This is a genomic window from Psychrobacillus sp. FSL H8-0510, from assembly GCF_038008345.1.
In the GTDB taxonomy this organism is placed as follows: domain Bacteria; phylum Bacillota; class Bacilli; order Bacillales_A; family Planococcaceae; genus Psychrobacillus; species Psychrobacillus psychrotolerans.
In genome coordinates this window covers 115,343-173,013 of the sequence record NZ_JBBOYZ010000003.1, presented here as the reverse complement: position 1 = coordinate 173,013, position 57,671 = coordinate 115,343, and the positions used below count along the sequence as shown (strand labels likewise).

At 34.1% G+C, this 57,671-nt stretch carries 56 protein-coding genes (2 of these 56 running past the window's edge); 38 read left to right on the top strand and 18 right to left on the bottom strand.

Going from position 1 to position 57,671, the window contains the following annotated elements:
- Positions 1–841 carry the 5' portion of an FtsW/RodA/SpoVE family cell cycle protein gene (locus tag MHI40_RS22985; RefSeq protein WP_340765966.1) on the bottom strand. It extends 323 nt beyond the left edge of the window, so the window shows 841 of its 1,164 coding nt (coding positions 1–841); the start codon lies at positions 839–841; its stop codon lies beyond the left edge, outside the window.
- A 178-nt stretch (positions 842–1,019) separates the two neighbouring features.
- The gene (locus tag MHI40_RS22980; RefSeq protein ID WP_340765964.1) at positions 1,020–1,565 is read right to left on the bottom strand and encodes a TVP38/TMEM64 family protein; all 546 of its coding nucleotides are present in this window, start codon (positions 1,563–1,565) and stop codon (positions 1,020–1,022) included.
- Between the two features lie 292 nt (positions 1,566–1,857).
- Between MHI40_RS22980 and MHI40_RS22975 the strand changes: the two genes are divergently transcribed.
- Positions 1,858–2,994 carry a hypothetical protein gene (locus MHI40_RS22975; protein WP_340765961.1) on the top strand — a complete coding sequence of 379 codons (1,137 nt, stop codon included), beginning with the start codon at positions 1,858–1,860 and terminating at the stop codon, positions 2,992–2,994.
- Between the two features lie 667 nt (positions 2,995–3,661).
- Here the strand turns inward: MHI40_RS22975 and MHI40_RS22970 are convergent.
- Complete coding sequence (locus MHI40_RS22970) at positions 3,662–3,844, bottom strand: hypothetical protein (protein WP_340765959.1); 183 nt, start codon at positions 3,842–3,844, stop codon at positions 3,662–3,664.
- Positions 3,845–4,327: 483 nt separating this feature from the next.
- Here MHI40_RS22970 and MHI40_RS22965 point away from each other — a divergent pair, with 483 nt between their 5' ends.
- The 22 genes from MHI40_RS22965 (at position 4,328) to MHI40_RS22860 (ending at position 24,271) form a co-directional block, all read left to right on the top strand.
- Complete coding sequence (locus tag MHI40_RS22965) at positions 4,328–5,593, top strand: replication initiation protein (RefSeq protein ID WP_340765958.1); 1,266 nt, start codon at positions 4,328–4,330, stop codon at positions 5,591–5,593.
- 688 nt (positions 5,594–6,281) lie between these two features.
- On the top strand, positions 6,282–6,770 hold the full coding sequence (locus tag MHI40_RS22960; RefSeq protein ID WP_340765956.1) for a reverse transcriptase domain-containing protein: 489 nt from the start codon (positions 6,282–6,284) through the stop codon (positions 6,768–6,770).
- Positions 6,748–7,608 carry a reverse transcriptase domain-containing protein gene (locus tag MHI40_RS22955; RefSeq protein WP_340765953.1) on the top strand — a complete coding sequence of 287 codons (861 nt, stop codon included), beginning with the start codon at positions 6,748–6,750 and terminating at the stop codon, positions 7,606–7,608. The genes MHI40_RS22960 and MHI40_RS22955 overlap by 23 nt, the downstream gene beginning before the upstream one ends.
- A gap of 358 nt (positions 7,609–7,966) precedes the next feature.
- Positions 7,967–9,904, top strand: coding sequence for a sigma-70 family RNA polymerase sigma factor (locus MHI40_RS22950; protein ID WP_340765951.1), 1,938 nt, complete (start codon positions 7,967–7,969; stop codon positions 9,902–9,904).
- Between the two features lie 1,063 nt (positions 9,905–10,967).
- Positions 10,968–11,183, top strand: coding sequence for a hypothetical protein (locus tag MHI40_RS22945; protein ID WP_093496720.1), 216 nt, complete (start codon positions 10,968–10,970; stop codon positions 11,181–11,183).
- Positions 11,184–11,307: 124 nt separating this feature from the next.
- Positions 11,308–11,481 (top strand): hypothetical protein, encoded by a 174-nt coding sequence (locus MHI40_RS22940; protein WP_340765944.1) that lies wholly within the window; start codon positions 11,308–11,310, stop codon positions 11,479–11,481.
- Between the two features lie 89 nt (positions 11,482–11,570).
- Positions 11,571–11,933 carry a YobA family protein gene (locus MHI40_RS22935; RefSeq protein ID WP_340765942.1) on the top strand — a complete coding sequence of 121 codons (363 nt, stop codon included), beginning with the start codon at positions 11,571–11,573 and terminating at the stop codon, positions 11,931–11,933.
- A gap of 144 nt (positions 11,934–12,077) precedes the next feature.
- Positions 12,078–12,242, top strand: a complete 165-nt coding sequence (locus tag MHI40_RS22930) for a hypothetical protein (protein WP_340765941.1) — start codon at positions 12,078–12,080, stop codon at positions 12,240–12,242.
- Positions 12,243–12,282: 40 nt separating this feature from the next.
- Positions 12,283–12,507: a hypothetical protein gene (locus tag MHI40_RS22925; protein ID WP_340765939.1), complete on the top strand. Its 225-nt coding sequence runs from the start codon at positions 12,283–12,285 to the stop codon at positions 12,505–12,507.
- Positions 12,508–12,918: 411 nt separating this feature from the next.
- A complete protein-coding gene (locus MHI40_RS22920) occupies positions 12,919–13,143 on the top strand; it encodes a hypothetical protein (protein ID WP_340765937.1) in 225 nt (74 codons plus the stop codon).
- A gap of 606 nt (positions 13,144–13,749) precedes the next feature.
- Positions 13,750–14,829, top strand: a complete 1,080-nt coding sequence (locus tag MHI40_RS22915) for a hypothetical protein (RefSeq protein WP_340765935.1) — start codon at positions 13,750–13,752, stop codon at positions 14,827–14,829.
- 298 nt (positions 14,830–15,127) lie between these two features.
- Positions 15,128–15,457 carry a hypothetical protein gene (locus tag MHI40_RS22910; protein ID WP_340765933.1) on the top strand — a complete coding sequence of 110 codons (330 nt, stop codon included), beginning with the start codon at positions 15,128–15,130 and terminating at the stop codon, positions 15,455–15,457.
- Between the two features lie 1,260 nt (positions 15,458–16,717).
- Positions 16,718–16,963 carry a hypothetical protein gene (locus MHI40_RS22905; RefSeq protein WP_340765931.1) on the top strand — a complete coding sequence of 82 codons (246 nt, stop codon included), beginning with the start codon at positions 16,718–16,720 and terminating at the stop codon, positions 16,961–16,963.
- Positions 16,964–17,580: 617 nt separating this feature from the next.
- A complete protein-coding gene (ltrA, locus tag MHI40_RS22900; RefSeq protein WP_340765929.1) occupies positions 17,581–18,918 on the top strand; it encodes a group II intron reverse transcriptase/maturase in 1,338 nt (445 codons plus the stop codon).
- Between the two features lie 173 nt (positions 18,919–19,091).
- A complete protein-coding gene (locus tag MHI40_RS22895) occupies positions 19,092–19,583 on the top strand; it encodes a hypothetical protein (protein WP_340765927.1) in 492 nt (163 codons plus the stop codon).
- A 174-nt stretch (positions 19,584–19,757) separates the two neighbouring features.
- Complete coding sequence (locus tag MHI40_RS22890) at positions 19,758–20,033, top strand: hypothetical protein (protein WP_340765925.1); 276 nt, start codon at positions 19,758–19,760, stop codon at positions 20,031–20,033.
- Between the two features lie 303 nt (positions 20,034–20,336).
- Positions 20,337–20,612 (top strand): DUF2651 family protein, encoded by a 276-nt coding sequence (locus tag MHI40_RS22885; RefSeq protein WP_340765923.1) that lies wholly within the window; start codon positions 20,337–20,339, stop codon positions 20,610–20,612.
- A gap of 181 nt (positions 20,613–20,793) precedes the next feature.
- Complete coding sequence (locus MHI40_RS22880; RefSeq protein WP_340765922.1) at positions 20,794–21,051, top strand: hypothetical protein; 258 nt, start codon at positions 20,794–20,796, stop codon at positions 21,049–21,051.
- A 115-nt stretch (positions 21,052–21,166) separates the two neighbouring features.
- Entirely contained in the window at positions 21,167–21,646 is a 480-nt protein-coding gene (locus MHI40_RS22875; RefSeq protein ID WP_340765921.1) for a YjdJ family protein, read from the top strand.
- An 821-nt stretch (positions 21,647–22,467) separates the two neighbouring features.
- Complete coding sequence (locus MHI40_RS22870) at positions 22,468–22,737, top strand: hypothetical protein (protein WP_340765919.1); 270 nt, start codon at positions 22,468–22,470, stop codon at positions 22,735–22,737.
- Positions 22,738–23,323: 586 nt separating this feature from the next.
- Positions 23,324–23,821, top strand: coding sequence for a hypothetical protein (locus MHI40_RS22865; protein WP_340765917.1), 498 nt, complete (start codon positions 23,324–23,326; stop codon positions 23,819–23,821).
- Positions 23,822–23,845: 24 nt separating this feature from the next.
- The gene (locus MHI40_RS22860) at positions 23,846–24,271 is read left to right on the top strand and encodes a hypothetical protein (protein WP_340765916.1); all 426 of its coding nucleotides are present in this window, start codon (positions 23,846–23,848) and stop codon (positions 24,269–24,271) included.
- Positions 24,272–25,040: 769 nt separating this feature from the next.
- Here MHI40_RS22860 and MHI40_RS22855 read toward each other — a convergent pair.
- Positions 25,041–26,264 (bottom strand): IS110 family transposase, encoded by a 1,224-nt coding sequence (locus MHI40_RS22855; protein ID WP_340765914.1) that lies wholly within the window; start codon positions 26,262–26,264, stop codon positions 25,041–25,043.
- A gap of 688 nt (positions 26,265–26,952) precedes the next feature.
- Here MHI40_RS22855 and MHI40_RS22850 point away from each other — a divergent pair.
- Positions 26,953–27,276, top strand: a complete 324-nt coding sequence (locus MHI40_RS22850) for an antibiotic biosynthesis monooxygenase family protein (RefSeq protein ID WP_340765913.1) — start codon at positions 26,953–26,955, stop codon at positions 27,274–27,276.
- 327 nt (positions 27,277–27,603) lie between these two features.
- Here the strand turns inward: MHI40_RS22850 and MHI40_RS22845 are convergent, their stop codons facing one another.
- From MHI40_RS22845 to MHI40_RS22835, 3 genes are read right to left on the bottom strand one after another with little or no spacing between them, the layout of a single operon-like run.
- A complete protein-coding gene (locus MHI40_RS22845; protein ID WP_142540008.1) occupies positions 27,604–28,731 on the bottom strand; it encodes a Ger(x)C family spore germination protein in 1,128 nt (375 codons plus the stop codon).
- Entirely contained in the window at positions 28,728–30,185 is a 1,458-nt protein-coding gene (locus MHI40_RS22840; RefSeq protein ID WP_340765907.1) for a spore germination protein, read from the bottom strand. Before MHI40_RS22840 ends, MHI40_RS22845 begins: the two co-directional genes overlap by 4 nt.
- On the bottom strand, positions 30,178–31,266 hold the full coding sequence (locus tag MHI40_RS22835) for a GerAB/ArcD/ProY family transporter (RefSeq protein WP_340765905.1): 1,089 nt from the start codon (positions 31,264–31,266) through the stop codon (positions 30,178–30,180). Before MHI40_RS22835 ends, MHI40_RS22840 begins: the two co-directional genes overlap by 8 nt.
- 433 nt (positions 31,267–31,699) lie before the next feature.
- Here MHI40_RS22835 and MHI40_RS22830 point away from each other — a divergent pair, with 433 nt between their 5' ends.
- From MHI40_RS22830 to MHI40_RS22810, 5 genes are all read left to right on the top strand, one after another.
- The gene (locus MHI40_RS22830; protein ID WP_340765903.1) at positions 31,700–32,128 is read left to right on the top strand and encodes a DUF3139 domain-containing protein; all 429 of its coding nucleotides are present in this window, start codon (positions 31,700–31,702) and stop codon (positions 32,126–32,128) included.
- Between the two features lie 40 nt (positions 32,129–32,168).
- Positions 32,169–32,861 carry a hypothetical protein gene (locus MHI40_RS22825; RefSeq protein ID WP_340765901.1) on the top strand — a complete coding sequence of 231 codons (693 nt, stop codon included), beginning with the start codon at positions 32,169–32,171 and terminating at the stop codon, positions 32,859–32,861.
- Positions 32,862–33,126: 265 nt separating this feature from the next.
- Positions 33,127–33,336, top strand: a complete 210-nt coding sequence (locus MHI40_RS22820; protein WP_340765899.1) for a hypothetical protein — start codon at positions 33,127–33,129, stop codon at positions 33,334–33,336.
- Positions 33,337–33,722: 386 nt separating this feature from the next.
- Positions 33,723–35,582, top strand: coding sequence for a DEAD/DEAH box helicase (locus tag MHI40_RS22815; RefSeq protein ID WP_340765897.1), 1,860 nt, complete (start codon positions 33,723–33,725; stop codon positions 35,580–35,582).
- Positions 35,569–36,012 carry a hypothetical protein gene (locus MHI40_RS22810; RefSeq protein ID WP_340765895.1) on the top strand — a complete coding sequence of 148 codons (444 nt, stop codon included), beginning with the start codon at positions 35,569–35,571 and terminating at the stop codon, positions 36,010–36,012. The genes MHI40_RS22815 and MHI40_RS22810 overlap by 14 nt, the downstream gene beginning before the upstream one ends.
- A 308-nt stretch (positions 36,013–36,320) precedes the next feature.
- Here MHI40_RS22810 and MHI40_RS22805 read toward each other — a convergent pair whose 3' ends face one another.
- The 5 genes from MHI40_RS22805 to MHI40_RS22785 form a co-directional block, all read right to left on the bottom strand.
- Entirely contained in the window at positions 36,321–36,974 is a 654-nt protein-coding gene (locus MHI40_RS22805) for a hypothetical protein (RefSeq protein ID WP_340765893.1), read from the bottom strand.
- A complete protein-coding gene (locus MHI40_RS22800) occupies positions 36,967–38,604 on the bottom strand; it encodes a tyrosine-type recombinase/integrase (protein ID WP_340765892.1) in 1,638 nt (545 codons plus the stop codon). Before MHI40_RS22800 ends, MHI40_RS22805 begins: the two co-directional genes overlap by 8 nt.
- Positions 38,605–38,628: 24 nt before the next feature.
- Positions 38,629–41,784: a hypothetical protein gene (locus MHI40_RS22795; RefSeq protein ID WP_340765891.1), complete on the bottom strand. Its 3,156-nt coding sequence runs from the start codon at positions 41,782–41,784 to the stop codon at positions 38,629–38,631.
- A gap of 15 nt (positions 41,785–41,799) precedes the next feature.
- Positions 41,800–43,035, bottom strand: a complete 1,236-nt coding sequence (locus MHI40_RS22790; RefSeq protein ID WP_340765890.1) for a hypothetical protein — start codon at positions 43,033–43,035, stop codon at positions 41,800–41,802.
- 204 nt (positions 43,036–43,239) lie between these two features.
- The gene (locus tag MHI40_RS22785; protein WP_340765889.1) at positions 43,240–43,731 is read right to left on the bottom strand and encodes an ATP-dependent DNA ligase; all 492 of its coding nucleotides are present in this window, start codon (positions 43,729–43,731) and stop codon (positions 43,240–43,242) included.
- A 136-nt stretch (positions 43,732–43,867) separates the two neighbouring features.
- Here MHI40_RS22785 and MHI40_RS22780 point away from each other — a divergent pair, with 136 nt between their 5' ends.
- From MHI40_RS22780 to MHI40_RS22740, 9 genes are all read left to right on the top strand, one after another.
- Positions 43,868–44,089, top strand: a complete 222-nt coding sequence (locus MHI40_RS22780; protein WP_340765887.1) for a transcriptional regulator — start codon at positions 43,868–43,870, stop codon at positions 44,087–44,089.
- The gene (locus MHI40_RS22775; protein ID WP_340765885.1) at positions 44,086–44,463 is read left to right on the top strand and encodes a YolD-like family protein; all 378 of its coding nucleotides are present in this window, start codon (positions 44,086–44,088) and stop codon (positions 44,461–44,463) included. Before MHI40_RS22780 ends, MHI40_RS22775 begins: the two co-directional genes overlap by 4 nt.
- Positions 44,464–44,669: 206 nt before the next feature.
- On the top strand, positions 44,670–45,041 hold the full coding sequence (locus MHI40_RS22770; protein ID WP_340765884.1) for a hypothetical protein: 372 nt from the start codon (positions 44,670–44,672) through the stop codon (positions 45,039–45,041).
- 75 nt (positions 45,042–45,116) lie between these two features.
- Positions 45,117–45,437, top strand: a complete 321-nt coding sequence (locus tag MHI40_RS22765; RefSeq protein ID WP_340765882.1) for a PrgI family mobile element protein — start codon at positions 45,117–45,119, stop codon at positions 45,435–45,437.
- Between the two features lie 12 nt (positions 45,438–45,449).
- Positions 45,450–46,352: a hypothetical protein gene (locus MHI40_RS22760; protein ID WP_340765881.1), complete on the top strand. Its 903-nt coding sequence runs from the start codon at positions 45,450–45,452 to the stop codon at positions 46,350–46,352.
- A complete protein-coding gene (locus MHI40_RS22755) occupies positions 46,318–48,399 on the top strand; it encodes a VirB4 family type IV secretion system protein (protein WP_340765879.1) in 2,082 nt (693 codons plus the stop codon). Before MHI40_RS22760 ends, MHI40_RS22755 begins: the two co-directional genes overlap by 35 nt.
- 27 nt (positions 48,400–48,426) lie before the next feature.
- Positions 48,427–51,798, top strand: coding sequence for a type IV secretion system protein (locus MHI40_RS22750; protein ID WP_340765878.1), 3,372 nt, complete (start codon positions 48,427–48,429; stop codon positions 51,796–51,798).
- Positions 51,799–51,806: 8 nt separating this feature from the next.
- Positions 51,807–53,717, top strand: a complete 1,911-nt coding sequence (locus tag MHI40_RS22745; protein WP_340765876.1) for a peptidoglycan DD-metalloendopeptidase family protein — start codon at positions 51,807–51,809, stop codon at positions 53,715–53,717.
- An 18-nt stretch (positions 53,718–53,735) separates the two neighbouring features.
- Entirely contained in the window at positions 53,736–54,368 is a 633-nt protein-coding gene (locus MHI40_RS22740; RefSeq protein ID WP_340765874.1) for a hypothetical protein, read from the top strand.
- Positions 54,369–54,667: 299 nt separating this feature from the next.
- Here MHI40_RS22740 and MHI40_RS22735 read toward each other — a convergent pair whose 3' ends face one another.
- The 6 genes from MHI40_RS22735 to MHI40_RS22710 all read right to left on the bottom strand — a co-directional run.
- Positions 54,668–54,943: a hypothetical protein gene (locus MHI40_RS22735; RefSeq protein WP_340765872.1), complete on the bottom strand. Its 276-nt coding sequence runs from the start codon at positions 54,941–54,943 to the stop codon at positions 54,668–54,670.
- A 240-nt stretch (positions 54,944–55,183) separates the two neighbouring features.
- Positions 55,184–55,354 (bottom strand): hypothetical protein, encoded by a 171-nt coding sequence (locus MHI40_RS22730; RefSeq protein ID WP_340765871.1) that lies wholly within the window; start codon positions 55,352–55,354, stop codon positions 55,184–55,186.
- A 47-nt stretch (positions 55,355–55,401) separates the two neighbouring features.
- The gene (locus tag MHI40_RS22725; RefSeq protein ID WP_340765868.1) at positions 55,402–55,830 is read right to left on the bottom strand and encodes a hypothetical protein; all 429 of its coding nucleotides are present in this window, start codon (positions 55,828–55,830) and stop codon (positions 55,402–55,404) included.
- 148 nt (positions 55,831–55,978) lie between these two features.
- The gene (locus MHI40_RS22720) at positions 55,979–56,164 is read right to left on the bottom strand and encodes a hypothetical protein (RefSeq protein WP_340765866.1); all 186 of its coding nucleotides are present in this window, start codon (positions 56,162–56,164) and stop codon (positions 55,979–55,981) included.
- Between the two features lie 50 nt (positions 56,165–56,214).
- Positions 56,215–56,769, bottom strand: a complete 555-nt coding sequence (locus tag MHI40_RS22715) for a hypothetical protein (protein WP_340765864.1) — start codon at positions 56,767–56,769, stop codon at positions 56,215–56,217.
- Positions 56,770–56,779: 10 nt separating this feature from the next.
- A protein-coding gene (locus MHI40_RS22710) for a hypothetical protein (RefSeq protein WP_340765863.1) crosses the window boundary here: on the bottom strand, positions 56,780–57,671 show its 3' portion. It continues 422 nt past the right edge of the window; only the last 892 of its 1,314 coding nucleotides appear in the window; the start codon falls outside the window, past its right edge — the gene reads right to left on this strand; its stop codon occupies positions 56,780–56,782.

Below are 57,671 nucleotides of genomic sequence, written 5' to 3'. Positions count from 1 at the left end.
TTGTAAAAATAAAGTCAGAATGTGCCTCAGGTACTGCAACAACGCCATTACCGTATCCCTTCCCAGTTAACATACCTGAACCTATTGAAGTTATAGATAGACTTAATTGATAGCTTGTTCCCAAAGTATCCGCAAATGGATCCAACCAAGAATTTATCCTATCTATTTGATACCGGTCCATTACATACAATAATAAGTTCGGTCTGTATAAAAACGCCAATGCAAATAATCCTAAAGATATAATTACAGTTATAAAAACAGATAATATTATTCTCATATTAATACCTGATATGAGTATCATACCTACCATAATAGAAACCATAACCATACCAGTCCCTAAATCGGGCTGAACAGCTACTAGGATTAACGGAATTAGAGTTATACCAACAATTTTAAATAACAGAAAAAAGTCTAACTTTAAAAATCTTATTGGATATTTCACGTTATGATTAGATATTACTCTTGCTAAGTAAAGAATTAAAAAGATTTTCATGAATTCTGAAGGTTGAATAGAACCAAATCCCGGAATTAAAAACCAAGCTTTTATTCCTTTAATATTAGGTGCTATTGTTTCTGGAGATATAATAAGCAAAGCCAGAATTAAGTTACCAAATATATATAAATATAGGGATAATTTTTTTATTTGTTCAAAATCAAAAAAATATACAATTGCTGAAATGATCATACCGAATAGGACCCATATTGCTTGTTTTAACGCAAAATTATCATCATACGGCAAGTATTTTTGTGCGCTATATATGAAGGTACAGCTTACAATCATAAACAAAATAATTACCAAGTAAATTATTATATCTAGATTATTGAATTTATTTTCTTTCATTTATTTACCTCTTTATTAAATCTAATATAAATAGTAATAATAGCTATTTTATTAATATTCACCATGGGGTAGAGCCATCTTGTTAATAGAGACTAACTATAAAAACCTAAAGTGGAAAACTAGTTGTGTAGTAAATATCAGTAAATATCTTATTTTGCCATTAACTATGACCAGTGGTTTACCATTTCTTTTTAATCCAAAAAGTTGTAAATACAACCGAGAACAAGATCATAACCGCGTATAAATAATTCATTGAAATTTTTTGAAGAACCCCAAAGACTATTGCTACTTCAATGACAACTGCAGGTACTTTCCCGATTGAACTTGCAGTCATAAAAATCCATCCGGGAATAGTTGTTAAAGAAGCACCTGCGGTAACTATCCCTGATGGAACAAATGGTAGAATTCGAAATAGAATAATTAGTGTGAACACATGCATGGGAGAACTATTTTTTATAGTTTTAATAATTGTATGACTTAGCCATCCAGGATTAATTTTAGAGAAGCCCCACCGATACATGTGAAAACCAATAATTGCACCAAAAATTTCTCCAGTAAATGTAAGAATGACACCAAGCGCTAAACCCAAGGAGTTTATATTGATAGCAGTAACAAAGATACTTGGTATAAAGCCAATTGCACCAATTCCCAAGTTCAAGAAAAGTAATAAGATAAATTTGATTGTTGTGCTCATTAAAGAAATGAGTGTTATCGATTCATTCACAAACTATAAACCACCTATGATAATGTTATTAGTATTTACTCATATGGTCGCTCCAATGAGGAGGATGCTCCTTCCTTGTGTACTAATATATAATATAGAAGAAATAAGGAAAAGTTGTGGAGATTAAATTTTTTAATACCATTGTGTAGAAAACCAACGCTATTTAAGTGTTAATAGCATAAAAAAGAATGTTAAAAAGAATGTTAGTACTCATACTTGGATTAGAAATAGTATAATAAGTAGTAATATAAGTAGTAACATCTAAGCTTCTTTTATTAAAGGTGGGTTATAAATGGAAAAAGTTAGTGATTTATTATTTGTTCCTCAATATCCTGAAGATAAATTACATCCAAATTTCCTTAGTATTTATAATGAAAAATTATCTTATGCTAGAGAATTTATAAAAGATTGGGCAGAAGGATTTGAAGATCGTGACCATAAATTTGTTAAAGAGTTTCAAACAACTTTTAACTCATCGTTTTGGGAGCTATACCTTTTTGCAGTGAGCAAGGAACTTAAATTAAATGTAAATATGTCCTATAATCGTCCAGATTTTGTTATTGAAGGTGAAGATGGTTTTAATGTAGAGGCAACTATTGCTAGTCACGCACAGGATGAGACCCCAGAATGGAAAAAAGATTTTTCTAAAGATATCTTTAAAGAATGGCCAGTGGAGAAGATTGTTGATAACGCCACCATTAGAATTGCTAATGCTTTTATGAGCAAGTCTCACAAATATAAAGAATCGTATGGTCAGTTGGAACATGTTAAAGGAAAACCGTTCATTATAGCAATTACTCCTTTTGACTCGCCTTATACAAATGAGCAACGTATGCAAGCTATACATAGAGTTTTATATGGTTTTGATCGATATATAGCAGTAGACTGGGATGATGAAAATAGAGATATACTGGATGTTATATACATGGAGGAAATAGATAAAAAAAATGGAGCTAAAGTACCTTTAGGATATTTTACAACTCCCAAGTTTGCTCATATTAGCGCTGTTATTTTTAGTAATACAGCAACGTTTGGTAAAGTGAGGGTAATGTGTGATGATCCAAGAATTACTTTAGTCAGCCATTCTAGATATAACGATTTTGGTACTCAACCTATTAATGAAGTAACATTCAAAGAAAATTATGTGGAGCATTTATTAGATGGATTAATTGTCTTTCATAACCCATTTTCTAATATACCTTTTAAAAACAAAGCATTTTACCATCCTGTTATAGCTCATTCTACATTTGATAGTAAAACAAAAGAAAATGTTTCCCATATTCCACATAATTTCTTATTTCAGAGATTCATCAATACTTTTATGACTGAAGATAAACTTCCCCCGCTAGATTATATACTGCGGGTAAAAAAGATTTTAGAGGAAGCATCACAAACTACTCAAAATAGTTTTCCTAAATATCATGACTAATCAATAAAATTAAATGGAGATTCAGTCATAAAGGTGTACTCTTGTTAGGTTTCTCATTTTGAAAGCCGTTCAAAGTAATTTGTAATAACAAAAATCAATAACATTAAGGTAAACATTGGGTTACTAACTATAATGTAAATACCTTAAAAGTACAATTGGATGGGTTACCAACTATAATGTAAATTAAAGTTTTTTGAAACATCCGTATTTCATTGCTGTTATTGAATTTTGGAGTTACCAACTATAATGTAACTGGACATTGTCTAGTTACAATCTAGTTGGAATGTAAGGATAAAAATCACCCCTCTTTTTTTCTGAGCGGTGATTTTTTTAATGAATACAAGAAACTTATTTTAGAAACGAATAGAGCAAAATTTTGTTCCCTATCTAGAACTAAAGAAAGAGATAATATTACTTGGTACTTTTATTTGAAATTTAATTAATTTTATTTATATAAGACTACTAATCTGTTTAGTTGTTTATACAATATGTTTATATTGTTTTATATGTTTATATTGTTTGTTTGTTTATATTGTTTGTGAAACGTGAAAAGCATTGGTATTACTAACTTTTTAATGATTAAATGCAACGGAAATGGTGTATATTGCAACGGAATCAGTGTAGAGTGCAACGAAATCAGTGTGAAGTGTAACGTTGATGGTGTAGATTACAACGCTAATGGTGTATTAATCATACAAAATTGGTGAGCAACCGCAACGGAATTGGTGTAAAGTGCAGCGGAAATGGTGTTATGGAGAGGAAATGCAACGGAAATGGTGTAATAGGGTATAAATGCAACCGAAATGGTGTTGAATTGATCTAAATGCAACGCATTTGGTGTGTTATTCATCAAAAGTGAGTGGTTTTTACCCGAAATGCAACACATTTGGTGTAAATAACAACAACCTGTTGCATTAATACATGGAATTCAGCCATAAAGAGTATTATTTTCTGTAATTGAACTGTCTATACCTGAAATGCAACACGTTAAGTGTAAATAACAACGACTAGTTGCATTAACACATGGATTGTAACTCATATAAGTATTATTCACCATAATTGAGCTGTTTATACGTGAAATGCAACACATTTTGGAGTAAATACTTGGACCTGACTTATGAAATGCAAACAATTTGAAGTATATTCACCAAGATTGAGCCGTTTATAACCGAAATGCAACACATTTGGTGTAAAGAACGATGAACTGTTGCATTAACTTATGAAATGCAACGGATTTGGTGTCTTTGTGGGAGGAAAAAGGTTTTCCACTTAAATGCAACACTTCTTTTTGTTTATGTTATACTATTTTTAATATTCACGAGGCGGTGCTTGAATGGCTAATGTAGTAGAAACTGTAGAAACAAATTTAGTAGAGTTGTTAATAAATAAAGATAATACCGTTACAAAATCAAATTTACTAATTGAAGCTTCATATAAATTAACTGCAACACAGTTTAAATTAATTCAAACTGTCTTTTCTAATATTCAACCAAATGATATCTCTACCAATACATATATTTTTCCGATTAAACAATTTTTAGAGTTACTAGAGCTAAAAGGTCAGTCGGCTTATACTGAACTACGAAGTATGACAAGGGACGTTTTGAGTAAGCCTATAGATATAACTATTGAGGATGAAGCTGTGCAAATTAACTGGTTTTCTATGGTGAAATATAATTCTACTAAGGGAACTATTACAATTGAGATCCATCCTTTTTGGGAAAAATATTTATTGTCACTTACTAGCAACTTCACTTCATATAAATTGTTTAATATAACAAATTTGAAGAGTATATATTCTCTCCGGATTTACGAGTTGTTGAAGTCAAGGATAAACCTAAACTCGACTAGAACTATTTCTTTGCAAGAGCTAAGAACAAAAATGGGAATAGATCCAGGACAATACCCGATGTACTCTAATTTTAAGCAGAGGATTCTTTTGCAAGCACAGAAAGAATTAAAAGCTGAATCAGATATTTACTTTGAGTTCAATGAAATTAAAAAAGGCCGCGCAGTTGATAAAATAGAATTCCATATTTTCCGTAACTCTCGGAAAGAAGTAATAACACCGATTAATATAGAAAGTAATTTATTAGAACCAAATTTAAAAGAGTTCGGTTTAAAACCTAAAGCAATTAGTAAATTAGTTGAAAATTATTCTACCGAACAAATTGAACGCAATATTGAGTATTCGAAGAATAAAATTAATTTAGGGGAAGTGAATAATCCAGCAGCATACGTTAAAAGTGCAATAGAACAGGATTATGCTAATCAAGCATTAGTCTTACCGAAGAAAATGGACAAGCAAGATCAACAGCTGAAGAATCTAATAGTTGATAATGATATTGTCAATAAAACGAGATATGATATATCTGCAGAAGAGATGGAGAGGCACCTAATTGTAGTGAAGGAGCTTAAAGAATCACTTAGTGCAAAAGAAGAGGACATTAGAAATGAGATTTATAAACAACTAATGGATTATCAAAGATATCAAGATAGCACTTATGACAAATTAGTAAGTCCTAACCGTTTCACAGATGGATATATCCAAAACATCTGTAGAGAGGTATTAAGTAATTTATTCATAATTTCAGAATAACAGATAAGAGATTCCATTTGAGTACTAAATGGATTCTCTTTTTATTTGCTCTGTTAAAGGAAAAGGTTAATTAATCGTTAACGAAAATATAAATGGATCTTCCTATAAACATTGACACTGGATATTTATGTTAAAATAAATAGAAGATTGTGAAAGTGTTCACTTAAACTAACGCGGCAGTTGTGCGGCCGAGCCTAGGTCGTATCATATAGCGGGTGGGATTCCCGTCGAGAAAGAACTAGCCATTCACTCGTAGCGAGTCTTGGAGGGCTAATGGTAACATTAGCCTTTAAGCGTAGACAGTTAGGTGGCGGGCCGAAAGCCAAATGGTTGAAGGGATTGAGCTCCATAATGTTAGTAAATCGAGAGGGCTGATGCCTTAACTGCGGTAGAAAGCTACATTTTATTCTTCGATAAAGGCAAGAAGAATAAAACCTCTCTGGGGTCAGAGACCTTGGCACGTCACACATGGATATGATACGGCAACTCGGGAGACCCTACCGGTCTCTTCTAATAGAAGAGTATGGTGTACAAGTGATAATAAGCAAGGAAACCAAATGCCGTTGTAGGGAGTCGGATAGCAGCGTAGTACCAATGAAGTTGGGTAATGCCGATGGAGGAAAGGCTGCTACCAAGTTATCACCCTTACTAGGGACACATTTACTACACTCGGAGGTAGGAATATTAAATGGAAACAAAACTATTAAGGATAGCAGAATTAGCAAAATCTGATCCTAAAATGAAATTTACATCTATTGTCCATTTACTAAATAAGCAATCTCTAGTTCAGTGTCATCTTGAATTACCTAATAAGAAGGCTACTGGGATTAATGGCACAACTAAAGAGCAATACAGTGAAACACTAGAGGAAAATATAGAGGATTTAGTAAGTAGGCTTAAAAGTAAAAGTTATCATCCTGTTCCCGTAAGGAGAATGTATATTCCGAAGCTTAACTCCAACAAGAAAAGACCATTGGGGATACCGGAACATGAAGATAAGATTGTACAGAAAGGCATTACAAAAATACTAAATGCCATCTATGAAAATGATTTTCTAGATTGCTCTTTTGGGTTCCGCCCAAATCGTAACTGCCACGATGCTTTGAAAATATTAAATTATTACATGGAAAAGAAATCAGTAAATTATATAGTAGATGGATATCAAAGGGTTCTTTGACAACGTTGACCACATATGGATGATGGAGTTCTTAAAACTGCGAATTGCTGACCCTAACTTACTAAGAATAATTGGTAGGTTTCTTAAAGGTGGATACATGGAGGAAGGAAAGAAATACAAGACAGATAAAGGCACACCGCAAGGTGGAGTCATATCTCCGATACTTGCCAATCTATACCTCCATTATGTCCTGGACCTGTGGTTTGAGAAGGAAGTTAGAAAACAGTGTAAAGGAGAAGCATACATAGTTCGTTATGCAGATGACTTTGTTTGTTGCTTCCAATATAAGAGCGAAGCTCAGGAATTCTTTCAATCATTAAAGCTGAGATTACAGAAGTTTAACTTAGAAATAGCGGAGGATAAAACCAAAATTATTCCCTTCGGGAGATTTGCGGAGAAAGATGCAAAACTAAAGGGAAATGGAAAACCTGACACCTTTGATTTCCTAGGTTTTACACACTACTGTGGAAAGAGTAAATCTGGATACTTTCGTGTGAAACGGAAATCAAGCAGGAAAAAGCTACAAGGTAAACTTAAGGAATCGAAGGAATGGATAAAGAAGAACCGAAACAATGATATTCATATGATTATGGATAGATTTAAACGCTCGCTTGTAGGTTATTACAACTACTATTGCATCACAGATAACACTCCAAGTGTTCAACAATTTAAAGACAAAATCCAATACTTACTGTTTAAATGGCTCAACAGAAGAAGTCAAAGAAAATCCTTTACTTGGGATAAATTCAATCTCTTTCTTCATAAATATCCGTTACCTTCACCAAGAATAAAGGTGAATATATACGACTTAAGAAAAGAGATTAGCTATATTTTGTGAATGAAGACTTGGAGGAGCCGTGTGCGTGAATAGCGCAAGCACGGTTCTGTGAGGGGGGAAGAACACAATCTACCGCAAGGTAGAGAGGTTCTCTTCTACTCGACTAGTTGAAGATTCGATTTCCGAAACAACCAATCTTTTTTAGTAAAATGAAAATGAAAAGTTTTTTATAAAACCCCAGTCATGCCATTCAACTATCGTTCCATATATTTTAATAACGTCCATTTTAAGAACTGCTTGGGAACTAGTTTTTAATGAACTCGTCCATTTTCACCATAAAATTATGAGCTTTAAAAATATTTCACGAAATGAAACCTTTACACTAAAATCGTACTCTAAGTTAGTAGGAGGGAATGCAATGAATCAGTACATACAACAAGCACTTGCTGGCGATGAAATTGCAATCTGGCACATAACAACGATGCATAAGCCTAGATTACTCGCTAAAGCATATACATATATGAAAAATAAACAGGATGCGGAAGATGTTGTACAAGAAACGTTCATAAAAGCGTTCGGTGCACTGGCTCAGCTGAAGGAACCGAAATACTTTGCGACATGGCTATACAAAATATTGATTCGGGAAAGCTTTTTTGAAATGAAAAAGAAGAAGCGCACAGAGTTGTCAGAGCTAGAAATCATAGAACAATTTCAGTTACTAGACCAGGAAAACAGTGAGGATTACAGCGAGTTACATAACGCAATTGAAAGCCTAAAAAAAGATTACCAAATGGCGATTGTATTGCATTATTTTTATGATTTTAAAGTTTTTGAAATCGCTGAAATGCTAGGGAAGCCGAACAACACGATTAAAATGCATCTGCACCGCGGCAGAAAAGCGCTCCGCCTAAAGCTAGAGGAAACAGTGCCACAACCATTACAACAAAAGGACGTGAAACGCATGTTAAAAAAACAGTTATTAGACTTAGCACAGCAATATGTAAATGTTCCTGCTTACTATGAGTTAGAAGTTGAGGATTATCATGAGGATGGAATTGCATCGTTCATGTGGAAAGGGAAAAGTAAGGATGAAGGAGTTTTTATTCGATTAGATGACAAAGGGCGAATTGACGACTTTACGAAACCCCCCACAAAAGAAGGTACTCCGATTACTGAAGAATTGAAGCTTGAAATAGCTCAACGACAGCTACGTGAACAATACCCGGAAGCAATATCGTATTATACACTAATAGAAAAAAATAAAAAGGAATCGAGTACAAGCTTTAAGTTTGGACAAGTTGTTAGCGGGTTTCCATTAGACGGTTTTTATTGTCTTATTGAAGTCACCGATCCAGGTGAGGTCATTCATTTCACTTATACAGGCTATATGGAAAATCCTCCAGAAATACCAAAGAAGCTTTATCCTCCGGAGCGTATTTTAAATACATTGTACGAAGGTGATTGGTTACTTTGTGCTGCAAGCTTTAATAAAAAATATGATTCCGTTGCAGAGTCAGGTATATGTGCAATCTATGAGTCAGACCTATTAAGGCAGGCTTATGATGCGATGACAGGGCAACCATTATTTGATTACGACGTTGAGTCAAAGCTAAACTATATGCCGTTTCCAAAAGTAGAAGCGTTACCAAAAAAGGTCAAAATTGAAGAGATCGTTGGCATCAATGAGGAATGGGAGCAATATGAAGAATTAGGTATGTGCTTAGATGATGCATATGAAGAGCTTAATTGGCGTCCTAAAGGCTGCCAAGATTCTGAGGGGAAATCATACGATCATTACATCAAAAGTAAATTTGAAAATCGGGTAAAAGCAAAAGTGGATAAACGTACAAAGCGCTTGGATAGTTTCATTTGGTTTACTGAAAATGAAGGTGAGGCGAAGCTTTCTGAAGAAGAATGCTTAATAATTGCTGCACAGTTTATTCAAACGTACTACCCGGAGTACACACCATATTTATATCTAGAGGTGAAAAATGTAGAGGACATAGAGGAAAACCGCGCCTTTTTCCGATTTATAGTGAAGAAGGATGGATTTTTCGTTGAAAATGAGTTTTTCCATATGAATATTAGTAAAAAAACAGGCGCAATTTTGATGGTTTTAACACCGAATATAGCGGTTGAATGTATCGAAATATTTGAATCAAAAGCCATTAAGCCTCTTAAAGAATTACTATCACTAAAAGACTTAAAAGTACACTTGGAATGGAACAAGGTGTACGGGAAAACAGAGCGGGGCGAGGACAAGATGCGCTTTGTTTACCGTATTCGGATGACGAATGGTGCTTTTATAAAAGGGATTAATGCGGAAAGTGGAGAGATTATTTATAGTTTAATCTAACCAATTAAATGTATAGATCTGATGCAACTCTTATGCAACAATCGGGCGCGATTGTTGCATAAGCCTTTCTTCAAAGCTCAAATATAAAATAATCGACCTTCTTCGCCACCCGTAGTATCCTATACCCATTTTCCCCATTTTCATTCTCTGTGGTGTAGCGCTGGTTTTGCGCTATATGGATGGCTAACGGGTGCTTTACTTCAAGATGGAGTAAAGCATTTTTCATATTGAACTAACGAAGTAGGTGTGCGGCCGAGCCTAGGTCGTATCATATAGCGGGTGGGATTCCCGTCGAGAAAGAACTAGCCATTCACTCGTAGCGAGTCTTGGAGGGCTAATGGTAACATTCGCCTTTAAGCGTAGACAGTTAGGTGGCGGGCCGAAAGCCAACTGGTTGAAGGGATTGAACTCCATAATGTTAGTAAATCGAGAGGGCTGATGCCTTAAGCACAGCAGAAAGCTATATTTTATCCATCGTTAAAGGCAAGAAGGATAAAACCTCTCTGGAGTCAGAGACCTTGGCACGTCACACATTGATATGATACGGCTACTCGGGAGGCCCTACCGGTCTTTTCTTCTTATAGAAGAGTATGGTGTACAAGCGATAATAAGCAAGGAAACCAACTGCCGTTGTAGGGAGTCGGATAGCAGCGTAGTACCAATGAAGTTGGGTAATGCCGATGGAGGAAAGGCTGCTACCAAATGATCACCCTCACTAGGGACACATTTACTACACACAGCGGTAGAAATAATAAATGTAAACTAAACTATTGAGGATAGCAGAATCACCATTTTGTGAATGATGATTTGGAGGAGCCGTGTGCGTAAATAGCGCAAGCACGGTTCTGTGAGGGGGGTGGAACACAATCTACCGTAAGGTAGAGAGGTTCCCTTCTACTCGACTACTTCAAGAAGGGGTAAAGCCTTTTTTCTTATTGTAACGTAGCAGTTTAGTTGAATAAGGGGAACTTTATTTTTTGAAATAATTTGAACTTCTATTGCTTTTATACGTAATAAAGTAAAAGAATAGGTTAGTTCAATTGAAATAAAGGAGGGGATGAAAATGAGTATCTTTAAAAAGGTGGATTTAAAAGGCTTTTTATGGGTTTTCATTATGGCTTTATTTGGAGTGTCTTTTATAACGCATACCCATAGTTATTTCAATACTAAAGAAATAAATTTACTCATCACTGGCTGTTATGAAAATGGTGGAGAAGTCAAATTAGAAATCCATAATAATCTCACAAGTAGTTATTCTTTTGAGTGTAAGCCGAAATAGATTTAATTGTAAATATTCATTGTAACGGAGGAACTTAATTTAATTGAGTTCCTCCATTTCTTATTGAACTAACGCAGCAGTTTAGCTCAACGGAGGGATGGCTATTAAAAGTTTGATAAAATCTATGATAGGTTGGTTTATTGGTGTGCTTATAGGTGTATTTATTATAAGTTTATGGGAAAACGGAGAAGTAGACTGGGGATATTTTGTTACTTTGAGTATAGGTGGTCTAATTGGTGCAGTTATCTTAGGAATAATAAAAGCTTTTAAAAATGATGAAAGTAAAAAACACAATTGAATTTGTTATCTTATTGAACTAACGCAGCAGGTTAGTTGAATAAAGGAAAACGTTTTTTTAATAAAACAACTATTTGTAGGAGGGATAGAATGAAACTTTTACGGTCTTTTTGTACAACTTTAATCTTGTTGAGTTTTATTCTCTTAATAACTGGATGTACAGAAAATAGAACCATACCGAAAGAGGATGGTTTTAAGATAGAAGGTTATATACTTGAAGTAAGTGAAGGAGAAATACTGGTTGCAGAAGGCATTACTTCAGAACAATATGAAACACTTAAAGATAAAACAATTCAAGAGTTGGATAATGAAAGGATTTCACTTATCTTCCTAAGTTATGAAGATACCGGTAATCTCAAGATAGGTCACAAAGTGGATGTATGGATTGATGGTGGTATTAATGAATCTTATCCTTCTCAAGCTGGAGCAAAAAAAATCGAGATCAAAAATTAAAAAAATATTGTTCAGCTAACGGGTGCTTTACTTCAAGAAGGAGTAAAGCCTTTTTTCTTATTGAACTAAAGCGGCAGTTTAGTTGAAGAAGAAAATCGGAGTTTTTATGTCGCATATGACACATAAAGCGAGGGAGTGAATCAAGTGGAATTTAAAAAAGGCGATATTGTGGAAACAACCTACAACAACATCACAAATAGAATCGGTGAAATTATCGCTATATATGAAAGAGCGGTGACTATCATTGGAATGGAAGGTGAAGTATCACACCACAAAAAAGAACTGTTGAGGATTGTGAAAAACGATTAGTACTTTTGATTCATATAGCGACATAAGGGGTTGATAAACAATGTCTATATTTACAGTTAAACGTAGTTTAAAACAGCTATATATCGAAAAACATGCTGTTGAATATTTGTTAGCAAGAAAGAAAGCAGACATGGCTATCAAAGGGTATGAGCCAACCGTTCGAGAAGTTGCGGATATAAAGTCAGAAGAAGCACTCCTTAACGAAATTTTAAAGAATATCGAATCTGCTGAGCAAGTTGTAAAGAGAGATATTGCCGATATGTAACGCCACAGTACGACCATGATATGAAAGTAATCTATTTCACTTTTCTGCTTTAGAAATAGCAAAAAAGACAATCGCAAAATATAAAATCGATATCAAAAAAACTAGCCAATTATCGTTCAAAGTGTTCACTCCGTTTTTTTATTTAAAAAGTTGGATAGCTAAAATAAAATCATCTAATATGCGTAAACGTTAGATTCAATAATTTAGGTAAAGTAAAAGGAAAAAATCTTATTTGCGGTATTCCTTTATAAAAACAAGATAAATAAACACTGTGTATCCAATAAGTAATGCTAAAATAATTAAAATTTTACTCAAGACACTGACCTCGTTTTAGTATTAGTATGGACAGATGTTAATGGAAACAAACAATTACTTAGAATCCTGAAATTATCGTACGAAAGGAGATTGAACATGGCTAAAAAAGAAGTAAGAACATGCTTTAACTGTTCTGAACACATGCCGCCAGAAACAGAGCATTTCATAATTGATGGTGATCCGTATTGTAAAGGTTGTGTTGAAGTTAGAGAATACACAGCTTGTCAGTATTACTTAGCTGGGGATTTCATGGGAGATTCAGAGAATGATGACAGAGTTGACCACATTCAAGATTACGATGATGAATATGAAGAAAGCTAATGCACAGTTCGACCATAATGTGTAGTAAAAGAGAAGGTGCTTATTCAACTAACGGGTGCTTTACTTCAAGAAGGCGTGAAGCCTTTTTTTTATTGAACTAAAGCAGCAGTTTAGTTGAACAAGACTTTGAAAAGTGAAAGGATAATATTAGGAAGTGCGTGATGGAAGACAATAATATTCAATGATAATTAATGTTGATAAGCTGTTGGGTTTTATAGAAAGCAATTATCATTAGGGAGATCCATTTCATGCTTTGTAAAAATTGCTTTGGCTAGACGCAGAAATCTGTTGCACATCAAATAATAGTAAAAATCTCCAACCATTTCCGTTAGTTTAGTTTTGAGGTAGTTTACAAAAGACAGCCAGCTCAATATGAAACCGCTAGAGAAGAAATACATTCTCTAGCGGTTTCTTGTTTTCGAGAATAGCTTATCTAATGATTAATAATATTGTTGGAACTAAAGTAAGTTTACATTTTACCAATAACCAATATATGGACATCTAACCATAATATAAAACTAGAAGAAAATTCCGAAGTATCATATTCTTAATAAGGCTTATGAGAGATAACTTAAATAAGACTAATAACTTTTTAGGAGAATATGAATGAAGAAACTTTTATCTGTCGTATTAGCGACTGGAATTGTAGCAGCTAGTACATTGTCACCTTTTGCTAATGTAGAAGCAGCATCCATCACTAAAGCAGAATCTTTAGTGAAAATAGCAGAACAACACGCAGGAGCTTTAAAATGGCAAATTTCTTATGAGCTTACAAAAGAAATTAGATATCCAGACATGAAAATTTTTAACTTAACAAAAGTTGCTTATTTAAATGCAAAAAAAGAGATTGCTAACGTAAGTGTTAAGGATAAAGTAAAGTTAGAAAAACGTCTAGAAGATAACGTTGGTATTCATTATAGCCGTGCAATGGGGTATATTGATGCGATAACTTCTGGAAAGAAAATTGTAGATAAAGCAAACCAATTTAATTCTCTATATGTAGCAAATCCTACATCAGATGTAACAGAAAGAAGTTACCATGAATTATCGAGCGAGATTCGTAAACAGGCAATTTTATTATATCGTGTTTACGGTAAGTCTACACGTGGTGCAATACTTTCCCAATACAAAACTCCTGGTGAAAAGGCTCTTCAATCTGCCAAATATGTCATTACTGCGAAGATGCACTTAGATGAGCTAGACGAGATGATTACTAAAAATGCGGATCTTAGAACAGTAGAGACACATGTTGCTGAATTCTTCGACTTACTAGATGTAATTGAAGATGAGGTAATTATCAGTGACCTATACGATGCCTACCATGTAAGTATTAAAAAGGATTCGAACTTTATTGCACAAGAAAAAGAAATTATTGAGTTCTTTAAAAAAGCAAATGAATATGCGAATACCGAAGATCTTGAGGGTATGTTTGGTCTATACAGCGAAGAGTACCCTGACTATGCAAACCTCAAAAATGAAATTGAATCTACGTTTAAAGATTTTGACGTAAAATACGAAACATTAGGTCTAGAGGTTCAATATATTGTGGACGGAACAGCACTAGTTATTCAAGATGAAAAGTCGATTATCGATCAAACAGAAGAACTTGAAAATACGTACGTTTATCTTTTGAAAAAAGATGCGTCGGGTGACTGGAAATACTACGATATTTTAGACATACAATAATATTAAAAAGATTCTTTAATAGAATGAGTGAAACGTATTTTTTATCCCTATATATGAACTAACACAAACAGAAAACGGTGTTTCCTGTATTCAACGGAATGTGTAATCTATGGGGAATAAACAAAGCAAGTAGATGGATAATAATCGTGTTAGATGTTAGAGAGGCTCTGCAAAAACGCAAAATAAAGAGCTCTAAAAATAGAAAAATAATAGAATATGTTTAAGTTAATAGACTTTATAAATTAACGAATGCTCTCATTGTTATTTCTAGTATAATAATTGAATAGGGTGGATAAAAATGTTGAACGATTTATTTTATGGAATGAGAGATATTAATAACGAATATACAGAGGTTGGTGTCAAAGCTAATAAGACAGGAAAGGCTATCCATATGCCTGTAACTCGTCAATGTAACATTCGTGTAGACGTGGAAGGGATAGAGGATAAAGCAACTTTAGCTATTATGTTTGAGGAATCTAATGACGGTGTTTCTTTTAGCGAGATTGGTACTTTCCCTATCCCTGACAGCGCACATGGTATTTTATTAGCCAAATATAAATCGTATATACGTTACCAGCTTATTGTTGGTGGAACTAACCCGAATATGGACGTTATTATTCGTTTTTAATTTTACCTGTTTTTTCAGTATTTTTTTCCTCCAATAAAACCCACTAACTTTAATTAGTTGGTGGGTTTTTTGTATATTTATAACAAAACGGAATGAGATGCTTAGGAATAATTTTGTTAAATATTTTTATTGAATGTTAATTAAGATTTAGAAGATTGGATGCCTTTTTCAAATTGAAATATTTATATTAAGAGAATTTATTTAAATAACAGGGTTTTTAAGTAAAGAACATGGAATTGTTTATATGTAGCTTTATTTTCTTATTTCACTAACGCAGCACTTTAGTTAAAGAAAGGTATAGTTGGTTGGACGGAGAAGTAGTTATAATTTGGGAATATAAAAATTCCGCATTTTACACTTAGATATTAGGCTTAAATAAAGGAATTATATGATAGTGTCAACTTGGAATTTTGTGATTATACAGATCAAGTAGCATTCATAGTATATTTCGGCGATTCATTTTAGTTGAAGAAGAGAATGGAAGTTTTTATGGCGCATTTGAATCCCGCCCAGGAACATAAGTGCGCCGAACTGGGAAATTGCTTCTCGACATCTGTACCGACTTAGGCTAAAATTTGTTTGGCCATTATTTATTGAATAACTATTTAAATAAATTAGGAGAATTCAAGTGGTTCACAGTTAATTTAGACAAGGATATGGTGTCTGTGTTTCATTCGGGGCACTGGGGGACGGAATTCTTTGTATCTAATGCATTGAAAAGTGATGTTGTATTAATCAATAGTATAATTCCAGATGAAACAATTTTTCATCAAAGTTAACAATTCCTTATTCAACTACCATGAAAATTAAGAAAATGCACAAAATTTATAAAATTGCATAACAAAAGAGACTCAAAAATTGCTTTTTTAAAAAAAGGCTGAGCCTTCAGAATGTTAGTATTAAGTTAAAAGGTAAATCAAGAATCAACTCCATTCTTGTAAGAATAAAGGCAGGCTGGTGCAATAACCAGAGTAGGATTAATCTCCCATGAGTGCTACTCGTAAGGGAGCGACAGTCTGTGATGCACCCTGGTCGTCGGAGTCAGACTAACGGATGGGCTCAATGGCACCATAGTTGATCGACCTTCTTCGCCAGCCGTAGTATCCTATACCCGATTTTCACATTTTCATTCTCTGTGGTGAAGCGCTGATTTTGCGCTTCATGGATGGCTAACGGGCCAGTTTAGTTGAAGAAGAGACGTTGAGGTTCTATGTCGCATTTGACACATATTGTGCAGTAAATAGAATGGGGCGATTTTTTATGAATAATGACAAAATACTAAATGAGACTGGTAAAAAAGTGTTTGAAGAACTGAAGAAGCATTCAAAGGGATTGGATAAAAACAAGAATACACAATCCTATGCTAGTGCATTAACAGATGAAGAATCTCATGTGTTACATCAAAATGAAACTTTACAAAGAAACTTTAATAAAGTGTTAGGTCAATTACGTTCCGAAAATATTAAATTTGATATAGAAGTTATTGAGCGGAAGAAAGATGATTGATGCACACTTCGACCATAATGTGTAGTAAAAGAGAAGGTGCTTATTCAACTTACGGGTGCTTTACTTCAAGAAGGAGTAAAGCCTTTTTTTTATTGAACTAAAGCAGCAGTTGTGCGGCCGAGCCTAGGTCGTATCATATAGCGGGTGGGATTCCCGTCGAGAAAGAACTAGCCATTCACTCGTAGCGAGTCTTGGAGGGCTAATGGTAACATTAGCCTTTAAGCGTAGACAGTTAGGTGGCGGGCCGAAAGCCAAATGGTTGAAGGGATTGAGCTCCATAATGTTAGTAAATCGAGAGGGCTGATGCCTTAACTGCGGTAGAAAGCTACATTTTATTCTTCGATAAAGGCAAGAAGGATAAAACCTCTCTGGGGTCAGAGACCTTGGCACGTCACACATGGATATGATACGGCAACTCGGGAGACCCTACCGGTCTCTTCTAATAGAAGAGTATGGTGTGCAAGTGATAATAAGCAAGGAAACCAAATGCCGTTGTAGGGAGTCGGATAGCAGCGTAGTACCAATGAAGTTGGGTAATGCCGATGGAGGAAAGGCTGCTACCAAGTTATCACCCTTACTAGGGACACATTTACTACACTCGGAGGTAGGAATATTAAATGGAAACAAAACTATTAAGGATAGCAGAATTAGCAAAATCTGATCCTAAAATGAAATTTACATCTATTGTCCATTTACTAAATAAGCAATCTCTAGTTCAGTGTCATCTTGAATTACCTAATAAGAAGGCTACTGGGATTAATGGCACAACTAAAGAGCAATACAGTGAAACACTAGAGGAAAATATAGAGGATTTAGTAAGTAGGCTTAAAAGTAAAAGTTATCATCCTGTTCCCGTAAGGAGAATGTATATTCCGAAGCTTAACTCCAACAAGAAAAGACCATTGGGGATACCGGAACATGAAGATAAGATTGTACAGAAAGGCATTACAAAAATATTAAATGCTATCTATGAAAACGATTTTCTAGACTGTTCTTTTGGGTTCCGCCCAAATCGTAACTGCCACGATGCTTTGAAAATATTAAATTATTATATGGAAAAGAAATCAGTAAATTATATAGTAGATGTAGATATCAAAGGGTTCTTTGACAATGTTGACCACATATGGATGATGGAGTTCTTAAAACTGCGAATCGCTGACCCTAACTTACTAAGAATTATTGGTAGGTTTCTTAAAGCTGGATACATGGAGGAAGGAAAGAAATACAAGACAGATAAAGGCACACCGCAAGGTGGAGTAGTGTCTCCGATACTTGCCAATCTATACCTCCATTATGTCCTGGACCTGTGGTTTGAGAAGGAAGTTAGAAGAAAGTGTAAAGGACATGCATACATAGTTAGATATGCCGATGATTTTGTTTGTTGCGTTTGTTGCTTCCAATATAAGAGCGAAGCTCAGGAGTTCTTTCAATCATTGAAGCTGAGATTACAGAAGTTTAACTTAGAAATAGCAGAGGATAAGACCAAAATTATTCCCTTCGGGAGATTTGCGGAGAAAGATGCAAAACTAAAGGGAAATGGAAAACCTGACACCTTTGATTTCCTAGGTTTTACACACTATTGTGGAAAGAGTAAATCTGGATACTTTCGTGTGAAATGGAAATCAAGCAGGAAAAAGCTACAAGGTAAACTAAAGGAATCGAAGGAATGGATAAAGAACAACCGAAATAATGGTATTCATATGATTATGGATAGATTTAAACGCTCTCTTATAGGTTACTACAACTACTATTGCATCATGGATAACACTCCAAGTGTTCACCGCTTTAAAGACAAAATCCAATATTTACTGTTTAGATGGCTCAACAGAAGAAGTCAAAGAAAATCCTTTACTTGGGATAAATTCAATCTCTTTCTTCATAAATATCCGTTACCATCACCAAGAATTAAGGTGAATATATACGACTTAAGAAAAGAGATTAGCTATATTTTGTGAATGATGACTAGGAGGAGCCGTGTGCGTGAATAGCGCAAGCACGGTTCTGTGAGGGGGGAGGAACACAATCTACCGTAAGGTAGAGAGGTTCCCTTCTACTCGACTAGCGGAATAAGAGATATAATTATTATAGCTATACTCGTAGACAATTGATAAAGGAGAAATCGCATCTTATGTTTAGTTTTTTAAATATAGCAAAATTAAAAAAAGATGATTTAAAAGGCATTGCAAAATTAATGTATCGGGATTTATCAGATGATTCCTGGGATAAAGAGAACCTAACTAAAAGAAATTTAGACTTCACTATTGAGAGCATTCGTTATATTGATATGTATGTAAAAAGATTAATAAATACGGATTTTGGTACTGAACTATTAAATAAGCATTTTGATAATTTTGTGGTTCGAATAGGTGCGTATATTGGTGAGGTTATCAAAAATTATATTAATCAAGACTTTTACTGGTATGAGTCTGATTCTGTACGTAATTACTCTCCCAGTCTTGATGAAGAGTTAAGTGATAGCAAAACACAGAGTGTTCTTTATTCTAAAAAGAGGGATATAGTGATATTACCTTTGAATGTGGTATCGCAATTTTTGAGAGGGAACTCTCCATACAGTGATCTCCTTACTTACGTAGAAGAAGTGATTAAGCAAAATACTTAAATAAGAAATGTACTTCACAAACGGGTGCTTTAGTTAAACAAGTGGCTGCCTGTAAGGGTAGCTTTTTCTTATTGAACTAACGTAGCAGGTGTGCGGCCGAGCCTAGGTCGTATCATATAGCGGGTGGGATTCCCGCCGAGAAAGAACTAGGGTTTACTAAGGGGGATATGAAAATTGGAAATGAAGTATAGTAAGTACTCAATCATTCTCATTGTCGTTGGGATTTTTATTGCGTACATGATTTTTCCGCCTATCAATATAACTTTTGGAAAGTGGTCTATGATAGCCATACCCATCGGTTTTGCTATCTATTTAACAGGCATAACACTTGGAATTATCGCTTTCTTTAAGAAAGAAAAAGGGTTTATTAAATATATTTCGTTAATTTCTATTTCGCTGGGTGTTTTGTTTGTTGTATTCCTCTCTTATATATTCGGAGGAGAAATCTAAGTAGTATTGAAAAATTTCAATATGTTTCTTCAATTAACGGGTGCTTTATTTCAAGAAGGGGCAAAGCACTTTTTATTGAACTAAAGCGGAAGGTTAGTTGAATAAGAATTAGAAATAATAATTGTCACCTATTTGTTCGAACCCCCTTTAACAGGAGATTATTAATCAAATAATAAAACGATAGAAAATTGAAAAAAACCTCTATAAAGTGTAAAGTTACACCACAAGAGTAATTTGTTGGTGGTTTTCCCTTATAATGTTTCGGTATAATTGTTGCTATATATTACTAAACGGAGGGATATTATGAGATTAATAGACCCATTTCTGATGCAGTTGTTCATCGTTCCCTTGATAGTCATTGGATTAGGTGTTATAGCATCTGCTCTAGTTAAAAAGGTATTTATTGCACCTTTAATAACATTGTTTCTGAATGGTCTATATGAAATTTGGTACATTAAATACTATTATCCTGATTCAGAAATTAGCTTCACATCTTGGAATTTTATTTTCCCTCTAATTTCATTAGTAGTAGCTTCGATAGTAGTACCATTTCTAAAACAAAAAAATAAACAAAATTAGCATACCTAATTATAGTAGTTATTTTTTATAAGGTGTTTCCTCAAAATGATGTTATTCAACTATCGGGTGCTTTACTTCAAGAAGGAGTAAAGCCTTTTTTCTTATTAACTAACGAAGCAGTTTAGTTTAATAAGACATATGGGTTATCATGGTAATAAGAGGTTGTACAGGGGGTGTCTAAGTGAAGTTAGTTCTTCAAGCAATTATTGGTTCAATCGTAATTCATGTAGTCTATTCTATGGGTATGATGTTAGTCGGTTATATAAAAACAAAAAATTATAAACCAGATTTTGCAAGTGCATGGGATAATGTAGAGACACTTCAAAGTGAAGTAGTTTTTAGTAAAGGTAGTTCTCCTTTTCTTTACTTATTAACATTTTTAGGAGTAGCTGTAATTTGCGGAATTATAATATTTTCATATAAAAAACTGTTCAACTAACGGGTGCTTTAGCAAAATAAAACTAACGAGAAACAGTCTGATTTGTTATGCAAATAATGCAGAAAGTAATGTAAGGCGTCTTTGTAATAGATAGAGTTTACTAGGAGGACGGCAAATGTTTAAGTATGTGTTGCAATTTATCGTTGGAATCTTTACTTTAGTGGTATCAACATTTATAGCTTGGTATGAAGGTAGTACAATAACCAATAATTCTTTGGAATGGGGGTATTCAATACCATTTACCAAATTATTTAACATTGAGATTACGAATGGTCGTGATATTAGTCAACTTGATTATTTTGTTTATGCAGCTAAATTTCACCCACTATTTCCCGCTATTATGGTAGTTAGTGCATTCTATATTTTGAGTGTAGTTGGTTATCTTCTTATAAAAAGTAAGTCTAAATGGACTACAGGATTTTGGGGATTATTAAGTTGTATTATGTTATTACTTAGTGGTTTTATTTTTAATTCACTAACCAATGGAGGAAGGATTTTATTCTGGATTGCTTTAGTAAGTGGACTTATTAGTATAGCTGTTGCAATGTTCGCGGGCTTAAGAAATTTCAAGAACAAGGTGACCGTTGAATTATAACAATGCGAAGAGTTTCACTTAAACTAACGGGTGCTTGTGCGGCCGAGCCTAGGTCGTATCATATAGCGGGTGGGATTCCCGTCGAGAAAGAACTAGCCATTCACTCGTAGCGAGTCTTGGAGGGCTAATAGTAACATTAGCCTTTAAGCGTAGACAGTTAGGTGGCGGGCCGAAAGCCAACTGGTTGAAGGGATTGAGCTCCATAATGTTAGTAAATCGAGAGGGCTGATGCTTTAAGCACGGCAGAAAGCTATATTTTATCCATCGTTAAAGGCAAGAAGGATAAAACCTCTCTGGAGTCAGAGACCTTGGCACGTCACACATCGATATGATACGGCAACTCGGGAGGCCCTACCGGTCTTTTCTTTTTATAGAAGAGTATGGTGTACAAGCGATAATAAGTGAGGAAACCAAATGCCGTTGTAGGGAGTCGGATAGCAGCGTAGTACCAATGAAGTTGGGTAATGCCGATGGAGGAAAGGCTGCTACCAAATGATCACCCTCACTAGGGACACATTTACTACACACAGCGGTAGAAATAATAAATGTAAACTAAACTATTGAGGATAGCAGAATCACCATTTTGTGAAGGATGATTTGGAGGAGCCGTGTGCGTAAATAGCGCAAGCACGGTTCTGTGAGGGGGGTGGAACACAATCTACCGTTAGGTAGAGAGGTTCCCTTCTACTCGACTACATAAGAAAGAATGATGTTTTTTGTTATTGAATTAACGCTGTTGGTTATTCAAATGAAAGGGGTGTAAAACAATTACTGGTATATTCCTTGGAATTTCAGTGCTAGTTATGGGGTTTAGCCACCTAATGAAGAAGGACTATTTTTTACCTGAAAAAACTAGAGTTATTTTAGGCGAGGAAAAGTTTCAATCTTATCAGAGAGGGTTAATTTTTCCTTATTTATTTTTAGGAACGTTAATGATTTGTATGACAATAGTTGAGATGAAGAAAATTCTTCAATCATCAACATTTATCGCTTTATATCTTATATTATTAATTATTCCTATTATAATGTTTATCGCAAACAACAAAAAAAACACTGGTCGTTATTGGTTTTGGGTTAATGGCTTCAAGTAAAGTGGAAATATAAAATATATTTCTATTTCAACTAACGAGGCAGTTTAGTAAAAGAAGGATTTTTCTTCCAAATATCGAATAATAATGTAGATATCCCTCATAAACAATGGAGAACTGAAAATAAAGACAGCCAAAATCGTTATTTCCAGAGGCTGGAGAAAGTCGAATGGAACAATTCCAGACTGGTGAAAGAAGATGTCGAGGAAGAGATCAAGAACCTCAAACAGCAGCAAGGCAAGGAAATGGTCATCCTCGGCAGTCCTAGGTTCGCACACTACCTAAATGAAGCTTGATTTAATAGATGAGTATAAAATTAAGGTTTCTCCCGCCCTGATCGGTAGCGGGGTATTCCAAAATCTCAAGTAGAAGATCAATCTTAAACTTATCAAAACAAGATATTTATATGGAAAGAATTCTGCAAGGTTAACTACTTCTGTGGTCTACAGTCATCCCTATAGATTTTAGTGTATTGGATAAAACTAAATATAACATAATAAAACATAAAAGGTTTTAAATGGATTAAATGTATGATAAAGTAAAAAAGGTTCTTTAAATTACTACATAATAAAAAAGGTGGATCTTGAGAATGTTTAATTCAAAAAAAGTAATAGCTATGGTATTATCTTTTGTAATGATGTTAGGATTTACAACAAGTGCGTTTGCTTCTACACCAGAAGTAAATATTGATACAATTCCTACGACAGAAAATGCAAACAACCTACAAAATATTCAAAGTGATAGTACTGTTGAAGTAAATGACGAAACTATGCAGCCACTAGGTCTTAAAAAGTTTTTTGCAGAAGAAGCGATTAAAGGAATATCAAAAGGTCTTAAAGCAGGTGCTAATAACAAATGGGTTAAAAAAGCTATTACTGATTATTTTGATGCAAAAACAGCTAAAGTTTTTAAAACAAATTTAGTTGAAATTTCATATGTTTTAGATGACGCAGTAAGATACAGTCAGCTTAGTGAAGAATGGATAGAAGATGGTATCTATAGTTTAATTTATGGATATACGAAGAATCACGGAGTTTCTCATGCTATTGCAGATGGTGTAACTGGACTTATTAGTGTTTTCCTTTAAGAATATGCACTGAGGTGAAAAAAGTTGGATGAAAAGCAAGAATATATCATTAAAATTGAAGAATTAGAGGGTAAAGTTTTATCTTTAGAACGTAGTTTAAAGCGTCTCTCTAGCTTAGTAGAACCTAATTTAGAATACCCATACTGGCATAAACTTCTTTCTTTAGGCATTTTTGAAGAGGATAAAAAGAAACTTGAATACATTATGTCCTATCTAACAAGCCGTTTACATCAAGAACAAGACTCTATAAAGAGAGATAAGGATTTTCCGCTTGAATTGTTTGAAACAGATTTGCCGACTTTAAATCAAACAATTACCATAATTTCATCTACTTTAAATATTAGATATGAAGGTATAATTCAAGAAGTCCTTCTAACTATGTATCAACAAAGTATGTTCGAAGATTTAATTAGTTTTTTATATCCAGAAGAAACAAAAAATATTATATAAAAGATATAATTAAAATTACTATTTAATGCCAAAAATGGAGGCGCATCAAACAAAACAAGATTTATTTTGTTTGATACTGCCTTTATCCATTTTTGGGGTAAATCAAATTATTTAAAAAGCTAGGATTTAAAGAACCTATGAATAAAAAGAAGACAATATTGGCTATTTCAATATTGTTTTCTTTTATTATAATGTTTTTATTATAAATAGGAGGCATTATTAAACAGCATCACTCATAACTAGAATGGGGTAGCTTTATAATTAGATGTGGGTTAGCTACAGGAAAAATTGTAATTAACGCAAAAAACTAAATCGGTCCAAATCCTTATATGATAGGGTTTTGGCTGTTTTTTATTTTCTCTTAAGGATCTAGGAAAGAAGGATTAACGCAAAAACGGCAGAAATTCGAGCAAATTTAAGGATTATATGAAGAAATTGATGTTTTGAACGAGTTGACCCAAAAGAAAAGGGTTTGAGAGAACGGATGAAATATATAGGTCCGTTGATTCTGAAATGAAGGAATTAACGCTCTTTTTGTTGAACTTATTATACTAATGGATCAAAATACAATGAAATTAATTATAGAAAGACCTATAAATAGGTGGTAATTAGAAACCATTTGTGCTGGTAGTTTGTGAAACATTTCACTTAAACTCCCATGAAAATTAAAATCTTCGATTTATAGAAAAAGGCAATACGAAATCGGACGCAGCTCAATAATTTTTAAAAAAAGTGCAGCGCCTAAATGAGAATTAAATTATGGGTTGGACTAGGAGGCATTTGGTTCAGTGATTGTAACGTTGTAACCTAAGTTTTCAAGTCTTCGAACAGAATATCGTACAATCGATTGTTCTTTTTGTTTGTCAAAGTAATCTTCCCCTAAGTCTACGTACATTTCTTTGCGTGTTAGGAGATAATAGCTGATTCTTAAAATGGCATGAGCGACTGATATCCCTGCACGCTTTTTACCCTTTCTTGATGCAGTACGCCTATACAGGGCTCCCAAGTAGGTTTTGGATCCTCTAACAGAATGAGCTGCTTCAATTAATGCCGATTTCAAGTACTTGTTTCCTTTTTTCATGTTGGTTGATTTCCTCTTGCCCGCACTTTCATTATGTCCAGGTACTAATCCTGCCCAGGAACATAAGTGCGCCGAACTGGGAAATTGCTTCTCCACATCTGTACCGACTTCGGCTAAGATTTGTTCGGCCATTCGAGTGGCGATGCCAGGAATGGAATCCAATCGTTCTATATCTTCTTGATGGGAGGATAACCTAGTAGCAACCTCTTCGTTTAATAGCTCAATCTGCTCAGTTAGAAATTCTATATGGACCAGAATGGTTTTTAACATGAGACGTTGATGTGGATTGATATACCCTCGAAGAGCTAGCTCCAGTTCACTCTTTTTCTTCTTCATTGATCGGCGGGCAAAGCTAGCTAATTTCTCAGGATCATTTTCGCCATCGGCGATAGCACGGAGCATATCAAGAGACGAAACACCCATGATGTCGGAGACAACGGAACCGAGTTTGATATTCGCTCCTTCTAAAACCTTTTGAATCCGATTATGTTGTCTCGCACGCTCTTCAATAATACTTCGACGGTATCGAACTAACTCTCTTAATTCCCGCTGATTTCGGTCTGGAATAAAACTTGCTTTAAGTAGACCGTGACGAAGAAGTTTGGCAATCCATTCTGCATCTTTTACATCGGTCTTACGACCTGGTACTGCTTTCATATGTTGAGCGTTCACTACTAAAAACTCAATGCTCTCGGCTTCTAGCAAGTTGACAATAGGCTTCCAAAATACACCTGTACTTTCCATTGCTACGTGAGTACAATCATGCTCCTTAATCCAGTCAATTAACTGTAATAGAAAAACAGTTTTAGTGGAAAACGTTTGAATCTCCTTTCCTTTTGGGGTAATAATACAAGCAGTAATGGAATCCTTATGGACATCCATTCCACAAGCACGTTCAATGATTACTTCCATTGTAATCATCCTTTCTACGGCAAATAGTATTGGAGGCTGGTGCAATAACCAGAGTAGGATTAATCTCCCATGAGTGCTTCCCGTAATGGAGCGACAGTCTGTGATGCACCGTGGTCGTTGGAGTCAGACTAACGGATGGGCTCTATGGCACCATAGTTCATCGACCTTCCTCTCCCAGCCGTAGTATCCTATACCCAGGTTTTCACATTTTCATTCTCTGTGGTGTAGCGCTGATTTTGCGCTACATGGATGGCTAACGGGGCAGTTTAGTTGAAGAAGGTGGAGCAGGTTTTTGGCTTCATGAAAGACTATCGGGGAAGGTTAGTTGAATAAGATAAGAGGGAGTTTTAATGTTGATTGACAAAAAAGATGTAACATTTGTACTGTTTTTGAATGGATTATTTCTGTAGCAGTTCCTTCCTTTAAATTGAGTCAGATTGAAAAGGCTCTTATTGTTATTACTTCATTATTTTTAAAAGCTAAAGTATTAAAGCTAACTTTCTTTTAAAATTAAATCCTCTCTATGTTGTTTCAGGTAGGGTTTAAATACCACTTAACATGTCTATAATATATAAGCTAGAATAGATTTCTTTTTGGGAAAAACCTGAATATCTTAGCTCTAGTTATGTTCAAATATCAAAACGTACTCAGCGATATTTTCAGACTAAATGTAAGGAGGAATTACTTTATGTTTATAGCAAATACGGCTACCCCATATTATGCAGTTATTTTTACCTCTCAAAGAACCGAAGAGGATAAAAAAAATTACATGAAAACAGCTGAATTGATGATTGAATTTGCCTCAAAACAAGAGGGGTTTCTAGGAGTAGATAGGACCTGCGATTTAGAGGGATTAGAAATAACCGTATCCTACTGGGTCTCTTTAGAAGCCATTAAGCAATGGAAAGAAAATGATTCTCACAGAAAGGTTAAAGAAAAAGGTAAACAGGATTGGTATTCTTCTTACTCAACTAGGATTTGTAAAGTTGAAAGAGAATATTCAAACATTTAAAAGGATTTGCTTCATGTATAAACATGAAGCTTTTTTTGTAGGTATGATTTGATTTGTCTATAATGGTAAAGAGTCAAATCGTTATTTGTAATTAATAATGGAAATTTAATAATGAATCGTCTTAGAATATATGACTGTATTTAGAAGTGGTTTTTTTAACTTTCTTATATATTTTAAATACATTCACTTTTTAAACTTTGCTAAATCTTTCTTATTTTTCTGCTGCTAGATTTTACAGTCTTATGGTAAAAAAATAAAAAGAGACAACGTGCCATAAGAATTAATTTTAATTCTTGAATTGGATTGGGTGTTTCTTAGCATCCATTTTTATTCATATGCCCCCTTGCTCTTCAAAATGAAGTTGACAGTAATTTTGTTTAAGGAATCTGCAGTTAATGGATAGTCATTTAATTGTTCGGGTTTTATCCTATCATGAAAAAGTACATTTTTCAGATTATAGACATCTGCATCTTTATCAATACCTTTTAGATAGGTTGTTCTAATTTCTTTTTCTATCTGTTTTGATACTAACTCTTGAATTTTTTTTAGAGACAATTGGTCTTCCAAATCTATTAAAGTACCTTCAGCTTCAACATTTATATTAAAGTGAAAATCATTTCCTTTTCTAATCAAATCAACTTTTGCAGATGGTTTCATTATTCTTACTGTACCTTTTATTTCATCCCCTATGACAATATCAACTGGTGTGCTTTGAGTTTGAGTTTGTGTCCATCTGAGGCCAGCAATCTCCTCATAAGATAACCACTCCTTATATGTTCCATTGCTAACTGGAAACGCACCATTTATTTGTAATACTTTTTTTGATTTTGGTTCTTCAACCGATTGCTTCCAGTCTGTTTCATTAATAGTTAGAGAAGGTAGCAAGGCAGTTCCCCCTGGTTCTTTATACTCAGAGATAAACCTATGCATACGCATCGGTTCAATATATGAATAAATTTTATACATATCGTTTGGTTTATACAAAATCGTATATAATGGAGGCAATTGAAAGAAACCTGTAGTACTAAGTATTTCTTCGATGGATTCCGTTGTTCCAAACATCCATGGAGTATAACGAAAATCACCGTGTTTTATTAAGGATTGCTCCACGTTCTCTATTCCTTTTTTTAAAACGGACTCTGAATAGATAATTGCTCCTACATGTGACCAGTTCACCTGTTGTTGTGTTGTTCGATATAAATTATAGACAGCATCATTTATATTTTTACCTGATGATTTACCGATGTACAAAGTAGCGGGTTGTGAGACTTTACTGACTTCTTGCTTAGCTACATTAGAAAAATCAAGCATTTGTACATAAATAATATAGTTTTCATCTTTATAGTCAATTCCTAATGTAGTAATATAATCTACTTCACCAATTTCTTTCTCATCCCAACATCCTGTTAGGAATAATAAGATGAAGCATATTATTAAAATTTTTGATTGTTTCATTTTTTTCCATCCCCCTGTCTGTCCTTATCAATAGGGTTAAGTATTGATGCACGTTCATTCTGTTTAACTACAGGTCGCTTAAGAACTGATTTAAAGAAATCTCTTTTCACAAACGGAGATACTGGACTTAAATAAGGCAATCCAAATGATTCGAGTTTAGCGAGATAACCAAGAACTGCATAAAGGCTTATGAAAAACCCAAACATTCCAAAGACTGATGAAAGAAGTATAGAAGAAAATCTCAAAATGGAAACAGTTCCATATATCGCCTGGTTCCCAAGGGTGAAAGTTGCAACTGTCGTAAGCGAAGAGATTACCAACATGGTTGGAGAAGTGATTCCAGCTTGAATTGCAGCATTACCCACGATCAGCCCACCAACAACCGCAACAGTTTGTCCAACTGCTTTAGGCAGTCGAACACCCGCTTCACGAAACAGTTCAAATAATATGAGCATTAATAGCATTTCAAAGGTTGCATTAAACGGGATACCTAGTCTAGATGAAGCTACTGAAGCTAGTAATGGAAATGGAATTTGATCTGCATTAAAAGATGATAAAGCCACCCAGAAAGATGGAAGAAAAAGAGCTATTATAAGTCCAAACAATCTAAGAATCAATTCAAAGGTTCCATAGTAATAAGGAGTATGTTCATCCTCAGCAGTTTTAAGTAATAATCCGAGATTAGCTGGACCTAAAAGCACATTCGGAGAATTATCCATAAAAATAGCAAATCTTCCTACAGCTAAACTACTGACAACACCATCAGGACGAGATGTTGCTTTTAATAAAGGAAAAAGTGAATAATTGTTGTCACCAAGAATCCCTAATAATTGATTGTCGCCATTTAAGAAATCGATATCAATATTATTCAATCGATCAGTAACTTCTTTAATCATTTTTTTATTTTGTATATCCGTTAGATAGACTAGTTTTACTTGCGTTTGACTTCTTTCACCTATAACAAAGGTAGTCGTAACAAGGGATTTCGATTTAATTCGTTTCCGAACTAATGCAATGTTTGTACCAATGTCTTCGACAAAAGCATCCCTCGGTCCTCGAACGGATACTTCCGAATTGGATTCTTCTATGGAACGCTTTGGTGGATTGGGTATATTAAAGAAATAGATGGTTTCCGCTATTACAATCACTGTAAATCCATTAAATACTTTTTCTAGCAGAGTTACATCAACTTCCTCTTCCTTTTTAGACCAATGCATTTGCTTTGAAGAATTTAAGTGTTCTATCCCTTTAAGACCATTGTTATAGTACTTATTTTGAATATCCGGGAGGATATAATTTAATAAAACATTATTATCAATTAAACCATTGCAGTATATAACTAGCATAGCTTGCTTCTCTTTAGGACTAAATAGATATTGCTTCTCGATGGTTATATCCGACGAATTATTGAAGAGACTAGTTAAATATTCTTCATTTGTTTGTTCATTATTCAACCTGGGTACTCCTCCTGTTCTTGGAAAATTTAATTAATAATGCAATAAAGAGAGTAATAAACACCCCAATTACACTGGAGATAATATAATAATAACGACTTAAAAAGATTAAAAAATCCTCATTTGATATAGGAGCTATAATGACCAGTAGATAAATGATACAAATAAATACTTGTATATTAACGCGCTGCTTTTTCTTTTTAATGTCAAAGACTTCTGTAATTAAATACAAAATAATTGCTAAATGAATAAAATTACCAGATGTCCATTGATAAATCGATAAAAAATCTAGATGATTAAAATATGTTCCAATCCCCAAGATTCTCCATTGAAAGAAAGAGGGATATCTAAGTTTTGATGCTTCTTCTACACCAAATATTGCAATTGTGCCAAGCAGTGGTCCAACCGTCAATATGGCCAAAAATGTAGTAAGAACAATAAAATGTTTGAATTTTAATTTTTGTGTAACTTGGTGCTGAAGAATTATTATTAAAAAAATTTCGATTATTGAACTAAAGACAATGAATGCACCATGAAATACCTCTTGCCATCCATTCTCCACAAGTACCGGGGTAACAAGATGGTAATTTTTATCAGGAATAGTGCCAATTGCTACAAATATGCCGAATATTAAAACAAATGGAAGTAAGACACCTGCACAAATGGCAATGACATTTAGTTTTTCATATGAAATGTAGAGGGAGCAAGCTAACAAAAACAGAGCTATAAAAATAGTAGGTGTATTGAACAAAAATGTTTCTTCAGTCCACATAACTGTTTCTTTTAAGGTAATCCAACCTGTTATTAGGAGGTAAACTACTATAAAAATAGCTATAATCCGACTTAGCAATGGAGAATACTTGGATGATAACCATTCAAATAGAGATACCGATTGGAAGTGCCTTGTTACGTAGAGCAATAACAGTGAAAAGACAAGGATAAATGCATAACCAATAATAACGCTGATCCATGCATCACGACCTGAAGCGTTAATTAATATAGGAGTAACGATTACATGATTGCTTAAACCAGTACCTAACAGGATGATAGTGAAGAGCTGTGAAATGGTGATCTTTGTCATTTGATATCCTCCAGTAGGGTAATATTATCATGCTACTACTATCGCCAAACTTTCTTTATTCTAAAAGTAAACTCTACGAGGTTATTGTGAAGCAGAGTTGGCTGAGAAGATCAATTTAGTGCATTAGCTGTGATGGAATTATTAAAAATAAATCGAAAGCCATTGGATAACCACCTTATATAGGAGATGAATGGTACGGATTGGTGAATCTAACAATTTTGTAGTATTAAACTTAAAGCGAATGAGATTACATTAGATTAGAATGGAATGAATTCACAGACGATGTTTAGTTTATTGGAGGGGAGAATCAGGATTAACATACTTTCTAAAACTTCATACTCAACTAACGGGTGCTTTAGCAGAAAAGGGCTGTCAGTAGACAGCTCTTTATTCTTTTTGAAATAACGACGCAGATTAGTTTAAGAAGGAAATAATGAATGTAACGAAGAATGGTACAAGACAAGAGGTGTATTTGTGTTTAAAAAACGGTGGTGAGATTTTGGGTAAGAAAGTAATAATAATTTTAGTCATACTTATTGTGATTATTTTTGTGGTTTTCTTTAGAGCACATCTAAAAATAGAAAATACTAAAACTGAATATGAAAAGAGAGTGACTAGTTATCTAGTGGATGAAAAGGGATATGAGAAAAAAGATATTAAATCTGTTAATGGAATATATGGAATAAAAAGTCCTCCTTTTTATGTAATAGTAGTTTTTGAAGATGAACCTTATGCTCAATATTTCTATTTTGCACATGATGGAGTTAAACAATATGATTATAGTCTCTCAAATGAGGCGTGGGAGAAAGGTATTATCGATGAAACCAAATTAAAAAATTGGGATCCTCATAGATATTATTGATAAATATATATATATTAACAGTTATAGAGGGAGGTTTAGAATGAAAAGATGCCTATGGATATTTGTTTTTATATTTTTTATAACCGGATGCCAATCAAATGAAAATAAAGATTTGAAACCACCTCAACCGACTATAACAGTTGATAATCAAGAAATTTCTTATGCAATGGGGACATATTCTTGGTCGGAAAATGGAGAAGTTGTTAATGCTGACTCGGCATCCCCTGCTGGACTTGTAGAAAAGGTGAAGGTGAATGAAGTTCCAATCGGGAAAACAATTTCAATTAACTTTGACAACAAACCTTCTTATATCGAAATTGGTATTTGGGAAAACAATGGCGTGAATCTTAAAAGTTCTAATACCCATGAATTTAGATTACCAGAGCAAGAAGGCGAATTCATTTTTGTCATTCACGCAAGTTGGGATGAAGGTGATGAATCTTTTGAGGTGACTTTTATAAATGACCAGAATTCTGAAAATCATTATAAAATAGATATACGACCTATTAAGTACGGAATTCCTATACGAGAGAAATATGTGTTAAAAACCTTTGAATTAAATAATGGGAATGAAGCCACTTATATGACTATTTCGGGTTTTAACGTGCTTGTCTTCGAAAGAGAAAATTGGCAGTACGCATTAAACATAGATAAAAGAGTTTCGGATAAAGTGACCTCTGAAATATTAGTTGATATCGCTAATTCAATTGATTATCCGACTGAACAACAATAGTTTGTTATTCAACTAACAGGTGCTTTACTTCAAAAAGGAGTAAAGCCTTTTTTCTTATTGAACTAACGCAGCAGGTTAGTTCAATAACTATGATAAGATTGATAGTAAAAAGTTGGTGATTATTCGATGAGTTGGAATTGGAATGAGACCTCAATTAACCTCCCTTACACTTTTGATAACTTAAAGGAATTGTTAAATAACATTTGCAAAAAAAGAAAACAAGTTCTCTCAATACGAGTTTGCAAAGTGGTGTGATAACCTGACAATGGCTTTTGAAGACGTTGATGATAAGACTGAAGATTTGAATGATAGAGATGAATTAGCATTCGTTATTGCACGAGAGATAGAATGTCAATGGGATTTATATTTAATCAATACTTATTCAGTTAAAGAATTGCGAACTTTAGACTTATCTCAAGTTTCCTTGCCACAAGAATGGTTACTTAAATGGTTGAAGGAATTGAATAGTTTATAGGGTGATAAGTTAACCTTCTTGTTCAACTAACGGGTGCTTTACTTCAAGAAGGGGTAATGCACTTTTTCTTATTGAAAATAAGCAGAAAAAACTAGGAAAGAAATACTAACTATTCATTTTAGTTATAGTATAATAGTTTTGGAGTATTCTGAATTTTTGGGGGTTGAAGAAAATAGCTAGACAAAGTAAGAAGGCCCGTTATGAAATTCGACCAGTAGAAAAAGATACTGAAAAGACTAATAGGCTTGGAGAAACCACCTAATGGAACCTAAGCCCCAATTCTTTTTAGAAAAACTGATTTTCCAGAAGGCTAATTGCAGAGTGAGAGAAATATAAGGAAGATTACACTAGGTTATATAATCACAAAAAGAATAGAGGGATTTTTTATGAATTATTTTTTCGATACTAATGTATTTATTGAGGGCAATGAAAATTTAAGAAAACCTCAAATACAAGCTTATTTAAAAATCCAGTCCTTTTTCAACCAACCTGATGCAATGCGTGAAGCACTAGTTGTTCTTCCAACTGGGACTGGAAAGAGTGGGTTAATAGCTATTGCGCCTTATGGAGTATCAAAAAAGAGAGTGTTGATCATTACACCAAATCACGTTACCAATAATAGCATTGCAAAGACAGTTGAGGCACTTGAAGATAATTTTTGGATTAATATGAATGTCATATTTAGTATTGAAGATAATCCAATAATTATTCGTTACGAAAAAGATGTTTTACAAAGCGAACTTAATAGCGCTCATTTTGTATACACAAACGTGCAAAAACTAACTGGAGCAAACTCTCTAATGAATCGAGTACAGCCGGACCATTTCGATTTTATTATAATTGATGAAGCTCATCATGCCCCAGCTTCTACATGGCAAAAAGCAATTAGTTATTTTAATGATGCAAAAATATTACATGTAACTGGAACTCCATATCGAGGTGATAGTGTAATAGTTCCAGGGAATAGAATACATGAAACAAAGTTATCAGAGGTAATGGAGCAAGGGTATGTAAAATGGTTGAGAAACAGAACTATCTCAAATGAAAAAATAAGCTTTACATTAGAAGACGGCACAGTCTTGACCTTAGATGAAGCTAAGGAAATTAAGGAAGATTCATGGGTTCAAAGGAATGTTGCAATGTCTGATGACTGTTCATTGGAAGTTATCCGAAAAAGTATTGAAGAATTAAAAAAATTTAAATCTATATCTCCAAGTGTACCTCACAAGATAATGGCTTCTGCCTGTAGTATCAGACATGCTGAGATAATAAAATCATTATATGAAGCTGAGGGTATGACTGCAGTTTTAATTCATAGTAAAATGGATCCAGCTCTGCAAGATAAACTGTTTAGGGATATTGAAAATCACAAATGTGATGTGGTTATTAATGTGGACAAAATGGGAGAAGGTTATGATCATAAGTATCTTACCATTGCTGCTTTATTTAGACCTTACAAGAGCTTAAATAAATTTGCTCAAGTTATCGGTCGGGTTTTAAGAGCAATTCCAGAACAAGAAATAACAAAACATGAAATTGATAACAACGCTCTTGTTATTTATCATGAAGAACTAGGACTTGATGTTCTTTGGGACTACTTTAAAAACGAGTTAGAAGATATCGGGAAATATAAAAAAGTTAAGGAAATAGATTTTTCTGACGATGATCCCGAAAAACGAGAAACGCTTTATGCTGCTGTGAGTATCAATGGTGAAACAAATGAGGTAGATGGCTCTTATAGTTTTAACCTCGACTTCAATAAGAAATTCGGAGAAGCAGAAGAGCAGATCAGAAGAGATAGGGCGAAAACCAGGGAAGAACTTGAGAATATTGGTCTAGATGATGAAACTATTGATGAAACTCTGAATAATCTTGCTCGCAAAAAAAGACGTGAGATTACATCTGAACTTAAGGCTATATACAATGAAAAAAGACCATTAGAAAGAAGAAAAGAAATCAAGCGAATCTTGAATGGTAATGTGCGACTTATTTCAATTGAACTTCTAGATGAATATAACATTGACCCTAAAGGTCTGAACTTATATAGTATCTTTAAGAGGTATTTACCTAAATACACAAAAGACACTACAAAAAATGATGGAGTGTTAGTTATCTATATTAATACAAAATTAAAAATCAAGTTTGCTGGTCGTGAACTAATGGAGATCAGCGATCTGGTTAGTGCTCAAAATCACTTGCCAGAAATTGAAGAAGAGGTAGGGAGAATTCTAAATGGAATCAGTTGAAAATTTACTGACGAAATTAATCAATCTAGAACTAAATGAAGGGGTAACACCACTTGAATTAGCAAGCAACATTCATAGTGATGATTATTCCGAGGTGAAAATTAAAAAGAAATTCAATCAGATTTATTGTCACGTTTTTTTTCAAGACAAAGAAATGTTTGGCGATGAAATTATAACATTGGAGCAAATTTATGTTTACGATTCCAAATTTAAGCTACAAGAAATTCAATTAAAGAATAAAAAAAACATGCAAACACTATGGTGCAGGCAGTTGGAAATAAAAGAGATACTATATCAAATTTCCGACCTTTGTATTCAAAATAAAGATATATCTATGCTTCAAAAAATACTTAACAATTTACCTGAAACTATAATAAAAATTGCTGAAGAGACATTCGAGCAATCTTTAGTAGGCATGGCTAGAGCATAAAATTAGGCTTTCTGGTGTTCACAGAATGTCGCCAAAAGGCCATCCGAATAGCAAATTCGGATGGCCTTTTTCTATTGGTTTTTCGGCAATTGATACAAAAAAATCGGTATATTATTCTTGTTATATTTTGTTTCAATACGAGAGTTTTTGCTCGACGTTTCTTTTATTTTTTTCTGACAGTTAACGTTTAATCGCTTCATCATTGGTTGCAATTTTCGTTTTCGTAGTCTTGGAGTTTTCAAAATCCTATTTTGCTTTTTCTATCCTTTTTAGACATGGCTGATTATGAAGTGTAAAATTTAAAGTATTTATTCTTCTTCAAATAAGTGTGGGAACATAACAGAAAGACTTTTTTTCATATCCCCTTCATTAGAAACCATTGTGTTAAAATCATTCTCTACTAAAGTAGTATGAAGAACATTTGTATTACCACTAAACTGCACTAAATTTTCTTGAATTCCCTTTTGCTCTCTAAGATGTGAAAAACCACTAACAATAACTAAATTTTTATATAAATTTTCATAATGACTTGCCTTTTGTTGGACTAATATAAGTTCTTCTTTCTGCTTTTCTATAATGTTAGATATCTTTTCTTCATTTGCTTGAATTTGCTTGAATGAAGATAGTTCTGAGTATAACTGTCGAAACATTCGTTCGAAATAGGATAGTTCTTGAATAATCTTTAAATTATTGTTTTTATGTTTTTCGAAAATTTCTTCGATATTCGGAAAGTAAACATTTTCAGAGTCTAGGGTTGTTGGAAAAATTAAAGGTTTATTAAGTTCAATAATAAAATCTTCGATTCTTCGCTTCCAGGTTTGTCTTCCAATACCTGTTTCGTCCTGCAGAAATTGAAAAGTGATTTTTTTACCATGATGTTTATGTTTAATTGCTAGTGCCATTTCTTTTAATTTTTCATCTGTAACCTTTTTGGGAGCCCCAGGGTTTTTTTTCTTATTCATCTTCTCTATAACTCCTAATCCAAGCTTCAACTGTCGCTCTTTGATCCATAAACTTAGTTAGTTGAGATGAAGCTGTATTTAATTTAAGTTGAGCTGATTCTTGATGCCTTAAACTCTGGAAGTCATAATACATATTTTTACTTAAAGAAAACATCATATCAGTTAGTTCCTTAGTATTTCTTTGAAGAGAATTCGAATAATCAGTTAACCATTTTAGACCGTCAGAAATGTCATTTATTGCGGGCTTGAAAATATAGTAGGAGTTGCATATTCTGCACTCTCCAGCACAATTATCTGGAAAATCAGTGTTAGTACAGAATCCGTAATCCACTTTTCTGTATTTCATTAATTCTTCTTCTTCATACATAAGACCCTTATCATATAAATATCGTGTAGTGTTTGTCATTTTACTACCTATGGTTTGTTCAATATTTTGCTCAAGCTTTTTCTGAGCAAGTAAATAGACTTGAGACTGTACAAAGTGATCTACGTGAGAATAATAACTAAATTGCATTTCTAAATCTTCATGACCAGCCATACGTGCAATTGAAAGCATATTAAACCCTTGTAAAAACATATTCATTATTGCAAAGTGCCTTGTATCTCCATAATTAACTCTATCTATAGATTCATTTTTAACTATCTCAGTGTAAAAATCATCTAATATTCGTTGCAAATACTTATCTGTTAATCTGTTTTTAGTTCCTAGTCTTTGGCTTGAACTTTTATTAGGATATGGAAGGAATTTAACGTATAAATCATATGGGAGCAAATAGTCTGTTTCTATATTTTCTTTATCTATTATCTGAATGTATTGTAATATGATCTCATATACTTCTTGGTTAATTTGAATAGTATCAGATACCTCAATTTTGAATGGGGAATCTTCTTTCTTTTTTTCTCTTGGAAGTTTGATCCAAAAACTTCCATCATCTTTTTTTTCAATGCAATTTTTTTTTAGCTTTAAGAATTCAATAACTCTCATTGGAAGGATATTTGTTAGTTTCCACCAAATTAAAATTGGATAAAATCTAATTTGATTCTCAGGATTTACATTCTCATAGAAATTTCTAATAGCATCATCGAAAGCTAGTACATCAGGGAAACAGGGAAGACTACGATTTGTTCTAACTGGCTTTTTTATTTGATTACAAATTTTAATTACTTCTACGGATAATGAATGTTCATAAAACGTCATAAACCGTTTTATGTTTTGAGCCATTTCATATGATACTAATGGGGTTTGAGAAATTAACAAAGATTCCAAGGCATCTAAATTCTCAAATTTATTTGTTGCAATAATAACTTTTTTTAAGTGAATGAGATATGTACGGCAAGAACCGATGGACACTCCAGTCATTCTTTTAAGAAGAATAAAACCTTTAAGTGCTTTATTGAGTTCCCAATACATCTCAATATCAAATTTAAAAATTATATCACGATCTTTGTTTTCGTCATAAATCAACCAATTGATATCCTCGTACTTATTAGCCTTAATCAGTGAATTTTCTTTTAAAAAGGCAAAATATTTTTTTAACTCTTCCTCTGTAATCTTAATATGAGTTATATTTTCCACTTTTTTTAATGTGTTGTTCTCTGATATTTTTCCTAAGTTAATTATGACCTGCATTAAATATCACATCCTTTACCTTTTTTAGAAAACTCTAATTTGCAAAACTTGCTTACGGACTTTAGGTAAATCTATAAAAGTTTGGATATATTCTTGGCCATAAACAGAAATTGCTTCGTTTAAAAGTAATAGATAAATTTTTAAAAAATGACTATCTCTTTCAATTATTGTTGAATATTTTGTAGATTCAATTGATGCTATTAGTTGTTCTATTTCTACCTTTATGTGAATAATTGCATACACTTGAGGAATAAAATATTCGCATGAGAAGCAAGATTTCAAGTGTGGATTCTTGCAATCCGGAGAAGTTAGACATTGACCATTCGCATTACGGGAAGGCATTTCACCCTTAAAAATTGCATTAATCAGTCTTTTAATCTCAATTTGATCTAATCCACTGAGAAATTTTAATATATAATCACGTTTTTTCTCCATTAGTCTAAGAAATGTGGCCCACTCCTCAATTTGAGATGGATTGAATTCATTTCTTAAATCCTTTATTAAATCAGTTCTTATATCTATAGGCTGATTCAAGTTCGTATCTTCTAACATCAATTTTATCAATGTATTATATATCCATCCAAAATGCCCTCTATTGAACAAATTTAAAGAAATATTCCCAAGGGAACCGTCAAAATTTGTTGCTTTAACATATACGGCAGTTGAACTTTCCTGTTTATGTGAGCGTGTTTGTTGTGTGTAAGCTAAGGCGAGTTCAGGATCGGGAGAATCATCAACAATACTATTGAAAAGATAGGTCATGGTAGAACGGTTCATAACTAGGCTTTTGAAGTCTTTTAATAGAGTGTTATGCCTGAAAAAATTCAGATGTTGATTGTTTGGTGTACGTGCTTTTAAATCATTTGAAATTAAAGTTTGAAGTAAATAATTATCTCCTGAACGACGTCGATGCAACTCATTGATAATAAATGCATATCCAGCCGGTAAAATGAAATCGAAGGGAACTAAAAAGGTAAGGAGTTTGTTTGTCTTAGATGTGCTTAAAAATCTAGTTGCTAAATAAACTTGATTAATTACACTTTGGGCTTGTTCAATTGATAGATTATTTGACAGAAACCATTCCAATCCGTCAATTTCAAATGTTTCAATTTCTATCTCAAAAAGATTGTTTACAATATCTGTTGCTCTCCATGTGTCCATTAAATGCATAATTGTAAATAGCCACATGTTAGCGATATATCTATTTTTTATAGAATCTTGTATGTTTTGTTCTAAATTCTTAGCATAGTTCAGGTATTCTAAATAGATTTCTGGAGTGTATATTTCTTTTCCATCATTTTCGCTATGGCTTCTAGATGAAGGGGAGATGATAAAACTCTTTTTATTTTCAAAACCTAGGACACCATAAACGTACTGAAAAAACCAGTTTGCTAATATACGAATAGTATAGGGATATGAAACATTAGAAAGTATTTCTAGAATGACGTCTTCACTTATTAAAAAACTCTCATCAGGTAAGTTGACAATTACTGTTTTAAAACATTTTTTGGCTCGGGAACACTCTGTTTTAATATGACTAATATGACCACCTAAGGATGAGATTCTAATTGTAATGTATTCTAGAAAGTACTTTTTTGTTTTAATAAGATGATTTGGTACATAGGTATTATTAATATCTAATAGTAACTGATTCATCAATGAGTTTTTACTTAGAGGGACCGCTTTATGTTTGATGGTATTACTCGTAACGGGTAACATTGATAAATCCTTAAGTTCTTTAAATGCTATAAGATCTTCATGAGTAATGTAATACTTGTTAGCTTCCTTAAATACGTTTGGAAAACTTCCTTTATGTATATATTTGTTTACAGTTGCTGCTGTTTTGAAACCTAGGAAAGAAGCTGCTTCAACTGCATTGTATAAGTTCTTCATTTTTTCAGTGTACATATGCAAGTTCTCCTGACTAACTGCCTTGCCATTAACTTTATGAACAAAGTAATCAATAGGAATCCCGAGCTCGTTTTTTTGGATAAGCTTATGTACCTTGCTAACAGAACAATTTAAATAATTTGATGCTTCCTGAATACTCAAATATCCTTTGGGTATTTGAATTGTTTCTTTTTTTATTCTTAATTTTCTTTTTAATGCCTTTTTTATTTGAATTTTATTATGAGAATCAAACATTTCTTCTACTTCACTTATCGGCAAGTACCAGCAACGTAACCAAAGGATATTGCCAGGAAATTTATTGTCAACTATCCAATTTCCAATCGTAGAGCTACTGACACCCAAAATGGATTTAGCCTTCTCAGTAGATACGTATTTCTCATTTAAGTTATTAGTAAACTCTTCGTATTTAATAACAGCACTTTCACTTACTAAATAAATACTATTTTTTCCACTTATTTTTTTATAATCTGTAAATCTACCTTGTCGAATCCAACGATTTGCTTCCATTTGTTCGATCTTAAAGTGTTCCGCAATCATTTTGGTACTAAAATATCCTTTTGGAATGGTTTCATTTTGTGAGTAATGAATAATCCACTCATTTTCTTTAATAAATAAATTGTAATTTTCTTTAGATATTAGGAATTTATTTCCTATTAAACTCACTTGTAAGTTTTCTGGATTCAATAAATTAATTAATTTTTTCTTTGAAAGCTCTAAATGAAGCGATATTTTTTCGATACTAAGCATTTGTTTTTCTGCATCTAATTTTTCTTTTAAAGAAAAAACCGAAAGTCTGTCTACAAATATATCCCTCTGCCACTTAAGTAAATCAGAAACTATTCCTTTATCCCTCCATCTATTGAATGTATTTTTTGAAATTCCTAATAAGTTTATTGCCTCTTTAGAAGTCATATAATTATTTTCTATTTCAATTATTTTCTTAACAAAGTGCAATACAGAAGACTCTGGAATTCTATAAGAATCTTTAGAATTAACTGGAGTATTAAGGAAACAATTTTGAACAATCCATCTATTGATAGTTGCACGTGAGACATTAAAAAGTTCAGCCAATATCTCAACAGTATAAAAACCTTTTTGATGTATTTTCTTATAAAAATGTGTGTATCTATCTAGCATTGATTCAGTAATTATAGTGTCATTTAAATTGTCTACTGAATTTTTTATTCCATTTTTTTTTATCCAAAGATGAAGTATTTCTTCCGGAGTATTTAGATAATGAGCAGCCTCTATTAGTGTGAGTTTTTCCATTGTCTTTCACCACTCTTATTTTTTATTTTCTTCTACAAGTCGGGGAATATAGCTCCCATGCATATTATTTAGACGTTCTTCAATTTTTTTTGTAATTCTTGTTGTTCCTTTCAAATACGTTAACGAAGAGATAAGTGAACTATCTCCCCTTGGTACAGCTATTTCATAAGGATTCTTTGCGTATTCAGCAAGCATATTACTGAAAATACCTCTCCCAATATGAGTAGACCATTTATTAATATTTAAATGATGAGCTAATAACTTATCGTTAATATTGTTACTGTTTTTTAGGCACAAAATAAATTGTTTTTTTACTTTTTGGAAATATTGACGATAACTTTTTGCTGACATTGCATTTCCATCACGATTTACAAATAATGCACCTGATTTACTAGTATAGAGAGAAAGATGATCGTCGTATAATTGATTGAACCAATTTTGTAAAACAATAACATTTTGTTTTCTTTCTTTTTTTACATAGTTTGAACCATTTGTATCCTTAAGGTCGGTACGAAACATATTTTCTTTTAAATCAACAAGGACTGAATCTCCATTTAATTTATATTTTATTGAGCTCCGTTTTACATTTACTACTTCACCAACTCTCAAGCCTCCGAATATTTGAAGATACAAGCCTAGGACGATGGGTTTTGCTACTAAACAAGCAATTTCAAATAGTAATGGCAAATGTTCTAAAGGGAAAGTATGTTCAATGTTTTTACTTGTAAGATTGGGATAAATAACGTTACTAAATGGTGAGATTTGTATTATTTTTCCTTCAGTATTGGTGTAACTATTTAGAAATGTAGAGGTTACATTAGGGAGGCAATTGTTTTTTGAGAGGTAATTATATAGTAAGGTTAATGTTCTTTCTTTATCCTTAATTGTTTCTCTTGACCTTCCTTCTTCAGTCAGGGAATTGAGATACTTTTCTCCATGTATTATATTTAAACTTTTAATAGAGTTTATTTTCAAAGTATTTTTATTTTGGATTATATAATTCAAGAAAGAAGTAACGTTTAGTGCGTGCTTACGTTGAGTGTTGTAAGATGAAAATTTCCAATTTGAAAAAATAAAATCAGTCAAGGGATGAATAACTTCAAGTTGCGAGTTTTTATTTTGTAAACATATAAACGCAATTTGTTTCTTATCAATGCTGTTTTTAGAGTTACTTTTATTCCAATCAATCCATATACTATCCGCTCTAAATTTAAAATTTGATGTATTCAACAGATATAAATTTGAATCCAAAGTTGTATTCTCCTTCAGTGCAATATTTACTTAATTATCCCTCAATTCGGACAATTAGTACAGTACATAATATAATGGTTATATATAAATGCTATATTTTATATAAATAACATACGTACACTATTTTTATTTTTGATTTTATTAATATCTCTTATAGCTATAAGAATTTATGTATTTATATATGTCCATATCTATTATGTTCAATTATATGTAGATAATAGCGACGACTCCCTCCATGTTATTTTCCTTCATTAGATTAAAAACCGCTTCTCCCTCTGTGTGAATGTATGGAACTAAGTTAATGCATGGAGAATCTATGTTAGCTAATACTTCAGTAAGTAGTGCTTTTCTTTCTTCTAGAGGATACCTTGTTATCATTTCACTTTTATAGGTAATAATATCAAAGGCCATATAAATTATTTCTTGTACTTTATTCCCACTAAAACGGGACATAACTGCTTCAAAATCATCCGGTGTTTCTGTGCCAGGAGCTATTAGTTCTCCATCAAGTAAAACTTGAGTACCTGAAAATAGGAGTTCTGGAAAACGGTTCGTTGTTATGGTTCCATGACGTGTATAAGAGTAGTCATTCCCTACTAATAGCCTAATTCCATTATATTTTGGCTCGAAAATTGTCCCATCTTCCGTTGTTGCTTTTTCTTGGTATTCCAGTAGCATAGGCTTCACGATTTTCATAAGATATTTCACCTCACCTCTATTGTTTCCAACTTAAAAATTACAATTCACTAAGTAAATGAGTAAAATTAGAAATATTTAATTGCTGTAAAATAGAACATATGTTTCTATAATGAATAAGAAGGAGGGAATAAATGTGCGTGCAAATATTTTAAAGTCGATGCAGTTTAACCAAATATCTGAAATGATTTACATGAAAGAAAGCGGGGAAATCAGCAAACGAAGGGTAAAATTAATAAGTGCAAGAGAGAATACATTCAGAGCCTATTGCTTTCTTCGAAAGACCACAAGGACTTTTAAAATAGAAAGTGTACTGGCAGTTGTTCCTGTATCCGATAGGGAGCGTGTGGTAGTGTGATACAAAAAAATGGATGGAATCAAAAAGAAACTTCAAAATATGTAAAGGATGTTAGAAGAAACGTAAAGTGGAAAACCGCGATGATGTTACCAGAACACGTTGTTATGCTTAGAGAATATGGTACGGAAATAAAGAGAGAACCTAAACCTGATTTGAATGAATGGAATTTTGAAGCGATACAAGACAACCTTCAATTAGCTATGCGTTCAAAAGCTGATACGAAAGTAAAACTGTGGAGAGATGGACAGTTCTCCTATAACAGAGGAACTGTTGAAGGGATTGATATAAAGAGAAGAACATTAGAGCTGCAAGATCCCTTTTATTTGTTTTCCATTAAGTTAGATGAAATAGTAGATGTAACGATAATGGATTAGAATAAGGAAATATAATTACCGTCTTTAATAAAATGTGTTGCAACTTTATATGATTTTCGCTAAGATAAAGTTAATTCAATAAGAGAACGAATGGGAATACCCCACTCTATACATGAACACACGTCTAAGACGTGTATGTTTTCGTGTGTAGGGTGGGGTTTTTCGTCGTTGTTGAAGAACACCATTAATCGATAGGAGGTCAACGCATGAAAAGAAAGTTAAAAGGTCTTGTAGCTGGAGCATCGGCGCTTTTGTTTACTGCATTTATAGGCGCAAAAAATACATTAGCAGCCTCTGGAAAAGTAACAGATGCATTCAGTACAGCTGGTATTAAAAAAACAGGGGATATGTCCGGTTTTTTTGCTGACTTAAATGGTATTGTCGTTGCAGTCATGACAGTAGGGGCGTTTTGGTGTATTACCTGGCTTATTGTTGCTGGTATGAAATTAGCAGGCAGTAACGGTAATCCTCAAAAACGTAATGAGGGAATCGGCGCACTATTCATGGTGTTATGTGGACTGTTTATAATTTATAAATCATTCGACATCGCAGCGTGGGCAACTGGAATTGGTAGCTAATGTTCTACTTTAGCTAAAGCACCTTCCTCTTTTGAGAAGGTGCTTTTTCTTCATAACAACAGGAGGTTTGAGTTTATGCGATTAGAAAAAGTACCAGTTGATATGTCTAGCGAACAAAAAGAAATTATGGGAATTCTATCGAAACGTCAATTAGGCTATTTGGTCGGTGGAGGTGTCATTTTATACGCTTATATTCCGTTTATCTTTAAGTTAATGTTTCCACTAGGGTGGTTATTTGCTTTCATTTTTTCGCTAATTACAGCTTTTCCGGTATTAGCGATTGTTGGATTCTTTGGTTTTTTAAAAGTATCTAAATTAAATATGAACAGAGATGCCTATTTTCTTATAAAACTGACCAAAAAGTCTCAATATGGTTCGTGGCGAAAAGGATTTTAAGGAGGAAACGGTATGACAGATATTTTAGTATTCGCCGCGCTCGGATTAGGAATATATGTGTTTTATAAAATCATGATGAAAGAGCCGATTATTCCAGGGCGTGGAAAAAAGAAAGTTACCACCAATGAACAACAGTTCAACAATCAAATGAAAAATAGTAATAAGAAAAAGAATGTAGTAGTGGACCCGTTAGCAGAAGATGAAGCTGCTCCGTTCGGAGAGTTATTTCCAGAGGTTCTAGACATCGATAATCATATGGTGCATTTAGAAAATAACCAGTTTGTCATGATAGCCGAAGTAGAACCAGTTAACTACTATTTGTTAGACCAAAGTGAACAAAATGGGATAGATGCTATTTTTGAAACATGGTTAGCTCAAATAAATTACCATGTTCGCGTTTACTTACAAAATAGATATGTAGATTTAACAGATCCTATCAACGAGATTCAAAAAAATATGGACTTAGAAGATGATATGGACCCTTTGGCAAAACAGTTTGGTGAAAATATGATTCAGTCTTTGAGAAGTTGGCAAAATGCTCAACCACGATATGAAACAAAGCGTTACATATTATTTGACTATCAAGTAGATCCAAAAGAAATCAAAGCAGACGACCAAGAGGATTTACAAGAACGAATTCTAGATAAAGCTTTTAATGAGTTACACCGTCGTGTGAATACAGCTAAATCCCAGTTACGAAAAGCGAATATGAAAGTGCAATTACTTTCTACGGATGGTATTTCGGAGGTGCTCTACTACGCATTTAACCGTAAAAAAGCTGTGAAAAATCGATATAGAGATATTGAAGGACAAGAAATGCATTCTCTCTATGTAACAGCAGACCAATCAGCTGAGCAAATTGTTCGAGTGAAAGGAGAAATTGAAATTGTTCAAAAAGAAAACCAAACAGTTTAAAGCTGAAGAAGTGCTGGAAGTCGAAGAAGTAATTAGAGAAGATGAACTTCAGATAAACATGAAGCCTAACATGTGGGATACTTTTTCACCCGATGGATTGAAAATAAGTGGAATATCCGATGATTACGGAGTTATTAAACAATCATTAGGAAGTAAAACCTTCTTCCGTCCATTTTACATACCACGAGACGGCTATCCTCGAAAAATGATGACTACGTGGATGAATAGTATAACGGCTAGTGGAGAAGTCGATATGATGGTGGACATTCATAAAATTGGTAAAAATGATGCCATCCGTATGCTCCAAAGACAAAACACCATCATTAAAGCAGCTTTACAAGCACAGTTAAAACGGGGTAATCAAGATTCTATCATGGATCTTCAAACAAAGATTGCTGATACAGAAATATTGATGGAGGAAATTCAATTTGGTGAAAATGATTCCTACTTGGTTTCTACCAAAGGAATGATTTATGAAGAGACGGAAAGAGGTTTAGATAAATATACGGAATCGTTAGAGGATGAATTAGCATCTAAATTTTTCAAGTTGACTTCGACTTGGGGAAGAATAAAAAAAGGATTCCGCTCGAATACTCCACTTGCATTCAATGAAATTAAAGATTCTCTTCGTAACCTAGACCGACGTTCTTTAACTACTTTTGCCTTCTTTATAAGTGGGAGCGGTAAATTTAATGGCGGTATACCAATTGGAATTAATCGAAATACAGGACAAAAAGAGTTTTATAATGCTTTCGGAACGGATGAATCTCGTCCAGAGAATTACAATATGGCCATATTCGGTGTATCGGGTTCTGGAAAATCTTTAGCTATGAAATTGTTATTAGCTCGTGAGACAACAGGACTAGGGGTATACTCTCGCTTAATTGATGTAGAGGGAGAGTTTACTAGAATCGTAAAACGCTTAGGTGGAATAAATGTAAGTTTATCAGAAGAAAGTAATATTGTTATTAATCCATTAGCTATCAATCTGTCGAGCATACCTTATGATCCAGAAGATGAAGAATTAGAATTATTGGAAATAGACGATAAGCGAGAAATAATTGAAAAGAATGGCAAAAGATTTATTTCTTTCGTGCCACTTCGAGAAAAAATTAATGAAGCAACGGAGTTTTTTGATATTGTATGTCGAGGGAAAAATCAAGAAGATGATGGGTTATCGGTATATGAGCGGAACTATATTGAAGAAGCTTTGAAATATTTATTCGGACCGGATGGCTTTAATTTCACGACACACCCATCTTCGTTATTTGAAGAAAAACCTCAAATGGTAGATGGAATGCTTATTCAATCCAAAGTACGTAAACCAGAGCCGACCTTAAGCGATGTTTATAACTATTTGATTACGCATTATAAAGAAGAATACACTGCTAAGCGTTTAATCGCTGCTATCCGTCCTTTTTTACGAGACGGTTCCAAACCTATTTTTGACGGACAAACATATTTAGGAAGTAATCAATCCATAGATTTACATTCTGCTAGATTAGTTAATTTTAATATTTCTCAGATGGAAGAAGGTTTTTTACGTCCAATCGCTTATCACGTTATCTTGAATTATGTATGGGAGTATTTCGTAAAAAATGCGGATAATGCCCACATGAAAAAAATAGTATATGCCGATGAGTTTTGGACGATGGTCGATAATGATCAGACCGTTTCATTTGCAGAAAAAGTTGCTAGAAGAGCAAGAAAAAGGAATTCAGGCTTCAGAATCGCATCCCAAGATTTTGTGCGAATACTCGAATCGAAGAAAGCTCGTGGGGTACTGCAAAATACACATACGTTCTTCTTCTTGCGTCAAAACAAAATTGATTTAAAGCTAATTGAAGAAAACTTTGATTTATCTAAAGGGGAGATTAATATCCTTTTCCAAAATCCAGATAAAGGAGAAGGAATATTACGTCAAGGTCGTTCATCCGTATGGTTGCAGACAGATCCTACACAAGATGAGATTGAATTTATTGAAAGTAATATGGCGGTATTAGAAGAAACAAGACAGAAACGTGCATTTACAAAACAAATGGTATAAGAAATAAGTAAGAAAGGAGGCATCTAAATGGGTGAATTCTTTGGGGGAGTAGCAGATAAGATCATTAGCATCTTTGAATCCCTAATCACATGGATGTTTAAAAGCTTATTAGAACCATTTTTAGGTTTAGCTCATTTAAAAGACTTGATTTTCGGCACTAAAGGTGGCGATTTAATATGGGGAACATTTCAACCAACGGATCTTACAGGTGCACTCGTGCCAACTTTCTATTCAATGGCAACATTGGCGGGATTTGCATTCGTAATATTTATCGTCATTTATGGGATGCGATTAGCGGATGCGAGTAGAAATCCGCTACAACGGAATGAATTAATCTCCTTTGTAACTGATTTGGTGATGGTGTGTTTAGTATTGTTCAACCTTCCGCTATTGTACGACATACTATTTACTATCAATCAAGGAATAGTAAACCTCTTTAGTGGGGCATACGAAAGTAACCTTGATAAGTTAACCCTTGGTGACTCCTTAGATGGAGAAGACGAGGGTGGTAATGGAGTATCGGACTTAATTGGTCAAATAGCTGTTCAATTAGTTCTATTAGGTCTGAGTATATGGGCAAATTTCTACTACTTTATGAGAAAAGTTACATTAATTCTCTTAATGGCTCTTGGTCCTTTAATGATGGTATTTTACTTAAACCAACGTTTTAGAGGAATGACTGGAGCCTGGTTCAAAGAATTGGTGGGTTCCATATTCGTCCAGTCTATTCATAGTTTAGTATTTTGGGTGATTGCAGCAATTTCCGCATCAAGTGATGGTTTAATAGAAACTGTTATCGTCTATGCTATCTTTATTCCAGTTTCAGAGGGACTGAGAAACCTAATAGGCATGGGTGGTGGAATGCAAGGTAACCTATCTAAAGCAGGAGCTATGATGGGGATAGGGGCACTTTCTGGAATGTACGGCGTAGCCAAAGGTATCACAGGAGGACAAGGTGTTGTAGGAGCGCTTAAAAATGGTTATAACGGCATTAAAGGAAAAGGCGGAAACGGTAATGGTGCAGAAGGTACAAGTGGTTCAGATACATCGGACGACACATCTTCTATGCTGAAAAATCATGGTGCTGAAGCCGGAACGGATGCAGGCACTACTGAAAAAGCCGAAAAAATGTTACAACGTGGAGACTTTTTCAGTAAAGGTGGAAAAGCAGTCCATGGTATGGCTGGTTCGATTGCAGGTATGGGATTAGGCCCTGTCGGTTCTATTGCTGGGGCTACTGCAGGTTCTGCAGTCGGTGGAGTAGTAGGGGGTATAACTGGGAGAGCCGGTTCAGCAGCATTGTCAGGATTAGCGGCAATACCAGGACAATTTAAAAAAGGTCGTGAAGCAGGGCTAGATAAAATGAATGCTCGAAATGCTGACCTAGAGGATAATTTAGCAAATCAAATGGCCGACCATGAGTCGATTGCTTGGGCTAAAGACAATAAAGAATCTGTCATGAGTAATCTACAAGAAAGGTTTCCAGATGCTTCACCGCAAGAATTGGAATCTAAATTTAACGATATTCAATCTGCTCAACGACAAAAGTTTCATCAAGGAGCCAAAAACTCCATTGCATCAATGAAACAAAATGGAGAAAACATGGCAAGTGGTCAGAGTATGGTCAATGCTTCTTCTCAGGCAATGGCTGACCAATGGGGTAAAGATAATCAAGCAAGTTTCTTTGCGGATTATGATCAAAACAATGGGAGAAAAACGGGTGAATCACAACAAGATTATCAAGCCCGTCGAATGTCTGCATTTAATGAGAAAAAGAGCGGTGTTCAATCTGCCTTTGCACAGGCGGGTCAAGAATATGTGAAACAAAATGCAGTTGATGGAAATGAGCCAATAGCGAAAGACAAGTTCCATGAACATATGAGTTCAGCGGTAGGAGGAATGCAAGGTTTAGGAAACGTATCTAATCTTTCGTCTGCAGGTAAACAAGCGGTAGATCATGTGACCGGAGCGAGTATCTTAGCCTCAAATGGAAAGCCGAATACTCCGTTTGTTGTTGGAAGTCTAGCTAACGCAAAAACTAATCAAATGAAAGAAGCTTTTGTCGCTCAACAACAATCAGCTGGCATCAGTGTAGATTCTGCTGAGAGGGATTGGGACAATAATCATAAAGCGAGTGTTCATGCGCAAAACGTACAAAGTGCTCAAAGTACACTGTCTCAAGCTTCACAAGGTATTCGATTCCGTGCAAATAGCGATTCAATAGGAGTAAAATTAGAAGATAAAACAGTTGGAGTCATTGCGGGTGTAGGAGCAGCTACGGGCATTACGAGTATAGCCAGTGTTGCTAAATCGATGGGGCAAGGATCTGTAGCAGGATTTCAATCTAGTGATGCACAAGGTTTCGGAGGCAAGGTTGTTTCTGCAATACAAGGTGGGTATTCCGAAGGAGTTCAACAATCTGCTGAATTACAAGGCGGTATGGTACAAGCACAGAAAAACTTCCAAAATTCACTAGGGTATGCAGGTGGAGTCATGATGGGAGCAAAAGGTTACCGTATGGGTGCAACAGCAGCAGCTAAATTCGCTTCACCATATCAACGACAAACACAAGAAGCTATCCAGACACCGAGTGAAGTTATCCAAATGGCAAGAACAGTAACCGATCCAAATGGAAATCAACAGATTGCACCAGGAGCAATTAGACAAGTGATTACTCCTAATGAATCTTATATCGAGGTACAGACAAAAGGTGGTTCTACAGAGATTGTTTCTCGAAAAGGTTCTGGACATAGTAAGTTGAAAAGTGGAGAAGTAGTTTATCAAGATTTATCCGTCATGAACGATTCTCTTGTACCTGTTCAATCAAAAGGTAGTCAATCGTCAACTTATCGCTTAGATAGTGGTGGTGCAAGAATTCCTTCTCACGTAGAAGTGGCACAAGATCCTTCGTCTTTATTAAGTAGTACGCTTTTAGGTTCTAAAAAAGCTGCTCCAGTTCAAAAACAACAAGTTCCTATATTCAATCAAAAAGTGGATAGCGGTAACTTTAAAGTAGAAGAAATAAAAGCACAAGGTCTTTCTAATCCTAGAGTAGTGGTAGAGAAAAACAGACAGTTTGTAACGGCTGAAAAAGACGGTATATCATACAGGGTTTCTCCTGTATTTGCAGGAGATTCACGTTTAGGCTCTTCTCAAACCATCGAAATACCTGTTCAAGCAGATGGTGCTAGATTAGCAGTGAAAAATTCTGTTCCAAATTCAGATGTAGGGGCTCTTACTTCATCTAACCAAGCCTATTATTCGTCTAGATCAGTAGAAGGTCTGATAATCAGTGTCGAAGATATGATGGATTCTAAGCATATGGAACATGCAAGTCAATCAGCTGAAAAACGAAGATATCTAGATCAAGTTAGAAGAAAACAAGGATTGTTGGGGTGAGATTGTAAATGAATTCACCAGAAGAACAACAAGAATCCATTGTAGCCCAAAAAGCGAAAGACTATGCGAAGAAAAAGGGTAAAGCGTTAGGAAAAAAAGCACTCAAAAAAGCAGCTAAAGTAGTTGCTAAAGCAGCAGTTAAAGTTGGGTTTGCCATTGGTAAGTTCTTGGTAACTTTGCTAATGGGAACAGCAGGACCGGTTATCCTAATAGTAGGTGGTATTTTATTAGCTATCTTCGTTATTTATCTTGCGGTTAGCATGATTTTCTCTAACAGTCCCGAATCTTTAGAAGGAGAGGCATTAGAATTACGCAACCATATCGTACAGGTTGCGGATTCTACGGTCGATATGTCTAGACCTGAGCAATTACCTTATCGAGTACCACATGAGCTTATTATTGCCGCATTGCAGTTATATAATTCGGGGAATGTAAGTCAAAAAGAGGCAGCTTCGATAATGGGGAAAACATTAAAACCTATTTTCACTTATGCAGAGTTAGAAGGTTCAATAGAAGCGGAAACAACTACTTGTGTAAATGGTAGTTGTTCCAGTTCTACCACTTCTACTCCCTTTATCTTAGAGCCTTTAGAAAGAGTAGAAGCTTGGGATAGAATAATGGAAGCTACCTTTACTCCGCATACGACGGAATGGCAACAAGGAGCAACACAAGTTTCGACAACAACTAGGTCTGTAGAGAAAACGGATGCTAATGGGAAGGTCATACCAAACGAGTATGCAGTAGAAACAGATGTTACGACGGTTACAACCAAAGTACGTTCCCATACATTTTTGATAGATGAAGTGGTAACAGAAGATTATTCCCACTACGATAGAATGCTCGCGACAGAACCATTCTCTTACGGGCAAGATGATAGATTTATAGTAGAAGCTCTTTATCAAGCAACAGATAAATACATTAACTATACTGGTTGGTTAACAGGAAACTCGTTAATCGGTTTTGATGGTACTGTTAATCCAGGAGCAGGTGTTCCTCCAGAATATATGCAGTATTATTTAGCGGCTGAGAAGAAATATAAGGTCGATTGGTATTATTTGGCTGCGATCCATTTCGTGGAAACTGGTTATTCTACACATCCTACAATGGTATCCAGTGTGGGTGCTGAAGGACACATGCAGTTTATGCCTTGCACTTTTGTTGGCTGGTCCTACCCCGCTTGTAGTGGGAATGGGGGGGCTAATATCCCCGATAGTATTAAATTGAATCCAGGTAAAATAAAAGATTATGGTGGCTATGGAACAGATGCAAACGGGGATGGTAAAGCAGATCCATGGGATGTAGCAGATGCAATTTTTACAGCGGCAAACTATTTAAGTAAAAGTGGTTTTTCTAAAAATATAGATAATGCAATTTGGCACTATAATCATTCTTCTGCTTATATAGAAAAGGTTAAGAAGAAAGCAATGGAATTGAAAAATGAAGCTAAATATTCAGGTGGTGGAGAAATACCACAACTCGCACCAGGTTCATTTATGCGTCCTGCTGTTGGTGGAGTTTCATCAAAATATGGGCCTCGTAACTTAAAAAATGGATTCCATTATGGTACGGATATTACCAATAGTATTGGAACTCCAATTGTAGCTATGGCGGATGGGAAAGTTATTAAATACCATACAGGGTGTCCACAAGTAGGTTCTTTGAATAGTAAATGTGGAGGCGGATGGGGAAATCACGTATATATTGAACATGTAGTACAAGGACATAAATTTGTAGCAGTATATGCTCATTTTTCAAAAACAATGGCGTCTAATGGTCAAACAGTAAATCAAGGACAAGTCATTGGGTTAATGGGTGCAAGCGGAAGTGTTACTGGTCCCCATCTTCATGTTGAATTGCATAAAGGGTCCTATAAACGTCCGAATAATGTATTAAATCCTGGTTTATATATTCCATTTTAAATAGAGGAGGAATAACAAATGAAAAACAAAAAAGTTATTGGTATAGCTATTTTCGTCCTAGGACTCCTCGTATTACTCTATTTCATATTATGGAAAGAAGAACAAACCAAGTTGACTGAAAAAGTCGTTGTTCCTGTGGATACAACAGAAGATATAACAGAGGTCATTGATGAATCAAAACAAATAGATGAATTTATTTTGTCAAAGATTCCTGGTGGGGATGAGGTTTTCTTTAAAAGAGAACAATTTACCGGACATTCGCATGATGTAACTACCGAAGAATTACGAAAAGAAACTATGCAATTTGTCTATTCAGCTTTTATGTTGCAAGATATTGATCAACTAACGGTTGCTTTTTCATCTGATTCCATTCGTTCTATAAAGAAAGATACACATACGGTAATAGATTTACCAAAAGTATTAGCAGATTTTCTGAAACTAGTGAATCGTGAGGGACTTCTGGAGAAGTTAGAGTATCAATTTAAACTAGATGAATATGGTAGAGAAAGTAATAAAGGGGTCTTAACGCTCCTGTATAACGATGGCATACAAATCTTAGTAGAAATAGAAATACAGCCAGTTGGGGATGAAGAGCATCGTGCATTTGAAGTGATTACCCCTTTATCAGAAATTATCAAGCTATTTGAATAGGTATATACACTTGTAATAAAATTATCATTCTGACTATCAAATAATATTTGAATATAGAGCATGTCTTGAAAGGTATATTAATCAAGATATGCTCATATTTAATTTATTCATATTTATTTACAATTTTTATAAGACGGGGAGGATTTTTATTTTCTATGTAAATCTAGTTCCGGTACAAATTAATAGTTAAAATTATAAAAAAAGATAGGGTACCTTCAATATATAAGGAATACTATCTTTTGTTTTTACAAATTTCTTTATTTAACATCTTTTATCTCATATTATTGTCAAAGTGTTCTTCAATTTTTAGGTAAGAAATTTTTGTAACTTTTCTTAATTGTTCGAGCTGCTGAGACTTCCCAATATAACAATGAGGCAACAAGCCCTGTTAATATAAGTGCCAATCTTACAAAATTAGCTGAGTATTTTTTCGAACTACCGCTTGCAACAAGTTGTTGGAAGACTTTCTTTTCTTTTTGATTCGTTAGCATATTTCCCATATAAAATACAAACCATAATAATCCACCTATTAAGTGAATTGAAATTAGAGTTACTACTACTTCTAGAATCTCCAACTTGAATCCTCCTCTGATATTCCGTATTTTTGCCTCTAGTGTCGATTTATGTTCGAAATATGCAATAGATTACCTTTAAATTTAAAAGATAAAAATATAAAGACAATTAAAAACCAAGATAAATAAAAACAAAATACAAAAAAGATAAAGAGATAATTTTATGGAATTTAATAAGTTAGAAATAATTATTTCTCCTTCGCTTTATGTGTCTTATTCGTCGCACTTTGGTCGAAATGCGAACTATACACTCTGAATAATTTTAATAGCCTTATCAAGAGATAAACCTTTTAAATAGCATTGATAGCCTAACTCTAATGTGTAGACAGTACCTTCACTTAGATGTTTTTCCTTTTTAATTTCTTCAAGCGCTTTACCGTTATCTCGCATCTTCAAATACGTTTCAATTGTCATTAATACTCATCCTTTCTATGTGATCTTATGGACGAACTGCGTGCTATTTAAATTTCAACAAAGTGAGTGTCCAGTGTTTCGTCAGCTACTTCCAACCACCCTAATTCACTCTGCAAACGAACATCAGACATTGAAGAATAGTCTTGACGTTCCCAAGTTGAACCGATTAGAATTACCTTTTGTTCGTTTTCGATTAAGTTTTCATCACTGTCATACATATCTATAGAAAATTCTTTGATACATTTATATAATTTTTCTTCTTCATATTCATCATCGTAATCTTGAATATGATCCACTCTGTCATCATTCTCTGAATCTCCCATGAACTCACCATCTAAGTAATACTGACAAGCTGTGTATTCTCTAACTTCAACACATTCTTTACAATATGGATCACCGTCAATGATGAAATGCTCTGTTTCTGGTGGTATGTGTTCAGAACAGTTAAAGCACGTTCTGACTTCTGTTTTAGCCATGTTCATTCTCCTTTTCTATTACGCATAATGTGTCAAAAGCGTCTTAATTTGTAAATGCTATAGATACCTCTATACTTTAACTTCTATATACTTCGTATTTCATTTTAGTCCATCATTTAAAATGACGAACTATAGATTGGAAGCCAAATCATACAAAAATTATCAGATAAAAAAAATAAAACGCTGGGGATAAAATAAATATAGCTAAATAAATTTTTTTGCGTTTTTCTTTCTTTAAATTTTCTACACGTTTTTCAAATAATTGTTTCATTTTTAAGTCTTCTCGTTCTATATTATTAACATTTGGAAATTTTATAATTTTCGTTGAACGCATTGAAAGTCTTCCTCCTTTTCTTATTCCACATTTTGTGTGTCAATTATGTCTCAACTTCTATACACTTCATATTTCATCTGAGCCCACGATTTAAAGTGGCGAACAATCGTCATATGTGAAGGTAATTTCTTTTCTTTATTTGCAACTTCCATCCATTTAGTCACAGTAGGAGGGGTGTCGGGGAAATAAGACAATATCAAACGCTTTAGTTTGTTCTTATCCCATACCATAGTCATTGTTTTTTGTTCCACTATTTCAGTCCCTAAATGTCGTGTAAATGTATAGTAAGAGGGGAGTTGGTTGGTTTTAGCGAACGTATTCCACTCTGAAATAGACGTGAATTCTTCTTTGTATCTATCTAAGTATTCCAATAGCATCTCGTCTGTATATTCAGGTGGTCTACTCTGACCCTGCTGTTCTAAAGACAACGCTTCTTTTACTTTGTTCCAAGTCCCAAAATACTTAATAATCGTTTGAGAATGGGGAAGGTCATGTTCCTTGCTGTAAACATTCCATTTAGACATACTCGTCATTTGGTCTTTATGGTTTTGAAGTAGGTCAATTAACTTTTGCTGATCTAATGGATACTTTTTGTTTCTTGCCATGGTTTCCTCCTTAAATATCCGTAGCTAACCATTTTATAGCCCATGGTTTTCCTACTTCTGCATACTGAACTATTCTTTCTTGTACATCTGCTTGATATAACGGTGCAAACGCCTGAGCATTAGGTGTAGCTTGTACATATTGATTATACAGAGTAAGTTCTGATTCATCATAAGCAGCAGGAATTAAGTAAAGGGCGATATGAGCCTCTTTAATTGCTGTTTTTACATCTTCTCGTGTTCCAACTTCCTCAAAGAAGGAATTAAGCTGCTCCGACTCCATTTGGTAGATATCTAAATATTGAGTAGAAAGGGATTGCATATGAGCATTCTCTTTAATTTGCGGTACAATTTCAAAACCATTCCAAACAAACTCAATTTCTATAGCTGGCACATAGAGTGGTTCCGTTTTATAGCGTTCATTCTCATGATTTCCATTCAAGATAAGATAGTTATACAAGAAAGGACTTCTGTGAAGATAATCTGGATTAATTCGCACAACGGAATCTTCTGCATAACAGTCGTCTAAAAAGTTCTTAGAAGCATAAGCAGGAAGTGGATTCGGGAACAATAGATAATAAGAATGGTCTTCATTCTTAGGTTTACTACGTTTGTCGTGATTGTGAGCAATTAACCAGTTGCGATCATCAGAAACAGATGCAACAGCACGATTTAAATACTTGTGTAATGTCTTTTTTTGCTCCATAACTTGAGAGACCATTGTACTCAATCCGTTATACATAAGATTGGAACCATTTCCTTCACGTTTTAGTTGCTCTTGAAACAGTTGGAACATCCGAACGGTCTCTAAATCACCTTTGTAATTCATCCATAATGGTTTAAGTGTTTTGTCTGACTTATACTTGTTTTCCATTGTAGTAGGATGGATAATCCCATTCTCCAAA

Coding starts and splice junctions, on each gene's coding strand:
- MHI40_RS22975 (WP_340765961.1), top strand. CDS start 1,858: ATGGAAAAAGTTAGTGATTTATTATTTGTTCCTCAATATCCTGAAGAT.
- MHI40_RS22970 (WP_340765959.1), bottom strand. CDS start 3,844: ATGAATAACACACCAAATGCGTTGCATTTAGATCAATTCAACACCATT.
- MHI40_RS22965 (WP_340765958.1), top strand. CDS start 4,328: ATGGCTAATGTAGTAGAAACTGTAGAAACAAATTTAGTAGAGTTGTTA.
- MHI40_RS22960 (WP_340765956.1), top strand. CDS start 6,282: ATGGAAACAAAACTATTAAGGATAGCAGAATTAGCAAAATCTGATCCT.
- MHI40_RS22955 (WP_340765953.1), top strand. CDS start 6,748: ATGGATATCAAAGGGTTCTTTGACAACGTTGACCACATATGGATGATG.
- MHI40_RS22950 (WP_340765951.1), top strand. CDS start 7,967: ATGAATCAGTACATACAACAAGCACTTGCTGGCGATGAAATTGCAATC.
- MHI40_RS22945 (WP_093496720.1), top strand. CDS start 10,968: ATGAGTATCTTTAAAAAGGTGGATTTAAAAGGCTTTTTATGGGTTTTC.
- MHI40_RS22940 (WP_340765944.1), top strand. CDS start 11,308: ATGATAGGTTGGTTTATTGGTGTGCTTATAGGTGTATTTATTATAAGT.
- MHI40_RS22935 (WP_340765942.1), top strand. CDS start 11,571: ATGAAACTTTTACGGTCTTTTTGTACAACTTTAATCTTGTTGAGTTTT.
- MHI40_RS22925 (WP_340765939.1), top strand. CDS start 12,283: ATGTCTATATTTACAGTTAAACGTAGTTTAAAACAGCTATATATCGAA.
- MHI40_RS22920 (WP_340765937.1), top strand. CDS start 12,919: ATGGCTAAAAAAGAAGTAAGAACATGCTTTAACTGTTCTGAACACATG.
- MHI40_RS22915 (WP_340765935.1), top strand. CDS start 13,750: ATGAAGAAACTTTTATCTGTCGTATTAGCGACTGGAATTGTAGCAGCT.
- MHI40_RS22910 (WP_340765933.1), top strand. CDS start 15,128: ATGTTGAACGATTTATTTTATGGAATGAGAGATATTAATAACGAATAT.
- MHI40_RS22905 (WP_340765931.1), top strand. CDS start 16,718: ATGAATAATGACAAAATACTAAATGAGACTGGTAAAAAAGTGTTTGAA.
- ltrA (WP_340765929.1), top strand. CDS start 17,581: ATGGAAACAAAACTATTAAGGATAGCAGAATTAGCAAAATCTGATCCT.
- MHI40_RS22895 (WP_340765927.1), top strand. CDS start 19,092: ATGTTTAGTTTTTTAAATATAGCAAAATTAAAAAAAGATGATTTAAAA.
- MHI40_RS22885 (WP_340765923.1), top strand. CDS start 20,337: ATGAGATTAATAGACCCATTTCTGATGCAGTTGTTCATCGTTCCCTTG.
- MHI40_RS22875 (WP_340765921.1), top strand. CDS start 21,167: ATGTTTAAGTATGTGTTGCAATTTATCGTTGGAATCTTTACTTTAGTG.
- MHI40_RS22870 (WP_340765919.1), top strand. CDS start 22,468: ATGAAGAAGGACTATTTTTTACCTGAAAAAACTAGAGTTATTTTAGGC.
- MHI40_RS22865 (WP_340765917.1), top strand. CDS start 23,324: ATGTTTAATTCAAAAAAAGTAATAGCTATGGTATTATCTTTTGTAATG.
- MHI40_RS22855 (WP_340765914.1), bottom strand. CDS start 26,264: ATGGAAGTAATCATTGAACGTGCTTGTGGAATGGATGTCCATAAGGAT.
- MHI40_RS22850 (WP_340765913.1), top strand. CDS start 26,953: ATGTTTATAGCAAATACGGCTACCCCATATTATGCAGTTATTTTTACC.
- MHI40_RS22845 (WP_142540008.1), bottom strand. CDS start 28,731: ATGAAACAATCAAAAATTTTAATAATATGCTTCATCTTATTATTCCTA.
- MHI40_RS22835 (WP_340765905.1), bottom strand. CDS start 31,266: ATGACAAAGATCACCATTTCACAGCTCTTCACTATCATCCTGTTAGGT.
- MHI40_RS22830 (WP_340765903.1), top strand. CDS start 31,700: ATGAATGTAACGAAGAATGGTACAAGACAAGAGGTGTATTTGTGTTTA.
- MHI40_RS22825 (WP_340765901.1), top strand. CDS start 32,169: ATGAAAAGATGCCTATGGATATTTGTTTTTATATTTTTTATAACCGGA.
- MHI40_RS22820 (WP_340765899.1), top strand. CDS start 33,127: ATGGCTTTTGAAGACGTTGATGATAAGACTGAAGATTTGAATGATAGA.
- MHI40_RS22815 (WP_340765897.1), top strand. CDS start 33,723: ATGAATTATTTTTTCGATACTAATGTATTTATTGAGGGCAATGAAAAT.
- MHI40_RS22810 (WP_340765895.1), top strand. CDS start 35,569: ATGGAATCAGTTGAAAATTTACTGACGAAATTAATCAATCTAGAACTA.
- MHI40_RS22805 (WP_340765893.1), bottom strand. CDS start 36,974: ATGAATAAGAAAAAAAACCCTGGGGCTCCCAAAAAGGTTACAGATGAA.
- MHI40_RS22800 (WP_340765892.1), bottom strand. CDS start 38,604: ATGCAGGTCATAATTAACTTAGGAAAAATATCAGAGAACAACACATTA.
- MHI40_RS22795 (WP_340765891.1), bottom strand. CDS start 41,784: ATGGAAAAACTCACACTAATAGAGGCTGCTCATTATCTAAATACTCCG.
- MHI40_RS22785 (WP_340765889.1), bottom strand. CDS start 43,731: ATGAAAATCGTGAAGCCTATGCTACTGGAATACCAAGAAAAAGCAACA.
- MHI40_RS22770 (WP_340765884.1), top strand. CDS start 44,670: ATGAAAAGAAAGTTAAAAGGTCTTGTAGCTGGAGCATCGGCGCTTTTG.
- MHI40_RS22765 (WP_340765882.1), top strand. CDS start 45,117: ATGCGATTAGAAAAAGTACCAGTTGATATGTCTAGCGAACAAAAAGAA.
- MHI40_RS22760 (WP_340765881.1), top strand. CDS start 45,450: ATGACAGATATTTTAGTATTCGCCGCGCTCGGATTAGGAATATATGTG.
- MHI40_RS22750 (WP_340765878.1), top strand. CDS start 48,427: ATGGGTGAATTCTTTGGGGGAGTAGCAGATAAGATCATTAGCATCTTT.
- MHI40_RS22745 (WP_340765876.1), top strand. CDS start 51,807: ATGAATTCACCAGAAGAACAACAAGAATCCATTGTAGCCCAAAAAGCG.
- MHI40_RS22740 (WP_340765874.1), top strand. CDS start 53,736: ATGAAAAACAAAAAAGTTATTGGTATAGCTATTTTCGTCCTAGGACTC.
- MHI40_RS22730 (WP_340765871.1), bottom strand. CDS start 55,354: ATGACAATTGAAACGTATTTGAAGATGCGAGATAACGGTAAAGCGCTT.
- MHI40_RS22725 (WP_340765868.1), bottom strand. CDS start 55,830: ATGGCTAAAACAGAAGTCAGAACGTGCTTTAACTGTTCTGAACACATA.
- MHI40_RS22720 (WP_340765866.1), bottom strand. CDS start 56,164: ATGCGTTCAACGAAAATTATAAAATTTCCAAATGTTAATAATATAGAA.
- MHI40_RS22715 (WP_340765864.1), bottom strand. CDS start 56,769: ATGGCAAGAAACAAAAAGTATCCATTAGATCAGCAAAAGTTAATTGAC.